This is a genomic window from Mycobacterium sp. 050272 (assembly GCF_039023525.1).
Lineage (GTDB): Bacteria > Actinomycetota > Actinomycetes > Mycobacteriales > Mycobacteriaceae > Mycobacterium.
Map to the genome: position 1 here is coordinate 569230 of NZ_JBCHKV010000002.1, position 41516 is coordinate 610745.

Genomic DNA, 41516 nt, shown 5'->3' on the forward strand with positions numbered 1-41516 from the left:
GCGCACAACCCGATCGCGGCGTCTTTGGCCATCTCGCCGTTCTCCGCCGCGATGAGCAATTCGACTTCACGGCGCCCTTGGGGCATGGCCGGGAGGTCGTTCTCGACCACGCCGGCACCGGCGTGACCCGCGAGCTCCAGGAGCGCTGCCATGCCGTCACGTAGTTGGGCCGGCGTCAGCACACCTTCCGGGTCGACGTTGACACGCACCACCGCAGTTCGCATGGGCGCAAGCCTAACTAAGACGATGGCAGGCCAGCTTTGAACACCACCCAGTCCACCATGATCACCACCGCCACGCTTCCCGGGTGCACACCGCGGCTGCTGCGCGCGCAAGCCGGTCGGGAAGACCTGGCCGCATACCGACAGCTCGGCGGCTACCGTCCGCTCGCCGGCGCCGAGGCATTGCTCGGCGAAGTCGAAGCCAGTGGACTCGTCGGCCGCGGCGGCGCGGCCTTCCCGCTGGCGGTCAAGTTGCGCACCGTGCGCGACAACGGCCGTCTGATCACCGCTGCGCCCGTGGTCATCGCGAATGGCGAAGAGGGAGAACCGGCTTCGGTCAAGGACCGCTGGCTGCTGCGCAACCGCCCCCATCTGGTGCTGGACGGACTGCGATTGGCCGCGGCGGTGGTGGCCGCTGACCGCGCCTACGTGTACGTGTCCGACCCCGAGTCGGCCTACAGCGTCGAAACCGCGCTCGGCGAGCTCGATTCCGACACCCTCGGGGCCGCGGTCCGCGTGTTGACCGTCCAGCCCGGATACGTGGCCGGCGAGGAGACCGCCGCGGTTCGGGTGATCAACGGGGGTCCGGCCAAGCCGGCCGACAAGCCGCCACGCCCATTCGAAGCGGGCGTCGATGAGCTGCCCACGCTGGTCAGCAATGTCGAGACGCTGGCCAATCTGCCTTACGTACAGGGCAACGGTTCGGCGGCGTTCCGCTCGCAGGGCACGTCGCTGTCGACCGGCACATTCTTGGCCACGATCACCGGTGCCGGCAAGCCGCCGGTGCTGTACGAACTGCCCTATGGTCTGGCGTTCACCGAACTGCTTGCCCTGCACGGGATTTCCCCTGAAGGCGTGCGGGGTGCGCTGACGGGTGGATACTTCGCGGGTCTGCTCAACCGTGCGGTGCTGGGGACCACGCTGGACCACGAGACGATGCGGCGCCTGGGCAGCGGCCTGGGCTGCGGCGCGGTCTCGGTGATCACCGATGATTGCCCCGTCGCGGTCGCGGCCGCCGTGCTGGCCTATTTCGACCGCGAGAATGCCGGCCAATGCGGTTCCTGCTTCAACGGGACGGCGGCGATGGCGGCCGCCGCCGGGGCGCTGCGCGACGGCGCCGCAACCAAAGAGGACGTCGACCGGTTGCGCCGCTGGTCGGTGCTGCTGCGCGGGCGCGGCGCCTGCGCCACACTTGATGCCGCCACCAATGTGGCCGCGAGCCTGCTCGACCAGTTCCCCGCCGAGGTCGCCGCGCATCTCGACAAAACCTGTCCGGATTGCGCCGGCGGCGCATTCCGCGCCGAACGTCCCTACGAGGCGCAAGCTCTGAGGCAAGCATGAAAATCCGTCTGGACCGCACCATTTGTGACGGCTTCGGAGTTTGCGCCAAGTACGCACCCGGATATTTCTCACTGGACGACTGGGGTTATGCATCGCTGATCGGGGACGGCACCGTGGCCGAAGCGGATCGCGACGCCGTGTTGCGCGCACTGATGGATTGCCCGGTGCATGCCATCACCGAGATCGGTGAACGCATCTTTCCCGCCGTCTCGCTACCGCTCACCGAGGCAGACGATCCGGCCGAGCATCTCAAAACCGACGAGAACGAAGCCGAATGGGGCTTCACCCGTTGAGCTTTCCCGGCTCTGACTCGTAGCCGACCAGGCAACTCGACTTCGACGCCGTGCTCGCTACGGAATAAACTGAGGCCAGCCGAGGCCGGGACAGCTCCACAGAGGAGGACCGTCATGGGGTGGTTTATTCGTCGCCTGACCGTCGTCATTGCGGTGGTTTTCGGGGCAATGGCGACGGCGGTGATCGCGACGCCGGGAATCAGCTGGGCGCAATGCGATTCGAACATGTCGTGGAATCAGGCGACGTTCGAGTGCAAACCGCCGCCCCCGGTGCCCGCGTGGTATGTGGCCCCGCCGGCGTACGCGCCGTCGTTCGCCGGGCTTGACGTCCCGCCCCCACCGCCACGGCCGTGGTGGTCACCGAACGATCCGATGTGGAGCGTCGGCTTTCACCAATGGGGTGCCTATTTCGACGGCGTCTGGGTGCCGTACTGACGCCGACGGTCATGGTCCCAATCGGCGAGCCACGCCTTCTGGCTCACGCCTGCTTGGCAGTGATAACGTAATTCTCCGATTCGTATAACGGGCCTACCACGTTGCACCCACGGGCCGTTCGACTCGCGGAGGTGACGTGTCAGCAGCACCGGGACGCCCATTGCCCCTGGTCACGCAGGAGAACGAGTTTTTCTGGACCTCGGGGGCCGATGGCAAGCTACGGCTGCAGGAATGTCGGGCCTGCCAATCCCTGATCCACCCGCCTGCGCCGGTGTGCCGTTATTGCCGGTCGCTGGATATCGGAGTGCGCACGGTTTCCGGCACGGCGACGCTGGCCGGCTTCACCATCAACGAGCGGTTCAGCCTGCCCGGGCTGGCGGCGCCGTTTGTGATCGCGCAGGTTGCGATCGCCGAAGACCCGCGGGTGCGATTAACGACCAACATCGTGGACTGCGAGCCCGATCAGCTCGAGCTCGGTCAACAGGTCGAGGTCGTCTTCGAGCAGGTCGAGGACGTGTGGTTTCCGCTGTTTCGGCCCATCCCCGACGCCGGGCCCGCTGCGCTGCCGGTCGACGAGATCGCACCGGAACGCTTCGGCGAATACGTGCGCCCGATGCTCACCACCGACAAGTTCGAAGACAAGGTGGCGCTGACCGGGATCGGCATGTCACCGATCGGCCGGCGGCTGATGCAACCGCCGCTGGCGCTGACGGTGCGGGCGTGCGAGGCCGCGATCGCCGACGCCGGCCTCACCTACGCCGACATCGACGGCCTGTCCACCTACCCCGGCGCGATCAATGTCGGCGGATTCGGGGAGGGTGGCACCACCGCTCTCGAGGGGGCGCTGGGTATTCGGCCGACGTGGCACAACGGCGCGATGGAGACGTTCGGCCCGGGCGGCTCGGTGATCGCCGCGATGCTCGCGGTCGCCTGCGGGCTGGCGCGTCACGTGCTCTGCTTCCGAACGCTGTGGGAAACCACCAACAGCGAGCTGATGAAGCAGGGCAAGATCACCCCGGCCGGTGCTTCCGCGGGCCGAATGTCGGGCTGGCAGATGCCATTTGGTGCGACCTCCGCGGCGCACACGTTGGCGATGAACGCGCAGCGCCACTTTCAGCGATACGGCACCACCAAAGAAACGCTGGGCTGGATCGCGCTGAACCAGCGGGCGAACGCCGAACTCAACCCGACCGCCATCTACCGAACCCCGATGACGATGGACGACTATCTCAACGCGCGGCCCATCACGACGCCGTTCGGCCTGTACGACTGCGATGTACCGTGCGACGGCGCGATCGCCGTGATCGTCTCCGCCATTGACGTGGCCCACGATATGGCCAAGCCCCCGGTCCTGGTCGAGGCGGTCGGAACGCAGATCGTCGAGCGACTCGACTGGGACCAGAGCACGCTGACCCATGAGCCGCAGGTGCTGGGCCAGTCCGCGCATGTGTGGACGCGCACCTCGCTGCGGCCCGCCGACGTCGACGTCGCCGAGCTCTACGACGGCTTTTCGTTCAACTGTCTGTCCTGGATCGAGGCGCTGGGCTTCTGCGGAATCGGTGAGGCCAAAGAGTTTTTGGACGGCGGCAAGAATATCGCCCGCGACGGCCAGCTGCCGCTCAACACGCACGGCGGCCAACTCTCGCATGGCCGCACCCACGGCATGGGCCTGCTGCACGAGGCCATCACCCAATTGCGCGGCACGGCGGGCGACCGTCAGGTCGCCGATGCCCGGGTCGGGGTGGTCAGCAGCGGCGGCCTCACCCCCAGCGGCGTGCTCCTGCTGCGAGCCGACACATGAGCACTGGCGCGCCGACTCCGCGACCCCGGCTGGTAATCGTCGGCGGGGTGCCGATGTCGGCGGTGGTGTGCGAAGCCGACGACCCCAAGGCCGTGATCGTGGCCATCCACGGCGGCGGCACCACCGCGGTCTATTTCGACTGCCCCGGCCATCCGTCGTATTCGCTCCTACGCACCGGCGCGGCAGCGGGATTCACCGTGGTGGCGCTCGACCGGCCCGGCTACGGCAGTTCGGCGCCCTACCCCGAGGCGATGGCCGAGGGCGACCAGCGCGTCAACCTGGCATACGGCGCCGTCGAACGCATCATCGGCGAACGACCAAGCGGCGCAGGTCTGTTCGTGATGGGCCATTCAGGCGGCTGCGAGCTGACGATGCGGATGGCCGCCGACGAACGCGGCGCCGAGCTGCTCGGCATCGAATTGGCCGGCACCGGCCGGCACTATCACCCGGCAGCCAAAGAAATACTCAGAACAGCGACCCGCGAACGCCGCCCGCCGGGCATGCGCGACCTGCTGTGGAGCCCGCAGGAGATGTATCCGACCGAGGTGCTCGGCGGAGCGACGGTATCCCCCTCGGCTCCCTCCTATGAGGACCAGATGGTGTCGGACTGGGCCCGTCAAACCTTCCCGACGCTAGCCCCCGCCGTGCGGGTGCCGGTGCACTTCAGTATCGCCGAGCACGAAAAGGTCTGGCAGACCGATGATTCGGCGGTGCAGGAGATCGTCTCGATGTTCTCCGGCGTGCCGCGATTCGCCCTGCACCGGCAGCCTGACGCCGGCCACAACATCAGCCTCGGCCACTGCGCCCCGGAATACCACGCGAAGGTTCTGGGGTTCGTCGACGAGTGCGTGGCCGCGCGTTCAACCGACGAAGAGGCCGCCGGATGAGGGTCGGATTCATCGGATTGGGCAGCCAGGGCGGCCCCATGGCCCGGCGGATCGTCGAAGGCGGATTCGCGACCACCCTGTGGGCGCGCCGGCCCGCGTCGGTCGAGCCGTTCGCCGACACCCCGGCGGAAATCGCGTCCTCACCCGCCGAACTCGCCGCCGCCAGCGATCTGGTCTGCCTGTGCGTGGTCGGCGAGGCCGACATCGAGGAAATCGCCACCGGTGACCAGGGCCTGTTCGCAGGCCTCCAGCCGGACAGTGTGATCGCGGTGCACAGCACTGTGCACCCCAACACCTGTTTCGCAATAGCGGAAAAGGTTGCAAGTAAAGGTGTTTCGGTGCTGGACGCACCGGTCAGCGGCGGCGGTCCGGCTGCGGCGCAGGGACGTTTGATGGTGATGGTCGGCGGCGAAACCGACGCCGTCGAGCGCTGCCGCCCCGTCTTCGAAACCTATGGCGATCCCGTCGTCCACCTCGGCGAACTGGGCACCGGCCAAACCACCAAGCTGCTCAACAACCTGTTGTTCACCGCGAACCTGGGGACCGCGGCCACCGCCCTTTCGCTGGCGCAGTCCCTCGGCGTCGCACCGGAGCGGCTCATCGAAGTCGTCTCACGCGGCAGCGGAAACAGCTTCGCGCTCAATGTCATCGGCGGAAGCGGTGGCCTGGACCGGCTGGCCGGTGTGGCGGGAACGTTGCTGCAGAAGGACGTGCGACTGATCGTCGACCTCGCCGAGGCGGCCGCCGCTCGCGGGGGCGCCGTCCTCGACGCGGCCGACGCCGCGCTGGCAATGATGGGTAATCCCCGATGAAGGCGCGGTGAAAGTCGGGTTCGTCGGGGCCGGGCGGATGGGCCGTCCCATGGTGGCCCGTCTCGCCGCGGCCGGCCACGACGTCGCGGTCTTGGTCCGCGACGCGACGGACGACGCCCGGCGTCACGATCTCGAGCAGCTGGGCGTAGCCGTGGTGAACTCGGTGACCGACGCCGCCACGCGGGCCGATGTGGTGGTGCTCTGCGTGTTCACCGACGAGCAGGTGCGACAGGTCTGCCTGGACGGCTCACTGCTGTCGGCCATGCCGACGGGTTCGACGCTGGTGGTGCACACCACGACCCGCCCCGAGACGATCGAGGCCATCGCGGCCCAGGCGGGCCATGTCCAGGTGGTTGACGCCGCGGTCAGCGGCGGCCCGCACGACATCGCGGCGGGCACCCTCACGCTGTTCGTCGGCGGTCCGGATGCCGCTGTGGCCCGACTGCAAACAGTATTGGGCTGCTACGGCGATCCGGTACTGCACGTCGGCCCGCGCGGCGCCGGTCAGACGGTGAAGCTGGTCAACAATGCACTGTTCGCCGGCCACCTCGGGCTGCTCGCCGAGTCAATCCGGCTGGGCGAGCGCCTGGGCGTTGCGGAACCGACCCTACTGAGCGCGTTGGCGCACGGCAGCGCCACCAGCCGGGTGCTGGACATCGTGGCCGCAACGGGCTCGATCGCGGCGTTCCTGGAGGTGGCCGGGGAATTCATCGGAAAAGACGTCGCGGCCGTGCGCGGCACCGCCGCAGACCTCGGTGCGCTCGACGGCGTCATCGACGTCCTCAATGTCGGCGGAAAGGTTTGACGTGTCGGCACTTCGGTTCTTCCCGGTTCGCGACGAAAGCGCTACCGTTAGCGTTACAGTCAGGCATTCAATCGTAACGGTTCCAGCCCGCCCTAACCCTCGCCGCTGAGGAGCATGTCAGTGACAAAGCCGAAAGTTCTCTTTGATCCGTACTCCGACGACTTTTACAACAATCCGTTCGAGATCTATGCGCGGATGCGCGAAGACGCGCCGTTGTACTACGACGAGAAAGAGGACTTCTACGCGCTGACCCGCCACGAAGACGTGGCGGCGGCATTCAAGGACTTCGAGACGTACTCCTCGGCGCGCGGGTGCGACCTGGCAATGGTGCGCCGGGGTGTCTCGCCTGAGCAGCGGTCGATCATCTTCATGGACCCGCCGGACCACCGCCACATGCGCAGCCTGCTCAACAAGGCGTTCACCCCTCGGGCCGTCCAATCGCAGCGCGAAACGATCATCGAGGTGATCGACAAGTACCTGGACGCCTGCGATCCGGAGAACTTCGACGTGGTGCAGGACTTCTCCGGGCCGTTCCCGGTGGAGGTCATCACCCGGATGGCCGGTGTGCCAGAGGAATACCGCCAGCAGGTGCGGCACTGGATCGACACCAGCCTGCATCACGAACCCGGACAGATCGAGATCAGCGAGGCCGGAATGCAGGCCAACATCGAGACCGCGATGTATTACTACGGTCTGATTCAGCAGCGGCGCGCGGACCCGCAAGACGACATGATCAGCAGGTTGATCGCGGCCGAGATCCCCACCGACGACGGTCAGCCCCGCAAACTCGACGACATCGAGATCTGCGGGTTCGCAACCCTTCTGGGCGGTGCCGGCGCCGAGACCGTCACCAAACTGATGGGCAACGCGGCGGTCATCTTCGCCCGGCACCCCGACCAGTGGCAGAAGCTACAGGACGACCGCGAGAAGATCCCGGGGGCCGTCGAAGAGTTATTGCGCTACGAGGGGCCGGTGCAGTACAACGTCCGCTACACCCTCAAAGAGGCACACGTCAGCGGCGGCGTGATTCCCCCCTTCAAGCCGGTATTCCTATGCGGCGCAGCGGCCAACCGCGACAGCGATGCGTTCACCGACGCCGACACGTTCGACATCGAGCGCGACCAGACCGAGGCCCAGCATCTCGGCCTGGGATATGGCATTCACAGCTGCCTCGGCGCCGCTCTGGCCCGCTTGGAAAGCAGAATCGCACTGGAGCGACTGCTGGACTTCATGCCTCGCTACGAGGTGGACTGGTCGGGGTGCAAGCGGGTAACCATGCAAAACGTGGCGGGCTGGAAAAGCGTGCCCGTCAAAGTGCTTCGATGAGGGGGCCACGATGACGAGGAAGATCGAGGTCGATTGGGGACTCTGCGAGAGCAATGGTGTCTGTATGGGCATCAACCCCGACATCTTCGAGCTCGGTGATGACGACATGCTGACCGTTCACACCGAAGAAGTCACCCCGGAGAACGAGGCGGACGTGCGCGAGGCCGTCCGTCAATGCCCTCGGCAGGCAATCGCGATCGTCGGAGAATAGCGGTCAGAATCCGGAGAGGATGACCGCGTTGCAGTCGGCGGCCGCCTGGCGCAGTTTGGCCGCCTTCTGGTAGCCCTCGGATTCGTACCAGGCGCGGGCGGCATCGACGGATTCGAACTCCAGCACGACGGTCTGGTCGCCGTGCCAGTCGCCCTCGATGACTTCCGGCGCGGTATCCACCGCGAGAATGGTGGCCCCGCTCATCGCCGAGCCGGCAGCCTTGCCGTAAGCCTTCATGCCCTCTGGGTCCTTGATGGCCTCGGTGAGGATGACGTACCCTTTTGGCCCGTTAGGCACTGCGATCTCCTTATCCGACGGTGTATTTCGCTACTTCTCGCTGATCGCCTGTTCGGGACAGCACTCGATGGCCTCCTGGGTAGCGGCTTCCAATTCCGTTGGGACATCGGAATCTATCGCTTCTGCGTAGCCGTCGTCAGTCAGGCTGAAGACGTCTGGACAGAGCGTGAGGCACATACCGTGGCCGCGACAGCGCTGGTCGTCTACCCAGACTTTCATGCCAGCGTGAACTCCAAGTGCAATTCGCTCAGGCCACGCAGAATGTAGGTCGGAACATATTGGTAGCGGCGGTCATTCGCCGGCCCGTGCATCTCCTCGCTGATCCTGATGTCGGTCGTGCGATCCAGCAGCCGCTCGATCGCCACGCGGGTTTCGGCCCGCGCCAACGGCGCGCCCGGGCAGCTATGGATGCCGCGCCCGAACGAGATGTGCTGTCGGGCGTTCTTGCGGGTGGGATCGAATGTGGTGGGATCTTCGAACCGGCGCGGGTCGCGGTTGGCCGCCGCCTGCACGATCATCACGGTGGTGCCGGTCGGCAGGTCTACACCACCGACCTTGACGGGCCGCCGGTTCATCCGGAAGTCGCCCTTGACCGGGCTCTCGTGGCGAAGCGACTCCTCGATGAAGTTGGGCAGCAGGCTGCGGTCCTTGCGCAACTGCGCCTGGATGTCGGAGCGCTCGCCCAGTGTCTGCAACGCCGCGCCCAGCAGCCGAACCGTGGTCTCCTGGCCCGCGGAGAAGACGTTGGCGGCAACGCGCGCGACGTCTCCGACATCCGGTGTCGAACCGTCGGGGAAGGTGGCGGTCGCCAGCCCGGTCAGCACGTCATCGCGAGGATTCTGCCGTCGGTCGCGGACATAGTCGGAGAACAGCCCGTACAGGAATTCCAGCGGGCTGTGTGACAGCGATTCCTTGCCGGTGCCGCCAATCCCACCACCGGCGTGCTCGGCGATGCCCTTGACGAACTTGTCGCGGTCTTCCATCGGCACGCCCAGCAGGTCGGCGATCACCAGCAGGGTGAAGGGGCCGGCGAAGCCCTTGATCCATTCGCCGTGCCCGGGTGCCAGGAAGTCGTCGAGGGCCTGGTCGGCGAGCGCCCACATCGCGTCCTCGTTCTCCTTGAGGCGCTTGGGGGTGATCAGCCGCATCAGCAGCGAGCGGTGATTGGTGTGGGTGGGCGGGTCGAGGGTGGGCAGCTGGTCGCTGAACGGCAGCTCGTCGCGATGCTTTTCGATCAGGTCGGTGATATCACTGTCTTCCAGACCCTCCAGGCTCACCGGGAAGCCGGGAAACGGCCCGGTCACCGAGATGCACGAGGACCAGGTGTCGGCGTCGTTCAGCACGGCGCAGGCCTCTTCCCAGCCGGTGACCATCGTGACCCCGTGGTGCTCTTCGCGGGCCACCGGGCACTGCTGGCGCAGCGACTCGTAGTAGGGGTACGGGTCCGCGATGAGCTCTTTGCCTCGGAAGAAGTCCATCTTGGAGAAGTCGTTCGTCATCTTGCTCCGTTCGAATCTCAGCAATGAGAATGAGCCTCTCAGAGATGAGCATTAGATTTCCACACGGCGGGATCGCCGTCAACGACGGGTGCCGCCAAGCGGTCAGCGCAGGAGTGCAGTGCCCTGGGGCTCAACCAGCCGGGACCAGATCGGCAGCCACCGACGGACACGCCAGCAGCCCGCTGCGAAAGTTCTCCGTGTGACCAATCGAGTGCTCGGGCATCGCCGCGGCGGCCAGCGCCTTGGCCTTGAACATCTGGGCGGCCATGCTCAGCCGGTGTAGTACCTGGCCGACGCTGCCATCGAGCTCCGCGGGCCAGGTGTCACCCCACAGCGTGACCTCGGTGACGCCGTGATCGAGCGCCCGCAAGACGCCCTGGCGCACCCGCGAATCGCAACCCAACAGATCGGCCGCGGCCGCCAGCGCCTGCGGGCGGGGACGGTCGTCGACCGACTCCAGCGCGCGGTCGAGGTCGAGGGTGCGGGCCCCGATGATCTGCAGCGGCCGAAGATCGGAGTGGTCGGCCAGGTCGGTGAGCAGGACGGTGACGTCCCATCCGGCCATCGACCGGTCGAACAGCCACCCCCCGGCGAACCGGACCACGTCGACGACGCTGGAGGCGACGACGTCGAGTCGGTACCTCATGTCGTGCTCAGCGGCCTTGTCCGTAGCTTTTTCTAAGGCGCGAAGTCGCGCGCCAGCGTCTCGGCGTACTGCTTGAACACCTCGGTCAGCGGTATCGAAGGATCGAGCAACCATGTGGTTTCCATTCCGTGGACGAAGGCGAGTATCTCCACTGCCTTGATGGTGGGGTCGATGTCTGCGCGGTACCGGCCGTCGGCCTGACCGGAGCGGATGAGGTCGGCAACGATGTCGACGGCTTGCCGGTGCCGGTCGAGCATCCGGTCGTGTAACGGAGCGTCGGGTTGAATGTTCTCGACCAGCAGCACCGTGAACGTGCCGACCAATTCGGGCGCGCGGTGGAACCGATCGGCGACCGCGGAGATCTGGGCCATCAGGTCGCCGGCGCGGTCGGCGTGCGAATCGTCGTCCTGATCGCGGGCGTCCAGGACCGCGTGCAGCAGCTGTTCCTTGGACTCGAAGTGGTGCAGCAGCCCCGCGGGGGTGACGCCGGCCTCGCCGGCGATCTGGGCCAGCGTGGTGTTGCGCCAGCCGTTGCGAATCAGCAGACGCTGGGCGACCGCGAGGATCCGCTGCTTGCGGTCCTCACCTTTGGCGAGAAGCGTGTCGTAACGCCGTGCGTCTGGCACCGGGCTCCTTTGGCCGATCGGCGGGCTCAACCAACCTTCTGAACACACAGTAGGTAGGTTTCCCGCCTGTGACAACCGGCTCAGGCGGACTCATGAAAAGCGCTAGGCGACCAATTCGACCAGGGTGGCATTGGCCGTGCCGCCGCCCTCGCACATAGTCTGCAGCCCGTAGCGAATGCCGTTATCGCGCATATGGTGCGCCAACCGGGTCATCAGCACCGCCCCCGACGCGCCCAGCGGGTGGCCCAGTGCGATGGCGCCGCCCAGCGGATTGACCAGGCCCGGCTCGGCGCCGGTCTCGGCGATCCAGGCCAGCGGGACCGGCGCGAAGGCCTCGTTGACCTCGAATGCACCGACCTCTGCCAGCGAGACACCCGCCTTATTCAGCACCCTTTCGGTGGCCGGAATGGGACCGGTGAGCATCAGCACCGGGTCCGCCCCGGTGACGGCTCCGGCGCGGTAGCGCACGATCGGTGTCAGCCCCAGCTCGACTGCCATTTCCGAGGTGGTCACCAGCAGCGCGGCGGCACCATCGGAGATCTGTGAGGAATTGCCGGCGTGAATGACGCCGTCCTCGGCGAAGGCGGGCTTGAGCGCACTCAGCTTTTCCACCGTGCTCCCCCGCCGCACACCCTCGTCCGCGGTGACGACGGCCTCGTCGTCGGTGATGACCGGGATCATCTGGTTGGTGAAGGCGCCGCTGTCCTGCGCGGCCGCGGCCCGTTCATGAGATTGAACGGAGAATTCGTCGAGTTGGGTGCGCGAAAAGCCCCACTTCTTGGCGATCATCTCCGCGGACAGACCTTGGTTGAAGGAGAAGTCGTCATAGCGGGCGAGGACTTTCGGGCCGTAGGGCATGCCGGTCGCCCGCGCCGAACCCAGCGGTACGCGACTCATGACCTCGACCCCGCCTGCCACGACGACGTCCTGCTGGCCCGACATCACCGCCTGCACCGCGAAGTCCAGGGCCTGCTGACTGGAACCGCAGGCCCGGTTGACGGTCGTCCCGGGGATCCTCTCGGGCCAGCCGGCGGCCAATACCGCGTAGCGCCCGATGTTGCTGGACTGGTCGCCGACCTGAGACACACATCCCCAGATCACGTCGTCGATGATCTCCGGTCCCACCCCGGCGCGATCCAGCACCTCGTTGAGGACGAGGGCGGACAGGTCCGCGGCGTGCATGCCCGACAGTCCGCCGTTGCGTTTCCCGACCGGCGTGCGCACCGCCTCGACGATGACCGTCTCCCGCATGTCTCTACTCCGATTCCTGGTCAGATTTCGATAACGCCCACCGGCCAGTAAACGACGGCTCCCGTCGCTCGCTGAAGGCGGCATAGGCGGCGGCCGCATCCGCGGTCGCGAAGTTGCCGATCTGCGCGCGTGCCTCGTTGGCCAGCGCGTCGCGCAAGGTGCGGTCGGCGCCCTCGTTCAGCAGGGCTTTGGTCTGGGCCAAGGCAATCGGCGGACCCGCCGCCAGCCGCCCGGCCAAATCCTGAACGAAAGTGTCGATCTCCTCGGCCGACACCACCCAGGTGACCAGGTTCAGCGCGAAGGCTTCCGCGGCGTCGATGGTGTCGGCCAGCAGTGCCAGCCGCTTAGCCTGTTGCAGGCCAACGAGTTTCGGCAACAGCCAGGAGCCGCCGAGGTCGATTGACAAACCCCGTTTCGAAAAGATCTGCGAGAACGTGGAATCGGGCGTTGCGACCACCAGATCGCAGCCCAGCGCCAGGTTCCATCCGGCGCCGACCGCGACGCCCGTCACCTTGGCCACCGTCGGTTTCGGCAGCTCGTGCAGCGCCAGCGCGACGTCGGTGAGGCGTTGCAGCTTGTACTTCGGGTGGATGTCGTCGCTAATACCGATGTCGGCGCCGGAGCAAAACGCCCCGCCGGCACCGGTGATCACCACCGCACGCACGTTGTGGTCACGGCCCGCCTCCAGCAGCGCGTCGCGCAACGCGATCCACAGCTCGGGGCTGATGGCGTTCTTGCGGCGCGGACGGTTGAGGGTCAGCGTGCGCACCCCATCGTCGTCCTCGCACAACAGCACGGCTTCGTCGGTAGTGGTCATCGAGGTCGAACGTACGTCAGGTCACCATGCCGCCGTCCACCGGCAGCACCTGCCATCAATAACTCCTCGGCAGTTTCAGGACATTGGCGCCCAAGAAGTTCAGAATCATCTCCTGGCTGACCGGAGCGATCTTCATCAGCCGGGACTCACGGAAGTAACGGGTGATGTGATATTCCTCGGCGTAGCCCATGCCGCCGTGGGTTTGCAACGCCCGGTCGGCGGCCGCGAAGCCCGCATCGGCACAGAGGTACTTTGCGGTATTCGCTTCTCGCCCACAGGGTTTGCCGTTGTCGTACAGCCAGGTGGCCTTGCGCAGCATCAGTTCGGCGGCGTCGAGACGGGCCAGGGAATCCGCGAGCGGGAATTGCAGGCCCTGGTTCATGCCGATCGGCCGGCCGAAGACCTCACGCTCGTTGCCGTACTTCACCGCTTTTTCCAGCGCCACCCGGCCGATGCCGAGTGCCTCTGCCGCGATCAGCATCCGCTCGGGGTTGAGGCCATCGAGGATGTACTGGAATCCCTTGCCCTCCTCGCCGACTCGGTCCTCGACTGGCACCTCTAGGTTGTCGATGAACAGTTCGTTGGAGCTGACGGCATTGCGGCCCATCTTGCGGATCGGGCGGACGTCGACGCGGCTGCGATCGAGATCGGTGAGGAACAGCGTCATCCCGTCGGTCTTCTTGGTGACCTCGTCATAGCTCTGGGTACGGGTCAGCAACAGGATCTTGGAGGATTCCATCGCCTTGGAGATCCACACCTTGCGCCCGTTGACGACGTACTTGTCTCCGTCGCGCTTAGCGAACGTGGTGATGCGTGAGGTATCAAGTCCGGCACCGGGTTCGGTCACACCGAAGCAGACGTGCACCTCACCCGTCGCCACCGATGGCAGGGTGCGCGCCTTGAGGTCGTCCGAACCGTGCACGACGACGGGTTGCATGCCGAAAATGGACAGGTGGATCGCGCTGGCCGCGTTCATCGCACCGCCGGACTTGGCCACCTCCTCGAGCAGGATGGTCGCCTCGGTGATTCCGAGTCCATGACCACCGTACTCGGCCGGGATCGTCATACCCAGCCAGCCGCCATCGGCTATCGCCTGGTAGAACTCGGCCGGAAACTCATGCGCGAGATCCTTTTCCATCCAGTACTGGTCGTCGAACTTGCGCGCGAGCTCGGCGACCGACTTGCGGATCAGCTCCTGATCATCGGTCAGCTCAAAATTCATTCCACCGCCGGGCACCGCCAGATCTCCTTCAAGTCAGTTCATGCACCGGCGCACCAGCGATTCGGCGGGCCGTCAGTCCTTGTTCCCGCTAAGGGCTTTCGCGTTGGCCGCGAAGTCCGCGAAGGACGAGCCGCCTCTGGTGTCCTTCGCGTGGCCCGCCGCCTTGATCGACACGTCGTGCCCCTGGGCCGCCTTGCGTAGCGCGCCCACGGTGGCCTGCTCGCGCGAAATGTGGCTGAACGGGTCGAACGAGTACCACCGCATCGCGTTCTCGTAGGTCATCTTGTTGATCTCGTCGTCGGGAACATTGTTGAGGCTCAACACATCCCACAGCTCCTCGGGCGCACCCGGCCACATCGAGTCGCTGTGCGGGTAGTCAGCCTCCCAGCAGATGTTGTCGATGCCGATCATGTTGCGCAGCGCCACACCGACCTTGTCGCTGATGAAGCAGGTCAGGAAGTGATCGCGGAAGACCTCGCTGGGCAGTTTGCCCTTGAAGTCCTGGTGCGTCCAGGCGGAGTGCATCTCAAAGGTCCGGTCCGCGCGCTCCAGGAAGTAAGGAATCCAGCCGGTCCCACCCTCGGAGAGGGCGACCTTGAGGTCCGGGTATTCCTTGATCGGCCGCGACCACAACAGGTCCGCTGCGGCCTGCACGATGTTCATCGGCTGCAGCGTGATCATCACGTCCATCGGCGCGTCCGGCGCCGTGATGGCCAGCCGGCCCGAGGAACCGATGTGCACGTTCATCACGGTGTCGGTGTCCACCAAGGCTTTCCACAGCGGGTTCCAGTACTCGTCGTGGAAGCTCGGATAACCCATCGCGGCGGGGTTTTCGGTGAAGGTCAGCGCGTGCACGCCTTTCTTCGACACCCTCCGCACCTCGGCGGCGCACGCCTCGGCGTCCCAGATCACCGGGATCGCCATCGGGATGAAGCGCGCCGGGTAGGCACCGCACCACTCGTCGATGTGCCAGTCGTTGTAGGCCTGCACCAGCGCGATCGAGAAGTCATGATCGTCGGTCGCGAACAGCCGCCCGGCGAAACCGGGGAACGACGGGAAGCAAATGGAGGCCAGGATGCCGCCGGCGTTCATGTCCTTGACGCGCTCGTCGACGTTGTAACAACCGGGCCGGATCTCGTCGAGCCCGGTCGGCTCGATGCCGTACTCCTCCTTGGGCCGGCCGGCGACGGCGTTCAGCGCGACGTTGGGGATGACCGTGTCGCGGAACTTCCACATGTCAGAACCGTCATCGTTGTGCACCAGCCGCGGTGCGTCGTCCTGGTACTTCTTCGGCAGGTGGTTCTTGAACATATCGGGCGGCTCGACGGTGTGGTCGTCGACGCTGATCAGCATCATGTCTTCTTTGTTCATGAGCTTCCCTCTCCATCGGATCCCCGTGCAGTCTGCTCCAAGGGCATTGGCTGTCGTCTCGCCCCACTACCTCTGAAAACTAGCTTCTCGCCAGGTGAGAATCAACATCCACAGGACCGGACGAGCAAATCGAGGCCCTGTTCCGGCATACCGACATCAAGCCCCGATTGCCCGCCTACGTGCGACGACGCTATCCCAGAAAGGCCAGCACCGGGCCTGAACCCCTCGAATGAACCAAAGTTTTGTTCTGCGCCCGCGGGTGCGGCGTTTCCCGGCGGTCCCGACATACCGGTGTACGGCGGCGAGGTTCTCGGCCAGCTGCGGTGCACTACCCGTTGGCATTGACCAACCGAGCGAATCATGCAAGTCTGTTGGTTGTAAATGAGAATCTGATTCTCTTTCGCCGAGAGGATACCGTTGATGCGCTTGTCGCCGCTGCCCGCGGATCAGTGGGACGAGGCTACCCAGCAGGCACTCTCGGCGATGCGGGGCGCGGACACCAATAACGCACTGTCCACGCTGGCCCACCATCCGCCCCTGGCCAAGGCGTTCCTCCGATTCAACGTCCACCTGCTGATGACATCGACGCTGCCGGCCCGCATCCGCGAACTGGCCATTCTGCGCGTCGCGCATCGCCGCGAGTGCGCCTACGAGTGGTCGCACCACGTCAGCATGGCCAAGGCGGAGGGCATCACCGGCGAGCAGATCGACGACGTTCGCCGGGGCGAGGCCACCGACCCGTTCGACCGCACGGTGCTGACCGCGGTCGACGAACTCGAGGAACAGTCCCAGCTATCCGACCAGACCTGGGCGGCGCTGGGAGAACGCCTCAACAACCAGCAGCGCATGGATTTCGTCTTCACGGTCGGCTGCTATGGCTTACTGGCCATGGCTTTCAACACTTTTGGCGTAGAGCTCGAACAGGCCGCCGAATCCGGCGGCAAGACCTAGACAAGAGAGGTTAAGAACGTGGCCCACTTCCCCAAGCCCGCCGCCGGCAGCTGGACAGAAAACTACCCCGAGCTGGGGACCGCGCCGGTCGACTACGCCGACTCGATCGACCCGGCATTCTTCGAGGCCGAGCGCGACGCGGTCTTCAAAAAGACCTGGCTCAACGTCGGCCGGGTCGAGCGGCTGCCCAAGACGGGCAGCTACTTCACCAGGGAACTGCCGTCAGTCGGCAAGGGCACCTCGGTGATCATCACCAAGACCAAGGACGGAACGGTCAAGGCCTACCACAACGTCTGCCGGCACCGCGGAAACAAGCTGGTGTGGAACGACTTTCCCAATGAGGAGACCTCCGGCACCTGCCGGCAGTTCACCTGCAAGTACCACGCCTGGCGCTACAGCCTGGATGGCGATCTGACCTTCGTCCAACAGGAAGACGAGTTCTTCAACCTCGACAAGAGTCAATACGGTCTGGCATCGGTTCGCTGCGAGGTGTGGGAAGGCTTCATCTTCATCAACTTCGACGACAACGCGGCGCCGCTCACCGATTACCTCGGGCCGCTGGCCAAGAGCATCGAGGGCTATCCCTTCGGCGAGATGACCGAAACGTACTCGTACCGGGCCGAGGTAGGCAGCAACTGGAAGCTGTTCATCGACGCGTTCGTCGAGTTCTACCACGCGCCGATCCTGCACCAGGGGCAGTACACCAAGGAGGAAGCCGCCAAGATCCAGAAGTACGGCTACGAGGCACTGCACTACGAGGTGGCCGGCCCGCACAGCCTGCAGTCGACCTGGGGCGGTCAGGCGCCGCCGGCGGACATGAGCATGGTCAAGCCTCTGGACCAGGTGCTGCGCAGCGGCTTGTTCGGCCCGTGGGACAAGCCCGAGCTGATGCAGAACTTCGAGCTGCCGCCGGGCGTCAACGTGAAGAGGGTGCCCCAGTGGGGCATCGACTCGTGGCTGTTCTACCCGAACTTCATGCTGCTGATCTGGGAACCCGGCTGGTATCTGACCTACCACTACTGGCCTACCGCGGTGGACAAGCACATCTTCGAGTCGTCGCTGTATTTCGTTCCGCCGCGCAATGCACGGGAGCGCCTGGCTCAGGAGTTGGCCGCCGTGACGTTCAAGGAGTATGCGTTGCAGGACGCCAACACCTTGGAGGCAACCCAGACCATGATCGGCACCCGTGCCGTCAAGGAGTTCCTGCTGTGCGACCAGGAAGTCCTGATCCGCCACCTGCACAAGACCACCGGTGACTACGTGAAGGAGTACCAGCGCAATGGCGTTACCGTCTGAATTCGCTGCCCTGGAGTCATTTTTGGAGTGGGATCTGGCCACCGAGCCCGAGCGCTACGCCAAGCGGCTGGCCTCTACGATGCCCGAGATGCAGGCGTTCTATGACGTCGCGTTCCCGAAGCTGAACGACGCTATCGCGTACTGCGACAAGTTCCCGCTCAACGACCTGCCCGACGATGCGAAAAGCCTGATGCACATCATGCAGTCGTTGGTCATGGTGTCCTTCCCGATCGAGGCATGGAAGCAGCCGCGCGTTCCCGACAGCGGTGCGGCGTGGGTCGAAGTCATTCGGGAACCGGTGATCTGAGCGGTGCAGACGCTCAAGGCCGCCGGACTGCTTGACGTCGACGCCGGCGAAATCGTTTCGCCCGGCATCGTGAAGATCGCCGAAGACCGGATCGTCGGCGTCGGTGGCGAACCCGAAGGCGAGATCATCGATCTCGGCGATCAGATCCTGCTGCCCGGCCTGATGGACATGGAGGTCAACCTTCTGATGGGCGGGCGCGGTGAGACGCCCGGGCTGTCCCAGGTGCAAGACGATCCCCCGACGCGAGTGCTGCGGGCGGTCGGCAACGCCCGTCGCACCCTGCGCGCGGGGTTCACCACCGTGCGCAACCTGGGCCTGTTCGTGAAGACCGGCGGCTATCTGCTCGACGTCGCGCTGGGCAAGGCCATCGACGCGGGGTGGATCGACGGACCCCGAATCGTCCCGGCCGGACACGCGATCACGCCGACCGGCGGGCACCTGGACCCGACGATGTTCGCCGCCTTCATGCCGGGTGCGTTAGAGCTCACGGTCGAAGAGGGCATCGCCAACGGCGTCGACGAGATCCGCAAGGCGGTGCGCTACCAGATCAAGCACGGTGCCCAGCTGATCAAGGTATGCGTCTCCGGCGGTGTCATGTCGTTGACCGGTGAGGCTGGCGCACAACACTATTCGGACGAAGAACTGCGCGCGATCGTCGACGAGGCGCACCGGCGCGGGTTGCGCGTCGCGGCACACACGCACGGCGCGGAGGCGGTCAAGCACGCGGTCGCGTGCGGTATCGACTGCATCGAACACGGCTTCCTGATGGACGACGAGGCGATTCAGATGCTGGTCGACAACGACCGGTTCCTGGTGACCACCCGCAGACTCGCTCAGGCGATGGATGTGTCCCGCGCTCCGAAGGAATTGCAGGACAAGGCCGCCGAGATGTTCCCCAAGGCAGAGACATCGATCAAGGCCGCCTATGAAGCCGGGGTCAAGATCGCGGTCGGCACCGATGCGCCCGCAATCCCCCATGGCCGCAACGCCGACGAACTTGTCACGCTGGTCGAATGGGGCATGCCGCCGCTGGCGGTGCTGCGGGCCGCAACCACTACCGCCGCGGAGCTGATCAACAAGACTGACCGGGGCCGGCTGGCGTCGGGCCAACTCGCGGATATCATCGCGGTACCGGGAAACCCGTTGGAAGACATCACCGTTACCCAACGCGTCAGCTTTGTCATGAAAGGCGGCAAGGTCTATGCCAACACAGCCAACCAGAACTGACGATCTGGTCGAGATTCAGCAGCTGCTCGCCCGCTACGCCGTCACCATCACCCAAGAAGACATCGACGGCCTGATCGGCGTCTTCACCCCGGACGGGACCTACAGCGCGTTCGGCTCCACCTATCAGCTGGACCGCTTTCCCGAGCTGGTGGCCGCCGCACCAAAGGGCTTGTTCCTCACCGGAACTGCCTTGGTAGAGAACCTCGACGGCGACTCGGCGAGTGGCACCCAGCCGTTGTGCTTCATCGACGGCTCGACGCATGACATGCGGATCGGCTACTACCGCGACACCTACCTGCGGACCGCGCAAGGCTGGCGACTCAAGACCCGCGCCATGACGTTCATTCGCCGCAGCGGTGTGCACGACTCCGGACGCCCGCACGCCATCGGTCGTCCGCAGCCCTGAAAGCCGACCAGTGAATGTCGAGGAGTTCCGGTCGGGTCTGCGTAAGTGGCTTGACGAGAACGACTTAACGCCCGGACCCGACCACTCACTGCAGGGACACATGCTGCAGTTCCGCCGCGTCAGCCGGGCGTTGTACGACGCCGACTGGATGCGCTACGGCTGGGCGGAAGAGGTCGGCGGGCTGGGCGGGCCGGCGCTGTTGCGCGCGATCGTCGGCGAAGAGGTGGTGGGCCGGCGGTTGGCCGAGCCCGGCCCGTATTCGATGCTCGAGGTGCTGACACCCACGATGATCGACTACGCCCCGCCCGAACTGGCCGCGGAGATGGTGCCGCGGCTGCTGCGCGGCGAAGAACAATGGTGCCAAGGCTTTTCCGAGCCCGGCTCCGGCAGCGACCTGGCCTCGCTGACCACTCGGGCCGTCCAGGACGGCGACAACTGGATCGTCAACGGGCAGAAGGTCTGGACCAGCTTCGCCCAGTTCTCCACCCGCTGCGTTCTGCTGACCCGCACCGGGCCCGGCCATGACGGCATCACCGCATTTTTCGTCGACCTCGACACCCCCGGGATTACCATCCGGCCGCTGCGCACCATGCACGGCGTCGACGAGTTCTGCGAGGTGTACTACGACGATGTGGTGATCCCGTCGAGCCGGATGCTCGGCAAGCCGGGCGACGGCTGGAAACTCGCGATGGACCTGCTCCCCTTCGAGCGGTCCACCTGCTTCTGGCAGCGCATCGCCTACCTCTACTCGCGCTTCGATGCGCTCATCGCCGAGGTCGCCGGCGGCAGCCAGCACGGCGGCCGCGACGAATACGATCTGGGCGCAGCGTATCTCGCGCTGCACACGCTGCGCTGCCGATCGCGTGCCACCCAATACCGGCTGCGCGACGGCGCCCGCCTGGGCCCCGACACCTCCATCGATAAAGTGCTGCTGGCCTCCGCCGAACAACGGCTGTACGACACCGTGCGCGACCTGCTGCCCGGCGACCTCGAGCTCGACGACGCGCCGTGGCGCTCGGAGTACCTGTACTCGCGTGCGTCGACCATTTACGGCGGGACCGCCGAGATTCAGCGCAACATCATCGCCCGCCGGCTCCTCGACCTCGGAAAGGAGTGATCATGGACCACTCCGAGGAACTGCGGTTACTGGCCGAGTCGGTGCGCACCGCGATGGGCTCGTCTTCCGGCGCCATGCTCGATGCGGCGCTGACGGACCTCGGCTGGCACGACATGTTGGACGAAATCCCAGATATCGCAATACCGTTGGTGTTCCGCCTGCTCGGCGAGACCGGCGCGCACGCGCCCGTGCTTAACGACGTGGTGCTGCGCGCGGCCGGACGGTCCCCCGGCGGCCTCACCCCGCTCCCGTTCGCCGGAGATTCCTGGGTGGTGTGGAAGCGCGACGACCTCCCAAGTTCGGCTATCGACAACGACTTGCCGATACATCCTGTCGCAGAAGGCGATTCAGCTGCGCAAGCTGGGCTGGCCGCCGGCCGGCAAGCATTGGGCTGGTGGCTGGTGGGTACCAGCCACGCGATGCTCGCACTCGCGCGCCAGCACGCCCTGGACCGAGTGCAGTTCGGCCGCCACATCAGCTCATTCCAGGCGATCCGGCACCGGCTGGCCGAGACACTGGTAGCGATCGAAGGCGCCGAGGCGACCCTGCACGCCGCCACCGCCGCATCCGACGACCCCGACGACCTGGCCAGCTTGCTGGCCAAAGCGGCGGCCGGTCGGGCCGCGCTGACCGCGGCACGCCACTGTCAGCAAGTGCTCGGCGGTATCGGTTTCACGGCCGAACACCGGCTTCACCACCACATCAAACGGTCGCTGATTCTGGACAACCTGCTCGGCAGCGCCCGGGAACTCACCTCACAGGCCGGAGCAGCCCTGCGGGCCAAGGGATCTGCGCCGCGGCTGGTGCAGCTGTAACGCCTGCGAGTCGCGCGCGGGCGCGCATTGCCTAGTATTAGCGCACATGCGCTATCACGTGGAACCTCGAAATCAGGCCGGCGTCGCCGCGGTGGTGCTGGGCGGGTTGGCACTCGCCACCTGCTGGTTGCTGATCGGGGTGCCGTTGGGTATCGCGGCACTGATCACGGGCGACATCGCCCGCCGGCGGGCGGGCCGCGGTGAGGCGACCAATCCCCGGGCCGCGGTGGCCGGCATGGTGCTCGGGACGGTGGCGATCGTCGCCGGGCTTATCGCCATCGGCTACTACTCCTGGCTGGACACCCAGGATCCCGACCGTTTGCAGCGATGCCTGGACAACCCCGCCACCAATAACTGCTAACCCCGGGGCAGCCCCAGGACTCGTTCGGCGATGATGTTGCGCTGAATTTCGGACGTGCCGCCGGCGATGGTCGCGGCGAAGGTACGCGTGTAGCGGTCAAACCAGCTGCCGTAATGGCTGTCCAGGTTGAGTGGAGCGAATCCAGCGGTGACCCCGCGCAGCACCAGTCCGTCACCCCCCTTTGCGTTCAGGGCGTCCTCGCACGCGCGTTGCATGGCCTCCGAACCGAGCAGCTTGAGCACCGACTGCGCGGGCACATCTTCGTGGCCACGCGCGGCTTTGGCCAAGGTCGCCGACCCAAGCAATCGCATCGCGTAAAAGTCCATCACCAGCGTGGCGTAGCGATCCCGCTGCACGGGTCCGGTAGGGCTGGACTCGACCGTCAGCGCGTGCAGCATGTCGGCGTAGTCCAGCCACAGCATGGCGCGCTCGTGGCCGAGTGAACCGGTCGCGACGCGCCAGCCCGCATTGAGCTCGCCGACCAAGTTCTCGGCCGGCACTCTCACGTCGGTGAAGAAGACCTCGTTGAAGTCGACGTCTTCGATGTCGGCCACCGAGGCGAACGGGCGACGCACCATACCGGGGGTGTTGGTCGGAATCAGTAAAGCGCTGATTCCCTTGTGTTTTGGCGCATCGGGGTCGGTGCGCACGAACGTCAGCAACACGTCGGCGTGATGGGCACCCGAGGTCCACACCTTCTGCCCGTTGACGACGAACTGGTCACCGTCAAGCACCGCGCGCGTCTTCAGCGAGGCGAGATCGGAGCCCGCGCCGGGCTCGCTCATTCCCAGCGATGCCGTCATCTCCGCGCGCAGAATCGGCACTGCCCAGCGCTGCTTTTGTTCCGGCGTCCCGAACGACAGCAATGACGCCGCGATGATGCCCACGCCCTGCGGATTGAAACTTTGATAGATCCGCCGCCGCGACAACTCCTCGAGGTACACGTATTGCTGCAGCAGCGTGGCGTTGCGACCGCCGAACTCCGGGGGGTTCCCGGGTATCAGCCACCCGTTGTCGAACAGCAACCGCTGCCAGCGGCGGGCCCACTGCGGAATGTCCGAACTCGATTGCGGCCGTTCGCCCGTCTGCGCCGCATCGAGGGGATTCGCGTCCAGGAAGGCCGCGAACTCCGCGCGAAAATCCTCGACGTCGGCGTCAAAGGTCAGCTGCACAGCACTCCCTGGAGATTCGCTAGCGCGTGGATTGCCGGTAGATCCGGGTTTCCACCGACGGCGCGGTTCGCTCTTGCGATTCCGCTTCTATACACACGTCTAGGAGAATAGTATTCTCGTGTCAAGAAAGTTACAATCTCCGACACCTGGTCCGAGAGGGGGTCGAGCGCAGCGATGTCACGGCGTTCTCCGGTAGAGTCCAATCATGTTCTCCCCTCGCGGCAATCGTCCGAGCCTTCCGTGACCAGCCCAAGCGAAGAGCCGGCCTGGAAACAGCGCGCCGTCGAGCGATCAATCAAAACGGCGAAACTGCGTGCGGCGCAGCGCGTTCAGCGCTTCCTCGACGCGGCGCAGGCCATCATCATCGAAAAGGGCAGCACAGACTTTACCGTCCAGGAGGTCGTGGACCGCTCCCGCCAGTCACTGCGGAGCTTCTACCTGCAGTTCGACGGCAAGCACGAGCTGTTGCTCGCGTTGTTCGAGGATGCGCTGAGCCGGTCGGCCGACCAGATCCGGGCCGCCACCGAAAGCCATGCCGACCCGCTCGAGCGGCTCAAGGTGGCAGTGGAGCTGTTGTACGAGGCCTCACGACCGGATCCCACGGCTAAACGTCCGCTGTTCACCGATTTTGCCCCGCGGTTGCTGGTAACGCACCCCGCTGAGGTCAAGATCGCCCATGCACCGCTGCTGGCATTGCTGACCGAGCTCATGGAAGCGGCTTGCGACGCAGGCAAGTTGCGCGACGGGCTCAATCCTCGCCGCATTGCCGCGATGACGATGCAGACGGTGATGTTCATCGCACAGTCCAGCGGCGGATCCGACGATGCGACGATTCATCCGATCACCGCTGACGAGGTGTGGGACTTCTGCTCTGCCGGATTCGTCGCCTGACACCAGCCCGCGAAACGCGTCGGCCATCGTCTGACCTGAGCGGATAGCGCACCTGACTTGCTTCACGAGAATCAGATTCTCTAATATCTAGAACTAGAACTAGCTTAAACGGATTCGACGTTGACACCTGTTCCCGGGTGACGACAGAGTTCTGTGGCGGCGCCCTGTCCGACCCCGGGGGCGGGGGGTACGTGGTTCCTGTGAGAGGCGATTGATTACCCGTGACCGTCAGCGCGGCCAGCGATGTTCACTTCGACCCGTACGACGTGGGGCTGATCGCCGATCCCTGCCCGATGTCTCGACGGCTGCGCGAAGAGCCACCGCGGACGGTCATTTTCGAGGATCCGCCGATCCACGACATCCACCGTAAGTTGTTGTCCCGCATGTTTACTCCGCGCAAAGTCAATGCACTTGAGCCCAAGATCCGCGAATTCTGTCAAAGAAATCAAGTCAGGAATTGAGGTAGTGATGACCGGACGTGTTGAAGGCAAAGTTGCTTTCGTCACCGGGGCGGCGCGTGGCCAGGGCCGCGCACATGCGGTGCGGTTGGCCCAGGAGGGCGCCGACATCATCGCGGTGGACATCTGCAAGAAGATCGACACCGTGGATCTGATCGCCGCCTCCACACCGGAAGATCTGGCCGAGACCGCGGACCTGGTGAAGGCACAGAACCGGCGGATCTACACCGCCGAGGTCGATGTCCGGGATTACGACGCGCTGAAGTCCGCTGTGGACACCGGCGTCGAGCAGCTCGGCAAGCTCGACATCATCGTCGCCAACGCGGGCATCGGCAACGGCGGCCAGACGCTGGACAAGACCAGCGAAGCCGACTGGACCGCGATGATCGACATCAACCTCGCCGGCGTGTGGAAGACGGTGAAAGCCGGTGTGCCGCATATCCTCGCGGGCGGCAACGGCGGTTCGATCATCCTGACCAGCTCGGTCGGCGGCCTCAAGGCCTATCCGCACACCGGTCACTACGTCGCCGCCAAGCACGGTGTGGTGGGTTTGATGCGCACCTTCGCCGTCGAGCTCGGCGCGCAGAACATCCGCGTCAACTCCGTGCACCCGACCAACGTGAACACCCCGCTGTTCATGAACGAGGGCACCATGAAGCTGTTCCGTCCCGATCTGGAGAACCCGGGCCCCGAGGACATGAAGGTTGTCGGCCAGCTGATGCACACCTTGCCGATCGGTTGGGTCGAGCCCGAGGACATCGCCAACGCGGTGCTGTTCCTGGCATCCGACGAGGCCCGGTACATCACCGGCGTCACGCTGCCCGTCGACGGTGGCAGCTGCCTCAAGTAGCCGTTCCTAGCGCCGAACGTCGACTCGTTGTGCTCGAAAGAGCTTGATCAGCACGATAAGTCGACATTCAGCCACCGCTAGAACGGGCTGCTGTTGGCCTGCCATTCGGCCTCGGCTGGCCGCGGCCCGTAACGGCGGGCGTAGTCCTCATGCATCCGGGCCTGTTTCTGACGGTTGATCACGTCGACCAGGTTCGGATCCAAACCATGGACCGCCAACCGGTGACGGCGCCAAACCTTGTTCAGCGCAAAGTTAACCACCAACGCCCACGCGTACAGGGGCACGGTCATCTCCGTGTGCACATAGAGCGAGGCCGGCAGCAGCCAGAAGGGGGCGAGCACGAGCAGGGGAGGTATCGCCCACCTGATCATGTGCCGGCGGATGGCTCCCGGGCCGGCCAGATCGTTGGCGACCCAGCTGCGCATCGAATCCGGCAGGCGCCGGCCGTAGGCATAGCCGATGCGTTGCCACAGATTGGGTTTCGTGGCGGTCATGGTGACTCCTCAGGATTGCAATGCGCCCGCCGCCACGGCGGCCGCGTTGATTCGGGTCAGGACCTGGTGCAGGTTCTCGAGTTCGGTCAGTTCGACACCCAGCCGTTCGACGACGGCGGGCGGAATCTCAAGTGCGCGCTCGCGCAGGGCGATTCCGCGCTCGGTGAGCGTGACATCGGTACTGCGCTCGTCGACGACGTTCTTGGCGCGGGTGATCAAGCCAAGTCCCTCCAACCGTTTGAGCATCGGCGACAGCGTGGCCGACTCCATCTGCAAGGCGGTCGCGATCTGCTTGACCGACAGCGGGGACTCGTTCGCCGCCTTCCGATGATCCCACAGCGCCAGCATCACCAGATATTGCGGATGGGTCAGACCCAGCGGCTCCAATAGCGGTCGGTACACCGCCAGCACCGCGCGATTTGTGGTCGCCAACGCGAAGCACACCTGGTGTTCTAGGGCGAGCGGATCGATCTCGCGGGCGGTCAGCAAGGCCATGTTTGGATCGTAGCCTAATAGTTAGTGCCCTATCTATATGAGGCCCCTCACACCCTGGATGAGACCCCGGTCAGGCCGCGGGAACGGGAGGAATACCCTCGGATTCCATGGACGGATTCGAGGGACGCGGGGCAGTGATCACCGGCGGTGCAAGCGGAATCGGCTTGGCCACCGCCACCGAGTTCGCCCGTCGCGGCGCCCGCATCGTGCTGGCCGATGTCGACAAGTCCACACTGGAACATGCCGTGGGACACCTCAAGAGCGCGGGCGCCGACGCGCACGGCGTGGAGTGCGACGTGCGGCACGTCGAGGAGATGGTTCACCTCGCGGACGAGGCGTTCCGACTGCTCGGCCAGGTCGACATCGTCTTCAGTAATGCCGGCATCGTCGTCGCGGGCCCGCTCGCCGCCATGACCCACGAGGACTGGCGCTGGGTGATCGACATCGATTTGTGGGGTTCGATCCACGCCGTCGAGGCGTTCGTTCCGAGGCTGATCGAGCAGGGCAAGGGCGGTCACATCGCCTTCACCGCATCGTTTGCCGGGCTGGTGCCCAACGCCGGCCTCGGGGCGTACGGTGTCGCCAAGTATGGCGTTGTCGGCCTGGCCGAAACGCTGGCTCGCGAGGTCAAGGACAACGGGATCGGCGTTTCGGTGCTGTGCCCGATGGTCATCGAAACGAAGCTGGTCTCCAACTCCGAACGCATTCGCGGCGCGGACTATGGACTCGCCTCGACGCCTGATCTGACGGAGAGCTTCGGGCCGCTGCCGCCGACGCAGGATCAAGGCGTGACGGTCGGCGAAGTCGCGCGGTTAACCGCCGATGCGATTCTGGCGAACCGGTTGTACATCCTGCCGCACGAGGCGGCTCGGGCCTCGGTCAAGCGCCGGTTCGAACGCATCGACCACACCTTCGACGACCAGGCCGCCGAAGGCTGGAAGCACTAGCCCGACCGCATCGCGGGCGTTACGCCGATGACTCCGGCGGCTTCCAGGTCCGCGATATCCGTCGGGTTCAAGCCCAACTCAGCGAGCACCTCATGGTTGTGTTGCCCGAGTGTGGGTGCGGGACGAGCGTGAAACACCCGCGGCCCGTTGGAGAATCTCATCGGCACGGTGCTCAGCCGCGCCCGACCGTTCACCGGATGATCGACTTCTTCGAAGAAACCGCGAAATGTCAGCTGCTCCAGCTTGGTCTGCCGATGTGGTTGCATGACCTTGGCCACCGGGACACCGGCGTCCCAGAGCGTTGCCACGATGTCGTCGCGGGTACGGTTCTCACACCAGGCGGCCAGGCGATCGTCGACGCAATCCTGGTGTGCCCGCCGGCCGGCCGCCGTCGATAAGGCGGGATCGGTTGCCCAGGAGGGTGATCCGAGCGCCTGGGATAGCCTTTCCCACTGCTCGTCGGTGGCCACCGCAATGGCGACCCAGCTGTCGAGCCGACCGAACTCGTCGATGTCGGCACTGCGGTAGAGATTCTGGGGAACCGCCGACGGTCCGTGGTTGCCGTCGCGCTCCAGCAGCGCCCCGTATGCCGAGTACTCGATGACCTGCTCGGCGGCAATGTTCAGCGCCGCATCGACCATCGCCGCTTCCACGAACACACCCTCGCCGGTGCGGCGGCGATGTTCGAGCGCCAGCAATATCGCGTTGAGCGCGTGCACACCCGCGCATGCGTCGCCGATCGAATACGGGTCAAATGGCGTGCGGTCCGGGTAGCCGGTGAGCCAACTGACACCGGATGCGGCTTCGATCACGTACGCGAAGGCCGGGTTGTCCCGCCACGGTCCGTCGAGGCCGAAACCGGGCATCCGCACCATCACCGCTTCCGGCCGAATCGATTGAACGGCAGCAAAATCCAAACCGATCTGGTCCAGCACCCGAGGTGTGAAGTTTTCCACGATTACGTCGCAGGTAGCGATCAGATCCCGCAGCAGCTCCCGGCCCCGCGAGCTCTGCAGGTCCAGCGTCAGGCTCTTCTTGTTGGTGTTCAGCGCCTCGAAGATCGGCGACTTCTCCCACCACTGCTCCTCGGTGGTCGGTATGCCGGCGATCAGCCGAGTGCCATCCGGGCGACGGGTGGACTCGACGTGGATGACCTCGGCGCCGAGCATGGCCAGAAAGTGGGTGCCGCAGGGACCCGCCCAAAACGTCGTCATATCCAACACCCGAAGTCCAATGAACGGCAACGGCTTTGCCGTGCCGGTCGGCTCGGGCCGCGGCGACAGGTTCGCGGTGCGGTAGTGCTCGGTGTGTTGCCCGAGCCGCGGCGCCGGTTGCGGGCTGCGTAACTGGGCGGGCCGCATCCGGTACGGGTGACTCGGCTGCTGGAAGCCGCCCGGATTGCGCACGAACGAACCGCGCTCCACGAATTGATCGAACGAGGTGACGTTCGCGCCATTGGCGACCGGCGCGTTGGGAATCCGGAATGCCGAGGCCAGTTCCCGGATTTCGTCGACTGGGGTCGCGGCCACCCACTCAAAGATCTCGTCGGCGTAGACGTTGGCCAGCTCGGTGATCGACAGCGGCGACTCCTCGTCGATCCACTCCGGATGACCTACCATCGCGCACAAGTCGAACCACTGCTGCGCCGTGCCACATCCGAGATCCACCAGGCCGTCCTTAGCCTGAGCCACCCCCGGAATGGTGGGCCGCCGCGCGTCTCGCCACGGTCGGCCAAGCAGTTCGAAGTAGGTCACCGGGTAGTAGGTCAGGCACAGGACCTGAGTTTCCAGCATCGACAGATCGAGCAATTCGCCGGCCCCGCCGTCGATCCGGCGCCATCGCGACGTCAAGGTGGCCGCACTTGCATAGACTCCGGCCAGGTACTCGCCGGCCTGCCCGCCGACGAAGACGGGCGGCCGCTCCTGCTCGCCACGCCCGAGCCCGACGATCCCGCCCGACCATGCCTGCAGTGTGAACTCGGTCGCGGCGCGGTCTCGCCAAGGGCCTTCCAGCCCGAACGGTGTGATCGCCGTGACGGTGAGATGCGGATGACGGCGATGCAGGGCCTGCGGCGAAAAGTCCGGGTGCTCAGCGACTTTCGAGCCAGCCGACCAGACCACCGCGTCCGCCGACGCCAGCAGCCGGTTCACCAGGTCGGCGTCCTCGCCGGCGTCGGCCACCACACTGTGTTTCGCACCGGCGAGGAAGCAGAACAAGGCGCCGTCAGCGTCGGGCGCAATGGCGGCACCGGACGCCGACCACCTGCGCAGCGGATCACCTTCTGGTGCTTCGACTTTGATGATGTCGGCGCCGCCGTCGGCGAGCAGCTTGGTGCAGTAGGCACCGGCGATGCCGGTGGACAGATCGACGACCGTAAACCCGGTCAGTGGCGGTTCGACGGGCGCCACTATTTCTTTTTCTTCGCTTTGCCGGCCCCGGCCTTCTTGCGCGCTTTCTTGCTCAGCGCCCAGTCGTCGGGGAACTTGCTGTCGTTGCCTTTGACCGCCTCGCCCAACCCCTGTTTCATCGCGTCATCGAGCATCAGCTCGTCGCCACTGTCCGGACGGACGCTGCCGCCCATCGATTCGAAGACGCCACTGAGCATGCTGCCCAGGTACTCGCCCTGGAACTGCTTCATGATTTCGAAGAAGACCTTCTGCATGAAGACCGTGTCGGTGGGGCGATTGCGGGCGCACGCGAGCGCGTACTTCGCGACTTCTGCCTCCAGTTCGGCCCGGGGCACCACGCTATTGAGAAAGTTGCAGTCGTACATCTCAGCCGCGGTGAAAGCCCGTCCGGTGAACACCATTTCCTGGAACTTGCGGATGCCCATCGTCTGCGCCCACCACCACATGCGGGGACCCCAGCCGTAGTACCGAAACGACGGATGCCCGAACAGCGCGTCGTCGCTGGAGATGACCAGATCGGCATCGGCCGCCTGGTAGAAGTGCCAGCCGTAGCAGTAGCCCTTCGCCTCGAGAATGCTGATCTTCTTGAAGTCCTGCAGGCCGCGGATGCCGGAGTTCGGGTTGGCGTACCACTGGCCCAGGGTGGCGCCGTTGCGAAACGAACCCTGCGGCGGATATCTGACGTCGTCGGGGCTGACCCGGTATTCGGCAAGTCGTGGGCCTTGGTCGGCCGCATCGCGGACCCGCATCACCTCGGTCAGGTCCGCGCCCGAGCCGAGATCGTCGCCGGCTCCGCGAACCACCAATACCTTGACGTCGTCGTCAATGCTGGCCTGGTGCAACAACTCCGCGTAGCGCAGCCGCGCGGCGATCGTCGGCGCGTTGAGATAGTCCGGCCGGTCGAACGTGATCGTCGCGATCCGCGTCGTCGCGTCTTTGTCGTACCGGATGATCTCTTCGGCCGCCGGCTCCGAGAGCTCGGGCATGGCTACGGCTGCCAGGACGGGCTCGCGGTAAGCACTTCGGGACCGTCGGCGGTGATCAGGACCGCCTCGCGCCCGAATACCGCGCCGACTCCTTCGGCCCACACGTAGCCGGTCACCGCGAGCACCATCCCCGGCTCCAACCGCTCCTCGGCCGCGGTCGAGGGTAGGTGCTTGGAGACGACGGGCGGGTCGAAGCCCATGCCCAGACCACGGGCTACCGGCATCGGCGGCTCGGGCTCTCCGGCGGCCTGGTAAGCGGCCAGCAGTTCGCCGGCTCCGGCACCGGGCCGGCAGGCGGCAATCAGCCTGCCCCACAGACCTTCCCAGCGCGCGTACAACGCGGCGGCGCCGTTGGGCGCGTGCTTGCGATCAGCCGGCCAGGTCCGCCCGACCTCGCCGACATAGCCGCCGGCCAGCACTCCGGCGGAGAATGCCACCAGATCACCGTCCTGGATCCGGCCCTGAGCTCGATCCGGACCGCCGGCCCGGCGCCACGGGTGAGTGCGCGAAGTCACCCATGCGACATCTTGATTCGAGGGCGTACTCACTCCACCGGCCGCCGAGGCCTCCAGCAGGACTCCGGCCAGTGCTTGCTCGCTAACCCCCGGCCGCAACTCCGATACCGCGGCCGCAAGAGCCGACTCGACGACCGCGACGGAACGCCGCAGCGCGGCAATCTCCTCGGCCGTCTTGATCCGGCGCGCGGCGCGCATCGCCAGCTCGCCGTCCACCAGTTGCGCGTTAGGGAACGCCGTAGGCAACAGTCGCGCGAAAACCGGTGAGAGCGCGTCGGTCCCGACCCGCCGAGCGGTCGCCGCACCCGGGATGCGCTGTAACGCCGACATCGTGTTCATCGGATTCCACGAGATCCCGTAGAGGTTCTCGTGCGGGATGTCCTCGGGGATGCCCTCGTCCCACGTGCTCAGTAGGTGCACCGCACCGGTCTCGCGCACCAGCACGCAGCTCGGGCCGAACGGTCGCGTACCGGCGACCCAGAGTTGTGGCGCGCCGGTTACATAGCGAACGTTGGCCTGCCGGCCCAGGACCAGGACATCGAGATCATGGGCCGCCATTTGCTCCAGCGCCCGCTGGCGACGGCCCGAGCGCAGCGTGCGCTCGTCGGGCAGGACTTCAGTTGCCATAAGGGTCATAGGGGTAGTTGGTCAAACGAATCCAGCCTTCCTCGGTAATCACCAGGACCTCCTCGCTGCGGTAGCCGCCGGTGCCGTCTTCCCACACCACGGGCTCCAGGACCAGCACCATCCCGGCCTTGAGCACGAAATTCTCGTCGAACTCTTGGCCGAGATCCGTTCCGATCATTGGCATTTCGGCGGCGTTAACGCCGATGCCATGACCCAGATAGAAGTGCGGCAGCCACGGCTTGGTGCCGCCATTGGCCTTGATAGCGGCCCGTCCCAGATCGGCGGCGGTGGCGCCGGCCTTGGCGACACCGAGCACCGCGCTCATGATTTCGAACCATTTGTCGAACTGCGCCTGCTGGCGCGGCGACGGGTCGCGGCCGACGAGCCAGGTGCGTCCGAAGTCGGAGCAGTAACCCTGGTAGGTGATGCTGACGTCGGTCCACAACACGTCGCCTTCGACCAGCTCGCGCTCGGTGCTCAGCAGTGGCAGCGCCAGGTCTCCGTGCGTGGTCCACACGCCCTCGGCCTTGCTCGGCGGCATCACCTGCCAGATCGGCTCCAGCATGCTGGCCGTGGCGCCCAACTCGAAGGCGCGGCGCAAAAAGCTTGCCGACAAGTCGATCTGACGGATCCCTGGGGCAAGCCGTTTCTGGACTTCCACCATGGCTTCGTCGGTGATCCGGATCGCGGTGCGCAGGCACGACAATTCGTCCAGGGTCTTGACCGACTTCGCCGCACTGACGATCGCCGCTGCGTCCACGGGCGCGCCGCCCCGGAACAACAGGTTCGCCGCGCGCGACATCGCGCCCGTGCACTCGTCGACGGCGATCACCGCGCCGGGTGGAATCAGGTCGGCAATCGTCCGCGCGAAATCGGCGACGCCTTCCTCGAATTCGAGGTAGACCGGACCATGTAAGTGATCGGGCGGCAGGTCGGATTCGTGCGACGCTCCCTCGCGGAACGGCAGGAACAGGTGCGGCCACTCGTCGCCGGCGACCACCACGGCCACCGGTCGCTCGACATAGGACAGCCCCGCGTCGCCGAGTGGCCAACTGGCGCCGGTAGCGTAGACCACGGCATTGTTGCCCAGCAGGATCATCGCGTCCACGCCACGTTCGGCCATCGCCGAGCGCAGCCGGGCCCCGGTCTCGCGACGCAGGCGGGCAAGGTCGGGTGTTTCGGGAATTACCAGTCCGTTACCGGTGCTGGTGCCCAGTTGCGCGAAGGTCGTCACTACAGGCCCAAGAACTTCGTGATGTTGTCACTGACGATCTTCTTCGCATTCGCCGGGCCGACGGCCTCGACGACAGACTTCAGCGACTTCTCGGAATAGCCGTAGGTGCTTTCGTTGTGCGGGTAGTCGCTGGACCACATCACCTTGTCGACGCCGATCTGGTCGATCAGCTGCAGGCCCAGGGGGTCGACCATGAACGATGCGCTCATGTGCGTGTCCCAGTAGTACCGCACATCGTGCGCCAGCGGCCGGTTGAGCATGTGTTGATAGGACCCCATCAGGTGCTCGGCGTCTTGCAAAGCCCAAGGGACCCAGGAAATTCCACCTTCGAACCAGCCGATCCGCAGCCCGGGGTGGTCGTCGAGAATTCCGGTGAACAGATACTTGGCGAATTGCTCGCGGAAGCCGTCGATGTTGATCATCATGCCGACCACCACGCTGTTGAACTGGCACGGGGTTTTCGGCGGAGTCTCGCCGATGTGGTGGGTCACCGGCAGGCCGGCGGCTTCGATCTCGTCCCAGACCGGCCGCATCGCGTCGCAGCCATAGTCGATGATGTTGCCGTCGTCGTCCTTGCCCGGGTTCAGCGGCAGCAGGAAGGTCTTGAGCCCCAACGACTTCAATTCGGCCAGCGTTCGTTTAGCGCCTTCCGGCTCCCACCAGTTGATCAGGCCGGCGCCGTAGAAGTGTCCGTGGGAACTCTCCTGCAACTCGGCGATGTACTCGTTGTAGATCCGGAATGCCAGTTCACGAAGTTTCTTGTCCGGGTAGTGGAAGAGCGCCAAAATCGCGTTGGGGAACGCGAGTTCCTTCTCGACGCCGTCCTCGCGCAGCTCCTGGATCCGGGCCTCGATGTTGGTGCTCGCAGCGCCGGGCAGGTCGTCGTACTGCATCAGCACGGCGCTGAAGTCGCCCGGCAGGAACGACTGTCCTTTGCGCCCGACTTGGTAGGCACCGTCCTCGTACCAGATCCGCGGCGCCTTGTCCTTCAGGTCATCCGGGAACCGATCGAAGAAGATGTCGTCGGCCAGCGAGATGTGGTTGTCGGCCGAGAAGACGACGGTCCCCTCGGGAAGCCCGACATCGCTGCCCACGGCGTGGCCACGCCGATCCTTGGGAGCGCCGTAGCCTCCGGGCGGGTAGAGCGAGGCGGTGGTTGTCGGCGTTGACATTATTGACCCTCCATTCGGATCTGCATTGGAAGAGTGATCATTTCGGGCTGCTGCTCGATTACCAGGTAACGGGGAGTTCGTAGACGCCGTAGGCGAGCCGGTCGTGCTTGAACGGGATCTCGTCGAACGGCACGGCCAGTTTCATGGTCGGGATGCGACGCAAAAGCGTCTGGAACACGATCTGCAGTTCCGCCCGCGCGAGCTGCTGACCCACGCACTGATGGCGGCCGTAACCGAAGGCGACGTTGCGGTCAGCCCCGGCACGGTGCACGTAGAGCCGATCGGGCTCGGGGAAGACGTCGGGATCCCAGTTCGCGGGAGCCAGGTCGATGATGATGCCTTCGCCGGCGCGGATCGTCTCGCCGGCAATGTGGATGTCGTCGACGGCGACGCGCCGCTGCCCATTCTGGATGATGCTCAGGTAGCGCAGCAGCTCCTCCACCGCATTGGCCAGGACCTTCGGGTCTTCGGCATCGCGGACCACGGCAAGTTGATCGGGATTCTCAAGCAGCGCAAGCACTCCGAGCCCGATCATGTTCGCGGTCGTCTCGTGCCCGGCGATCAGCAATCCGGTACCGAGCTGCGCGGCCTCCTTGACGCTGAGCTCGCCGGCTTTGACGCGTTCGGCCAGATCCGAGATCGCGTCCTCCGCCGGTTTCTCCATCTTGGTTTCGACCAGCTGGGCCAGGTACTTGTGCAGGCTCATCGCGCCCTTGGCGGTGTCGGCACCGGTGGCATAGCGCGCCAGCCCCATCGAGGCGTGCTCCTGGAACATCTCGGCGTCCTCGTAGGGCACGCCGAGCATCTGGCTGATCACCAGGGACGGGACCGGAAGTGCAATGGCGGCAACGACATCCGCGGGCTGCGGGCCGGCCAGCATCGTGTCGATGTGGTCATCGGTGATCTGCTGGATCGTGGGCCGCAGGCCTTCCACGCGCCGGAAGGTGAACGGTTTCGACAGCATCCGCCGATAGCGGGTGTGCTCCTCGCCGTCGGAGGTGAACACCGACCGTGGCCGCTTGTGCACGGTCGACAGCATGCCTTCGTTCCAATGCGGGAAGCCGGGCACCCGGTCGTCAACGCTGACCCGGGAATCGGAGAACAGCTCGCGCACCTGCTCGTAGCCCGTGATGAGCCACGGGGTGTTGCCGTCCCAGATCCGGACCCGCGACAGCGGCCTCTCGTGGGCCAGGGCCATGACGTCCGGGGGTGGGGCGAACGGGCAGCGCTCGTCGCGGGCCATCGGGTAGTCGGGAATCTCGGAAACGGCCTCGGCCGTGCTGCTCGTCAGTGCGTCTGACATGTCATTCCTCGATGTAGATTGCCTGGGCTGGGCACGCCGAGGCGGCTTGGCGGGCCCCTTCGGTCTGCTCGGCGGACGGGTGCTCGTTGAGCAGGATGACCACCCCGTCTTCGTCGCGCTGGTCGAACACCTCGGGTGCATTCATCACACAGTTGCCCGAGGATGCGCAAATGTTCTGGTCGACAGTAACTTTCATCGGCTTGCTCTTCATTCGTACGGAGTGACCGGCGCCAGCCACAGCCCTACGATCGCGTCGATGAGGCCGAACGCAGCTGCGCGCCAGGAGGACTGAGCCATCGCAGCGCCTGCGGCCAGCGCACGTTCGCGATCGGCGCAGGTGTGCATCAAGAGGTTTCGGGCCATGACGTTGCGTTCGAAATGCACATCGGCCGGCAGGTTGGGCAAGCAGCGGTTGACACCGTCGACCACCTCGACGAGCGACGGAGAGCTGAGCGCACCCTTAACCACGATGTTGTAGTAGGCCGGATCGGTCATCGCTTGCGCCGCGAACCGCGCGTACCAGGTCGGGTTGCCGAGGTCCTCGAGGTGGTCGGTGAGTGGGCGCACCAGGCACGCCACCCAGGCGCGCAGTTCGCCCGAGTCGCCCGACGCCCGCAGGTCGGCCACCATCTGCTCGCGCAGCTCCTCGACGGGTCCGCGGTGCTTCTCCTCGATGGCACGCACCAGGTCGGCCTTGGTACCGAAGTGGTAGCCCACCGCGGCATTGTTGCCCTGCCCCGCGGCCTCGCTGACCTGGCGGTTCGACACCGCGAACATGCCGTGCTCGGCATACAGCCGTTCGGCGGCCACCAGGATCGCTTCTTGGGTGGAGCTGGCCCGTTCGGTGCGGACGGCCCTGCCTGCCGTGGTCATTGGCCTAGTCAACCTCGCGGTTCGGTTTAAGTCAAGCGCTTGATTTAAATGAGCCAGGGTCTGCCCGGAGGGCTTCGGCCGGACGCTGCCGTCGTGCTCGGTGCCGGAGGTGACGGCACCGGCGCGCTCGAGCCGAGACCTCATCCGTCGCGCCTCTTCGAAGGGATCACCTTGCCGGCCGAGGTCCCCCCGTCCACCGGAAGCACGGTTCCGGTGACATAGGGCGATCGGTCGCCCGCGAAATACAACGCGGCCTGGGCAACGTCGTCGGTCGTTCCCTCACGTTTGAGCGGCCGGTCGTCGCGCATGCCCTGACGGATCTTCGCCTCGAACTGGGCCAGTTGCTCAGGGTCCATCCCCGCCGCCGACTTCCCCAGGATCGGGGTGGGAATGCTGCCCGGCGCGATCGCGTTCACGCGAATCTCGTAGCGCGCCAGCTCAATTGCCGCGGACTTGGTGAATTGAATGACTGCCGCTTTCGACGCCCGATAGATCATCACCCCGCCGCCGGCCTGGATCCCGCCGATCGAGGTGAGGTTGATGATCGATCCGCCGCCGCTTTCGGCCATGTGCCGGGCGGCATCTCGGGTACCGGCCATCACACCGAGGACGTTCACGCCCATGATCCGGTGGAAGTCCGACAGGTCGTCGTCGAGTAATCGACGCAACGGGCTGGACACCGCGGCGTTGTTCACCATGACGTGCAGCCCGCCGAACTTCTCGACGGTGGTCGCGACCAGCGCCTGCACCTGTTCAGGATCCGAGACGTCGGTCCGGTTGAACAGCGCGCCGGCGCCCAGGGTGGCGGCCAGTTGCTCGCCCATCTCGGCCTCGACGTCCGCGATGACGACCCGGGCACCCTCGGCCAGAAACCTTTCCACGATGCCGCGACCGATGCCCGACGCCCCGCCGGTGACGATGGCGACCTTGCCATCCAGTTCGTTGACCACCCGACGAGTTAATCGGGCACGCGACTATTAAGTCAAGCAGTTGATTTAAGTGCTTCCCGGAATTGGCCCGCCGCTGCGGTATTACTGTTTGCTGCGTGAACGAGCGGATCCCGGGACTGTGGCGTCGATGAATCCCGATACTTTCTGCACCTCCGACCAATGGAGCATGATCGCGTCGGCAGCGTCGACGTCACAGCTCGCCGGTGTGCTCGGCGGATTCCTCATCACCGCAATAGCTTTGCTGTTCGACCGCAACAGCCGCGAAGGCGTGCACACCCTGGCACTGTTCGCGTCGGCGGTGCTGATCCTGATGCTGGACAGCTTCCTGTTCAGCCTCATCAGCGGCACTCACCCGCCCGACAACGGCGACCGGCAGGGCATCTGCGCGATCGCCTGGACCCAGGGTGATCTGGCGACCGGGATGCTCGCGGCGGGCACCACCGGACTGTTCGCCGGCCTGGGCTGGATGCTGGCCAGTCACGCGGTGAATAAGGTGCCCGCCGACGATCCAGCGGACATCCGCGCCTACTGCTTCCTCGCCGACCTCGGCGGCTGGCTGACCTTCGGCGCCGCGATGGCAACGACGTTGATCATGAGCGAGACCAGCATCGACTACCTGCATTTCGTGCTCGGCCACCCGCCCGCGCTGTGGCTGACGGGGTCAATCGTGACGTTCTGCGCGCTGGCCATCCTGCTCGATTTCGTGGTGGTCTACTTCCGTACCAAGGCCCTCAACCGCTCGCTGGCCAACACCGCCGAGCCGACTCAATTGGCATTGCGCTCGATCAAGGTCGCCACGGTGGGAACACTGTTCCTCGCCGTCGCCGGCTCATGGCTTGCCGTCAGCCTGGCGCGCCTTCCGGTCGGCTGGCTGACCACCCCCAACCGCGCGTTCGTCATCTTCGTCTTCGTGCTCGCGCTGATCGTGCCGACGATCATCTCGACCGCGGCCTGCTATTCGGTCGCGAGCACCGACGAGGGTTTGCGTCCACGCGTGCGTTAGCGGCCTCGCGCACCCCGGTAATCTCTGGCGCGACAATTTCTTTCGAATCCGGCGGTGTGTGTGTCAAGTCATCCGGCACCAACCTTGCGTGGTCGGCGTGACGAATGCGCCACCGTCGAGCGGTTGATTTCCGTGGCCCGCTCGGGCCAAAGCCAGGTGCTGGTGCTGCGCGGCGAAGCCGGCATAGGCAAAACGGTGTTATTCGATTTCGCGGCCGAGCGCGCCGCAGGCTTTCGCACCGCGCGCGTGGCCGGTGTCGAATCCGAGATGGAACTTGCTTTTGCAGGCTTGCAACAACTTTGCGCACCGCTGCTCGACTGCGTCGATCGCTTGCCTGATCCACAGCGCAACGCGTTGGACATCGCCTTCGGGCGTAGCGGCGGCCCGGCACCGGATCGATTCCTGGTCGGCTTGGCGGTCCTCAGCCTGATCGGCGCGGCAGCCGAAAACCAGCCGTTGATTTTTCTGGTCGACGATGCCCAGTGGATCGACCGCATCTCGGCCCAGACGTTGGCGTTCGTCGCTCGCCGTCTGATCGCCGAACCGGTCGCGCTGATGTTCGCGGTGCGCGACGGCTGCGCCGACGAGCTCGACTCGCTACCCGCGTTGCCGCTGCGCGGACTGAATTCCGGTGACGCCCGCGCGTTGTTGGATTCGGTCATCGTGGGTCGCCTCGACGATCAAGTACGCGACCGCATCGTCGCGGAAACCCGGGGGAACCCGCTGGCCCTGCTCGAACTGCCCCGCGGCTTGACGGCCGCGGAGCTGGCAGGCGGCTTCGAGCGACCCGACTTGCGGCCGTTGGCCGGACAGATCGAGCACACCTTTGTCCGCCGCATCCGTTCGCTGCCGGATCAGACCCAGCAGCTGTTACTCGTGGCCGCAGCCGAGCCGGTCGGCGACGCGGCATTGCTCACTCGCGCCGCCGAGGAGCTGGGGCTGCCGTCGGGCGCGTTGGCGGGAGCGCAGGATGCGGGGCTGATCGAACTCGGAACCCGGGTGCGCTTCCGTCATCCGCTGGTGCGATCGGCCGCCTACCGCTCGGCGGATCTGACGCAACGGCGCCGGGTGCATCGCGCACTGGCGGACGTGACCGATTCCAGCACCGATCCGGACCGGCGCGCCTGGCACCTGGCGATCGCCGCGCCCGGTCCCGACGAGTCCGTCGCCGCGGCACTGGAACGCTCCGCCGACCGCGCGCAGGCCAGAGGCGGCATCGCTGCCGCGGCCGCATTCCTGGAGCGGGCCACCCAGTTGACCGCCGAGGCGGCACGCCGCGGCACTCGCGCGCTCGCTGCCGCTCAGGCCAAGCGGGAGGTGGCCGCCTTCGATGCCGCCGAAGAGCTGCTGAGCATCGCGGAATCGGCGCCGCTGGATCAGCTGCAGCGAGCGTGCGCGGTGCGGTTGCGCGCCCAGATCGCCTTCGCTCGCGGCCGTACCGGCGCGACGGACGCGCCCACCGTCTCCGACGCCGCGATCGGCCTGCTCGACGCCGCGCGCCAGCTGGAAACGCTGGACGACGCGGTGGCCCGCGAGACCTACCTGGAGGCCCTCGGAGCGGCGCTCTTCGGCGGTCGGCTATGCCCGCACGGCGGCATCCAGATCACTGCGCAGGCCGCGCACGCGGCGCCCCCGGGACCGCAACCCGCCCGCCCGGTCGACCTGCTGCTGGACGGCGTCGCCATCCGGCTCACCGCGGGCCACGCCGCAAGTGTGGCGACGCTGCGCGAAGCGCTGAACCTGGTTCGCGCGGCGGCCGCACGCGGCGACGGCGACGTGATGCGGTGGTTCTGGCTGGCCTTCCCGATCGTGCAGGAATCGGCGGCCCACGAAGTGTGGGATGACGACCTCTGGCATCACCTGGCCACCGAAGCGGTGCGATTGGCACGCGATGCCGGTGCGCTGGCCGTGTTGCCGCATGCCCTGGTCTACCGCGCCGCCGTTCACGTGCAGGCCGGTGAGCTCGCGGCGGCCACCGCGCTGGTCGAAGAGGCCAGCGCCATTGCCACCGCCACCGGCTATGCCCCGTTGAAGTACCAAACGCTGCTGCTGGCCGCATGGCGCGGCGCCGAGGCGGACGCGCTGACATTCATCGATGCCGCGGCGGCCGACGGCAGGTCCAGAGGCGAAGGACGCGTTGTGGGTCTGGCGGCCTATACCAAAGCCGTGCTCTACAACGGTCTGGGCCGCTACGAGGACGCATTCGCCGCAGCGCAGCAGTGCTGCGAACACGAGGATCTTGGCGTGTTTGGCTTTTGCCTGATCGAACTCGTCGAAGCCGCCGCCAGATGCGGCCAACCCGACGCGGGACGTGCGGCGTTGCAACAGCTCAAAGAGCGAGCAATCGCCACCGAAACCGATTGGGCCGCAGGTGTTTTGGCGTGGTCGCGGGCGCTACTGGCCGACGACCGCACCGCCGAGGAGCATTACCGAGAGGCGATCGAGCGCCTCCAGCGCACCCGGATCGCCGTGCAACTCGCGCGTGCTCACCTGGTCTACGGGGAGTGGCTGCGCCGGTGCAACCGCCGCATCGACGCCCGTGCGCAGCTACAGATCGCCCACGAAATGTTCGGGCGAATGGGAGCTGAGGCGTTCGCCGCCCGAGCCCGCCGCGAGCTGTTGGTCACCGGCCAGAAAGTCAGTAAGCGAGCGGCCGCCGGCGCCGAGCTGACGCCACAGGAGGCGCAAATCGCCCAACTAGCTGTTGCGGGTCATGACGTTGTAGACGCCGACATGGTCGGGATGTGAGGAGGACGGGTCCTTCGGCGGCAGGATGAGAAATCGCCAAACCCCTCGT

44 protein-coding genes and 1 pseudogene (1 of these 45 running past the window's edge) are annotated in these 41516 nt (G+C 65.8%); 23 read left to right on the forward strand and 22 right to left on the reverse strand.

Going from position 1 to position 41516, the window contains the following annotated elements:
• Nucleotides 1–224 carry the beginning of a hypothetical protein gene (locus AAHS21_RS07490; protein WP_342927034.1) on the reverse strand. It extends 250 nt beyond the left edge of the window, so the window shows 224 of its 474 coding nt (coding positions 1–224); its start codon is at nucleotides 222–224; its stop codon lies off the left edge, out of view.
• A 36-nt stretch (nucleotides 225–260) separates the two neighbouring features.
• On the opposite strand from AAHS21_RS07490, the gene AAHS21_RS07495 reads away from it, so the two are divergent.
• The 9 genes from AAHS21_RS07495 (at nucleotide 261) to AAHS21_RS07535 (ending at nucleotide 8132) form a co-directional block, all read left to right on the forward strand.
• On the forward strand, nucleotides 261–1562 hold the full coding sequence (locus AAHS21_RS07495; RefSeq protein ID WP_342927035.1) for an NADH-ubiquinone oxidoreductase-F iron-sulfur binding region domain-containing protein: 1302 nt from the start codon (nucleotides 261–263) through the stop codon (nucleotides 1560–1562).
• Entirely contained in the window at nucleotides 1559–1855 is a 297-nt protein-coding gene (locus AAHS21_RS07500; protein WP_342927036.1) for a ferredoxin, read from the forward strand. The genes AAHS21_RS07495 and AAHS21_RS07500 overlap by 4 nt, the downstream gene beginning before the upstream one ends.
• Before the next feature lie 114 nt (nucleotides 1856–1969).
• Nucleotides 1970–2290 (forward strand): hypothetical protein, encoded by a 321-nt coding sequence (locus tag AAHS21_RS07505; RefSeq protein ID WP_342927037.1) that lies wholly within the window; start codon nucleotides 1970–1972, stop codon nucleotides 2288–2290.
• A 136-nt stretch (nucleotides 2291–2426) separates the two neighbouring features.
• Nucleotides 2427–4091, forward strand: a complete 1665-nt coding sequence (locus AAHS21_RS07510; RefSeq protein WP_342927038.1) for an OB-fold domain-containing protein — start codon at nucleotides 2427–2429, stop codon at nucleotides 4089–4091.
• Nucleotides 4088–4978, forward strand: coding sequence for an alpha/beta hydrolase (locus AAHS21_RS07515; protein WP_342927039.1), 891 nt, complete (start codon nucleotides 4088–4090; stop codon nucleotides 4976–4978). The genes AAHS21_RS07510 and AAHS21_RS07515 overlap by 4 nt, the downstream gene beginning before the upstream one ends.
• Nucleotides 4975–5790 (forward strand): NAD(P)-dependent oxidoreductase, encoded by an 816-nt coding sequence (locus tag AAHS21_RS07520; protein ID WP_342927040.1) that lies wholly within the window; start codon nucleotides 4975–4977, stop codon nucleotides 5788–5790. The genes AAHS21_RS07515 and AAHS21_RS07520 overlap by 4 nt, the downstream gene beginning before the upstream one ends.
• 7 nt (nucleotides 5791–5797) lie before the next feature.
• Complete coding sequence (locus AAHS21_RS07525; protein WP_342927041.1) at nucleotides 5798–6595, forward strand: NAD(P)-dependent oxidoreductase; 798 nt, start codon at nucleotides 5798–5800, stop codon at nucleotides 6593–6595.
• Nucleotides 6596–6715: 120 nt separating this feature from the next.
• Complete coding sequence (locus AAHS21_RS07530) at nucleotides 6716–7921, forward strand: cytochrome P450 (protein WP_342927042.1); 1206 nt, start codon at nucleotides 6716–6718, stop codon at nucleotides 7919–7921.
• 10 nt (nucleotides 7922–7931) lie between these two features.
• Nucleotides 7932–8132 (forward strand): ferredoxin, encoded by a 201-nt coding sequence (locus AAHS21_RS07535; RefSeq protein WP_090606577.1) that lies wholly within the window; start codon nucleotides 7932–7934, stop codon nucleotides 8130–8132.
• 3 nt (nucleotides 8133–8135) lie between these two features.
• On the opposite strand, the gene AAHS21_RS07540 is transcribed toward AAHS21_RS07535, so the two are convergent.
• The 9 genes from AAHS21_RS07540 to AAHS21_RS07580 form a co-directional block, all read right to left on the reverse strand.
• A complete protein-coding gene (locus AAHS21_RS07540; protein ID WP_342927043.1) occupies nucleotides 8136–8429 on the reverse strand; it encodes a DUF1330 domain-containing protein in 294 nt (97 codons plus the stop codon).
• 30 nt (nucleotides 8430–8459) lie between these two features.
• Nucleotides 8460–8648 (reverse strand): ferredoxin, encoded by a 189-nt coding sequence (locus AAHS21_RS07545; RefSeq protein ID WP_085223765.1) that lies wholly within the window; start codon nucleotides 8646–8648, stop codon nucleotides 8460–8462.
• Nucleotides 8645–9928 carry a cytochrome P450 gene (locus AAHS21_RS07550; protein WP_342927044.1) on the reverse strand — a complete coding sequence of 428 codons (1284 nt, stop codon included), beginning with the start codon at nucleotides 9926–9928 and terminating at the stop codon, nucleotides 8645–8647. The genes AAHS21_RS07545 and AAHS21_RS07550 overlap by 4 nt, the downstream gene beginning before the upstream one ends.
• A gap of 130 nt (nucleotides 9929–10058) precedes the next feature.
• The gene (locus AAHS21_RS07555) at nucleotides 10059–10574 is read right to left on the reverse strand and encodes a hypothetical protein (protein ID WP_342927045.1); all 516 of its coding nucleotides are present in this window, start codon (nucleotides 10572–10574) and stop codon (nucleotides 10059–10061) included.
• Between the two features lie 32 nt (nucleotides 10575–10606).
• Nucleotides 10607–11200: a TetR family transcriptional regulator gene (locus AAHS21_RS07560; protein ID WP_342927046.1), complete on the reverse strand. Its 594-nt coding sequence runs from the start codon at nucleotides 11198–11200 to the stop codon at nucleotides 10607–10609.
• Between the two features lie 102 nt (nucleotides 11201–11302).
• A complete protein-coding gene (locus tag AAHS21_RS07565; protein WP_342927047.1) occupies nucleotides 11303–12451 on the reverse strand; it encodes a thiolase family protein in 1149 nt (382 codons plus the stop codon).
• 4 nt (nucleotides 12452–12455) lie between these two features.
• Nucleotides 12456–13268 carry an enoyl-CoA hydratase-related protein gene (locus AAHS21_RS07570; protein ID WP_342927048.1) on the reverse strand — a complete coding sequence of 271 codons (813 nt, stop codon included), beginning with the start codon at nucleotides 13266–13268 and terminating at the stop codon, nucleotides 12456–12458.
• A gap of 55 nt (nucleotides 13269–13323) precedes the next feature.
• The gene (locus tag AAHS21_RS07575) at nucleotides 13324–14490 is read right to left on the reverse strand and encodes an acyl-CoA dehydrogenase family protein (RefSeq protein ID WP_342927115.1); all 1167 of its coding nucleotides are present in this window, start codon (nucleotides 14488–14490) and stop codon (nucleotides 13324–13326) included.
• A gap of 72 nt (nucleotides 14491–14562) precedes the next feature.
• On the reverse strand, nucleotides 14563–15861 hold the full coding sequence (locus AAHS21_RS07580) for an amidohydrolase family protein (protein ID WP_342927049.1): 1299 nt from the start codon (nucleotides 15859–15861) through the stop codon (nucleotides 14563–14565).
• 420 nt (nucleotides 15862–16281) lie between these two features.
• Here AAHS21_RS07580 and AAHS21_RS07585 point away from each other — a divergent pair, with 420 nt between their 5' ends.
• From AAHS21_RS07585 to AAHS21_RS07620, 8 genes are read left to right on the forward strand one after another with little or no spacing between them, the layout of a single operon-like run.
• Nucleotides 16282–16812 carry a carboxymuconolactone decarboxylase family protein gene (locus tag AAHS21_RS07585; protein WP_342927050.1) on the forward strand — a complete coding sequence of 177 codons (531 nt, stop codon included), beginning with the start codon at nucleotides 16282–16284 and terminating at the stop codon, nucleotides 16810–16812.
• A gap of 18 nt (nucleotides 16813–16830) precedes the next feature.
• A complete protein-coding gene (locus AAHS21_RS07590; protein ID WP_342927051.1) occupies nucleotides 16831–18108 on the forward strand; it encodes an aromatic ring-hydroxylating dioxygenase subunit alpha in 1278 nt (425 codons plus the stop codon).
• Complete coding sequence (locus AAHS21_RS07595) at nucleotides 18092–18415, forward strand: hypothetical protein (RefSeq protein ID WP_342927052.1); 324 nt, start codon at nucleotides 18092–18094, stop codon at nucleotides 18413–18415. Before AAHS21_RS07590 ends, AAHS21_RS07595 begins: the two co-directional genes overlap by 17 nt.
• 3 nt (nucleotides 18416–18418) lie before the next feature.
• Nucleotides 18419–19642, forward strand: coding sequence for an amidohydrolase family protein (locus AAHS21_RS07600; protein ID WP_342927053.1), 1224 nt, complete (start codon nucleotides 18419–18421; stop codon nucleotides 19640–19642).
• Nucleotides 19617–20048: a nuclear transport factor 2 family protein gene (locus tag AAHS21_RS07605; protein ID WP_342927054.1), complete on the forward strand. Its 432-nt coding sequence runs from the start codon at nucleotides 19617–19619 to the stop codon at nucleotides 20046–20048. Before AAHS21_RS07600 ends, AAHS21_RS07605 begins: the two co-directional genes overlap by 26 nt.
• Before the next feature lie 10 nt (nucleotides 20049–20058).
• Nucleotides 20059–21165, forward strand: a complete 1107-nt coding sequence (locus AAHS21_RS07610; protein ID WP_342927055.1) for an acyl-CoA dehydrogenase family protein — start codon at nucleotides 20059–20061, stop codon at nucleotides 21163–21165.
• A 2-nt stretch (nucleotides 21166–21167) separates the two neighbouring features.
• Complete coding sequence (locus tag AAHS21_RS07615; RefSeq protein ID WP_342927056.1) at nucleotides 21168–21980, forward strand: acyl-CoA dehydrogenase family protein; 813 nt, start codon at nucleotides 21168–21170, stop codon at nucleotides 21978–21980.
• Between the two features lie 46 nt (nucleotides 21981–22026).
• Nucleotides 22027–22341, forward strand: coding sequence for a DUF4190 domain-containing protein (locus tag AAHS21_RS07620; RefSeq protein WP_342927057.1), 315 nt, complete (start codon nucleotides 22027–22029; stop codon nucleotides 22339–22341).
• On the opposite strand, the gene AAHS21_RS07625 is transcribed toward AAHS21_RS07620, so the two are convergent.
• Entirely contained in the window at nucleotides 22338–23513 is a 1176-nt protein-coding gene (locus AAHS21_RS07625; RefSeq protein ID WP_342927058.1) for an acyl-CoA dehydrogenase family protein, read from the reverse strand. The two genes, AAHS21_RS07620 and AAHS21_RS07625, sit on opposite strands and share 4 nt — an antisense overlap.
• A gap of 240 nt (nucleotides 23514–23753) precedes the next feature.
• Here AAHS21_RS07625 and AAHS21_RS07630 point away from each other — a divergent pair, with 240 nt between their 5' ends.
• The 3 genes and pseudogenes from AAHS21_RS07630 (at nucleotide 23754) to AAHS21_RS07640 (ending at nucleotide 25712) form a co-directional block, all read left to right on the forward strand.
• Entirely contained in the window at nucleotides 23754–24404 is a 651-nt protein-coding gene (locus AAHS21_RS07630) for a TetR/AcrR family transcriptional regulator (protein ID WP_342927059.1), read from the forward strand.
• Between the two features lie 221 nt (nucleotides 24405–24625).
• Nucleotides 24626–24850 (forward strand): annotated as a pseudogene (locus AAHS21_RS07635) (cytochrome P450); the annotation flags it as partial.
• A gap of 22 nt (nucleotides 24851–24872) precedes the next feature.
• Nucleotides 24873–25712, forward strand: coding sequence for a mycofactocin-coupled SDR family oxidoreductase (locus tag AAHS21_RS07640; RefSeq protein ID WP_342927060.1), 840 nt, complete (start codon nucleotides 24873–24875; stop codon nucleotides 25710–25712).
• Between the two features lie 77 nt (nucleotides 25713–25789).
• On the opposite strand, the gene AAHS21_RS07645 is transcribed toward AAHS21_RS07640, so the two are convergent.
• Both AAHS21_RS07645 and AAHS21_RS07650 read right to left on the reverse strand, forming a co-directional pair.
• Entirely contained in the window at nucleotides 25790–26206 is a 417-nt protein-coding gene (locus AAHS21_RS07645) for a DUF5313 domain-containing protein (RefSeq protein ID WP_096290093.1), read from the reverse strand.
• 9 nt (nucleotides 26207–26215) lie between these two features.
• Entirely contained in the window at nucleotides 26216–26701 is a 486-nt protein-coding gene (locus AAHS21_RS07650) for a MarR family transcriptional regulator (protein ID WP_342927061.1), read from the reverse strand.
• 107 nt (nucleotides 26702–26808) lie between these two features.
• On the opposite strand from AAHS21_RS07650, the gene AAHS21_RS07655 reads away from it, so the two are divergent.
• Nucleotides 26809–27648 carry an SDR family NAD(P)-dependent oxidoreductase gene (locus tag AAHS21_RS07655; protein WP_342927062.1) on the forward strand — a complete coding sequence of 280 codons (840 nt, stop codon included), beginning with the start codon at nucleotides 26809–26811 and terminating at the stop codon, nucleotides 27646–27648.
• Here the strand turns inward: AAHS21_RS07655 and AAHS21_RS07660 are convergent.
• From AAHS21_RS07660 to AAHS21_RS07700, 9 genes are all read right to left on the reverse strand, one after another.
• Nucleotides 27645–30059, reverse strand: coding sequence for a CoA transferase (locus AAHS21_RS07660; protein WP_342927116.1), 2415 nt, complete (start codon nucleotides 30057–30059; stop codon nucleotides 27645–27647). The genes AAHS21_RS07655 and AAHS21_RS07660 overlap by 4 nt on opposite strands.
• Nucleotides 30056–31042: an enoyl-CoA hydratase/isomerase family protein gene (locus AAHS21_RS07665; protein WP_342927063.1), complete on the reverse strand. Its 987-nt coding sequence runs from the start codon at nucleotides 31040–31042 to the stop codon at nucleotides 30056–30058. The genes AAHS21_RS07660 and AAHS21_RS07665 overlap by 4 nt, the downstream gene beginning before the upstream one ends.
• 2 nt (nucleotides 31043–31044) lie before the next feature.
• Complete coding sequence (locus tag AAHS21_RS07670; RefSeq protein ID WP_342927064.1) at nucleotides 31045–32184, reverse strand: M24 family metallopeptidase; 1140 nt, start codon at nucleotides 32182–32184, stop codon at nucleotides 31045–31047.
• Nucleotides 32174–33418 (reverse strand): Xaa-Pro peptidase family protein, encoded by a 1245-nt coding sequence (locus AAHS21_RS07675; RefSeq protein WP_342927065.1) that lies wholly within the window; start codon nucleotides 33416–33418, stop codon nucleotides 32174–32176. The genes AAHS21_RS07670 and AAHS21_RS07675 overlap by 11 nt, the downstream gene beginning before the upstream one ends.
• A complete protein-coding gene (locus AAHS21_RS07680) occupies nucleotides 33418–34590 on the reverse strand; it encodes an amidohydrolase family protein (RefSeq protein ID WP_342927066.1) in 1173 nt (390 codons plus the stop codon). Before AAHS21_RS07680 ends, AAHS21_RS07675 begins: the two co-directional genes overlap by 1 nt.
• Before the next feature lie 58 nt (nucleotides 34591–34648).
• On the reverse strand, nucleotides 34649–35893 hold the full coding sequence (locus AAHS21_RS07685; RefSeq protein ID WP_342927067.1) for a cytochrome P450: 1245 nt from the start codon (nucleotides 35891–35893) through the stop codon (nucleotides 34649–34651).
• Nucleotide 35894: 1 nt separating this feature from the next.
• Entirely contained in the window at nucleotides 35895–36089 is a 195-nt protein-coding gene (locus AAHS21_RS07690) for a ferredoxin (RefSeq protein WP_342927068.1), read from the reverse strand.
• Between the two features lie 11 nt (nucleotides 36090–36100).
• Nucleotides 36101–36766, reverse strand: a complete 666-nt coding sequence (locus tag AAHS21_RS07695) for a helix-turn-helix domain-containing protein (RefSeq protein WP_342927069.1) — start codon at nucleotides 36764–36766, stop codon at nucleotides 36101–36103.
• Nucleotides 36767–36906: 140 nt separating this feature from the next.
• Nucleotides 36907–37716: an SDR family oxidoreductase gene (locus AAHS21_RS07700; RefSeq protein WP_342927070.1), complete on the reverse strand. Its 810-nt coding sequence runs from the start codon at nucleotides 37714–37716 to the stop codon at nucleotides 36907–36909.
• Between the two features lie 127 nt (nucleotides 37717–37843).
• Between AAHS21_RS07700 and AAHS21_RS07705 the strand changes: the two genes are divergently transcribed.
• On the forward strand, nucleotides 37844–38719 hold the full coding sequence (locus tag AAHS21_RS07705) for a hypothetical protein (RefSeq protein ID WP_342927071.1): 876 nt from the start codon (nucleotides 37844–37846) through the stop codon (nucleotides 38717–38719).
• Nucleotides 38720–38803: 84 nt separating this feature from the next.
• Nucleotides 38804–41467, forward strand: coding sequence for an AAA family ATPase (locus tag AAHS21_RS07710; RefSeq protein WP_342927117.1), 2664 nt, complete (start codon nucleotides 38804–38806; stop codon nucleotides 41465–41467).
• Nucleotides 41468–41516: the final 49 nt, after the last annotated feature.

Coding starts and splice junctions, on each gene's coding strand:
- AAHS21_RS07500 (WP_342927036.1), top strand. CDS start 1,559: ATGAAAATCCGTCTGGACCGCACCATTTGTGACGGCTTCGGAGTTTGC.
- AAHS21_RS07505 (WP_342927037.1), top strand. CDS start 1,970: ATGGGGTGGTTTATTCGTCGCCTGACCGTCGTCATTGCGGTGGTTTTC.
- AAHS21_RS07515 (WP_342927039.1), top strand. CDS start 4,088: ATGAGCACTGGCGCGCCGACTCCGCGACCCCGGCTGGTAATCGTCGGC.
- AAHS21_RS07520 (WP_342927040.1), top strand. CDS start 4,975: ATGAGGGTCGGATTCATCGGATTGGGCAGCCAGGGCGGCCCCATGGCC.
- AAHS21_RS07535 (WP_090606577.1), top strand. CDS start 7,932: ATGACGAGGAAGATCGAGGTCGATTGGGGACTCTGCGAGAGCAATGGT.
- AAHS21_RS07545 (WP_085223765.1), bottom strand. CDS start 8,648: ATGAAAGTCTGGGTAGACGACCAGCGCTGTCGCGGCCACGGTATGTGC.
- AAHS21_RS07550 (WP_342927044.1), bottom strand. CDS start 9,928: ATGACGAACGACTTCTCCAAGATGGACTTCTTCCGAGGCAAAGAGCTC.
- AAHS21_RS07555 (WP_342927045.1), bottom strand. CDS start 10,574: ATGAGGTACCGACTCGACGTCGTCGCCTCCAGCGTCGTCGACGTGGTC.
- AAHS21_RS07565 (WP_342927047.1), bottom strand. CDS start 12,451: ATGCGGGAGACGGTCATCGTCGAGGCGGTGCGCACGCCGGTCGGGAAA.
- AAHS21_RS07570 (WP_342927048.1), bottom strand. CDS start 13,268: ATGACCACTACCGACGAAGCCGTGCTGTTGTGCGAGGACGACGATGGG.
- AAHS21_RS07575 (WP_342927115.1), bottom strand. CDS start 14,490: ATGAATTTTGAGCTGACCGATGATCAGGAGCTGATCCGCAAGTCGGTC.
- AAHS21_RS07580 (WP_342927049.1), bottom strand. CDS start 15,861: ATGAACAAAGAAGACATGATGCTGATCAGCGTCGACGACCACACCGTC.
- AAHS21_RS07585 (WP_342927050.1), top strand. CDS start 16,282: ATGCGCTTGTCGCCGCTGCCCGCGGATCAGTGGGACGAGGCTACCCAG.
- AAHS21_RS07595 (WP_342927052.1), top strand. CDS start 18,092: ATGGCGTTACCGTCTGAATTCGCTGCCCTGGAGTCATTTTTGGAGTGG.
- AAHS21_RS07605 (WP_342927054.1), top strand. CDS start 19,617: ATGCCAACACAGCCAACCAGAACTGACGATCTGGTCGAGATTCAGCAG.
- AAHS21_RS07615 (WP_342927056.1), top strand. CDS start 21,168: ATGGACCACTCCGAGGAACTGCGGTTACTGGCCGAGTCGGTGCGCACC.
- AAHS21_RS07620 (WP_342927057.1), top strand. CDS start 22,027: ATGCGCTATCACGTGGAACCTCGAAATCAGGCCGGCGTCGCCGCGGTG.
- AAHS21_RS07640 (WP_342927060.1), top strand. CDS start 24,873: ATGACCGGACGTGTTGAAGGCAAAGTTGCTTTCGTCACCGGGGCGGCG.
- AAHS21_RS07645 (WP_096290093.1), bottom strand. CDS start 26,206: ATGACCGCCACGAAACCCAATCTGTGGCAACGCATCGGCTATGCCTAC.
- AAHS21_RS07650 (WP_342927061.1), bottom strand. CDS start 26,701: ATGGCCTTGCTGACCGCCCGCGAGATCGATCCGCTCGCCCTAGAACAC.
- AAHS21_RS07655 (WP_342927062.1), top strand. CDS start 26,809: ATGGACGGATTCGAGGGACGCGGGGCAGTGATCACCGGCGGTGCAAGC.
- AAHS21_RS07665 (WP_342927063.1), bottom strand. CDS start 31,042: ATGCCCGAGCTCTCGGAGCCGGCGGCCGAAGAGATCATCCGGTACGAC.
- AAHS21_RS07670 (WP_342927064.1), bottom strand. CDS start 32,184: ATGGCAACTGAAGTCCTGCCCGACGAGCGCACGCTGCGCTCGGGCCGT.
- AAHS21_RS07680 (WP_342927066.1), bottom strand. CDS start 34,590: ATGTCAACGCCGACAACCACCGCCTCGCTCTACCCGCCCGGAGGCTAC.
- AAHS21_RS07685 (WP_342927067.1), bottom strand. CDS start 35,893: ATGTCAGACGCACTGACGAGCAGCACGGCCGAGGCCGTTTCCGAGATT.
- AAHS21_RS07690 (WP_342927068.1), bottom strand. CDS start 36,089: ATGAAAGTTACTGTCGACCAGAACATTTGCGCATCCTCGGGCAACTGT.
- AAHS21_RS07695 (WP_342927069.1), bottom strand. CDS start 36,766: ATGACCACGGCAGGCAGGGCCGTCCGCACCGAACGGGCCAGCTCCACC.
- AAHS21_RS07705 (WP_342927071.1), top strand. CDS start 37,844: ATGAATCCCGATACTTTCTGCACCTCCGACCAATGGAGCATGATCGCG.